At 68.5% G+C, this 55,262-nt stretch carries 53 protein-coding genes, 1 pseudogene and 1 riboswitch (1 of these 55 running past the window's edge); of the genes and pseudogenes, 15 read left to right on the forward strand and 39 right to left on the reverse strand.

Annotation, left to right across the window (positions count from 1 at the left end; translation table 11 throughout):
* The 7 genes and pseudogenes from BM004_RS38070 to BM004_RS38100 form a co-directional block, all read right to left on the reverse strand.
* Nucleotides 1-200: pseudogene (locus BM004_RS38070) on the reverse strand (hydroxymethylglutaryl-CoA lyase); the annotation flags it as partial.
* Between the two features lie 127 nt (nt 201-327).
* Nucleotides 328-1,497, reverse strand: a complete 1,170-nt coding sequence (locus BM004_RS38075) for an acyl-CoA dehydrogenase family protein (RefSeq protein WP_093221746.1) — start codon at nt 1,495-1,497, stop codon at nt 328-330.
* Complete coding sequence (locus tag BM004_RS38080; protein ID WP_093221748.1) at nt 1,494-2,717, reverse strand: CaiB/BaiF CoA transferase family protein; 1,224 nt, start codon at nt 2,715-2,717, stop codon at nt 1,494-1,496. Before BM004_RS38080 ends, BM004_RS38075 begins: the two co-directional genes overlap by 4 nt.
* A 268-nt stretch (nt 2,718-2,985) precedes the next feature.
* Nucleotides 2,986-4,002, reverse strand: a complete 1,017-nt coding sequence (locus tag BM004_RS38085) for a Bug family tripartite tricarboxylate transporter substrate binding protein (protein ID WP_093221751.1) — start codon at nt 4,000-4,002, stop codon at nt 2,986-2,988.
* 70 nt (nt 4,003-4,072) lie between these two features.
* Complete coding sequence (locus tag BM004_RS38090) at nt 4,073-4,468, reverse strand: cupin domain-containing protein (protein WP_093221753.1); 396 nt, start codon at nt 4,466-4,468, stop codon at nt 4,073-4,075.
* Nucleotides 4,465-5,214: an IclR family transcriptional regulator gene (locus tag BM004_RS38095; RefSeq protein WP_093130536.1), complete on the reverse strand. Its 750-nt coding sequence runs from the start codon at nt 5,212-5,214 to the stop codon at nt 4,465-4,467. Before BM004_RS38095 ends, BM004_RS38090 begins: the two co-directional genes overlap by 4 nt.
* Nucleotides 5,215-5,313: 99 nt before the next feature.
* Nucleotides 5,314-6,234, reverse strand: a complete 921-nt coding sequence (locus BM004_RS38100) for a 2-hydroxyacid dehydrogenase (protein ID WP_093221756.1) — start codon at nt 6,232-6,234, stop codon at nt 5,314-5,316.
* 117 nt (nt 6,235-6,351) lie between these two features.
* Here BM004_RS38100 and BM004_RS38105 point away from each other — a divergent pair, with 117 nt between their 5' ends.
* On the forward strand, nt 6,352-6,666 hold the full coding sequence (locus BM004_RS38105; RefSeq protein ID WP_093221758.1) for an EthD family reductase: 315 nt from the start codon (nt 6,352-6,354) through the stop codon (nt 6,664-6,666).
* Between the two features lie 15 nt (nt 6,667-6,681).
* Here BM004_RS38105 and yfcF read toward each other — a convergent pair whose 3' ends face one another.
* The 10 genes from yfcF to BM004_RS38155 all read right to left on the reverse strand — a co-directional run bounded on the left by yfcF (nt 6,682) and on the right by BM004_RS38155 (nt 17,932).
* The gene (gene yfcF, locus BM004_RS38110; protein ID WP_093221761.1) at nt 6,682-7,302 is read right to left on the reverse strand and encodes a glutathione transferase; all 621 of its coding nucleotides are present in this window, start codon (nt 7,300-7,302) and stop codon (nt 6,682-6,684) included.
* 43 nt (nt 7,303-7,345) lie between these two features.
* Nucleotides 7,346-8,341: a DUF4349 domain-containing protein gene (locus BM004_RS38115; RefSeq protein ID WP_256220263.1), complete on the reverse strand. Its 996-nt coding sequence runs from the start codon at nt 8,339-8,341 to the stop codon at nt 7,346-7,348.
* 69 nt (nt 8,342-8,410) lie between these two features.
* Nucleotides 8,411-10,414 carry an acetyl-CoA carboxylase biotin carboxylase subunit gene (locus tag BM004_RS38120; RefSeq protein WP_093130541.1) on the reverse strand — a complete coding sequence of 668 codons (2,004 nt, stop codon included), beginning with the start codon at nt 10,412-10,414 and terminating at the stop codon, nt 8,411-8,413.
* Nucleotides 10,407-11,081, reverse strand: a complete 675-nt coding sequence (locus tag BM004_RS38125) for a DUF4126 domain-containing protein (protein ID WP_093130542.1) — start codon at nt 11,079-11,081, stop codon at nt 10,407-10,409. The genes BM004_RS38120 and BM004_RS38125 overlap by 8 nt, the downstream gene beginning before the upstream one ends.
* A gap of 9 nt (nt 11,082-11,090) precedes the next feature.
* Nucleotides 11,091-11,603, reverse strand: a complete 513-nt coding sequence (locus BM004_RS38130) for an SMI1/KNR4 family protein (RefSeq protein ID WP_093221764.1) — start codon at nt 11,601-11,603, stop codon at nt 11,091-11,093.
* Nucleotides 11,604-11,608: 5 nt separating this feature from the next.
* Nucleotides 11,609-12,409, reverse strand: coding sequence for an enoyl-CoA hydratase/isomerase family protein (locus BM004_RS38135; RefSeq protein ID WP_093221766.1), 801 nt, complete (start codon nt 12,407-12,409; stop codon nt 11,609-11,611).
* A gap of 16 nt (nt 12,410-12,425) precedes the next feature.
* Nucleotides 12,426-13,295, reverse strand: coding sequence for an alpha/beta hydrolase family protein (locus tag BM004_RS38140; protein WP_093221769.1), 870 nt, complete (start codon nt 13,293-13,295; stop codon nt 12,426-12,428).
* A 20-nt stretch (nt 13,296-13,315) separates the two neighbouring features.
* Nucleotides 13,316-14,941, reverse strand: coding sequence for a carboxyl transferase domain-containing protein (locus BM004_RS38145; RefSeq protein WP_093221771.1), 1,626 nt, complete (start codon nt 14,939-14,941; stop codon nt 13,316-13,318).
* On the reverse strand, nt 14,938-16,617 hold the full coding sequence (locus BM004_RS38150; RefSeq protein WP_093221774.1) for an AMP-binding protein: 1,680 nt from the start codon (nt 16,615-16,617) through the stop codon (nt 14,938-14,940). The genes BM004_RS38145 and BM004_RS38150 overlap by 4 nt, the downstream gene beginning before the upstream one ends.
* Nucleotides 16,618-16,759: 142 nt before the next feature.
* The gene (locus BM004_RS38155) at nt 16,760-17,932 is read right to left on the reverse strand and encodes an isovaleryl-CoA dehydrogenase (RefSeq protein WP_093130548.1); all 1,173 of its coding nucleotides are present in this window, start codon (nt 17,930-17,932) and stop codon (nt 16,760-16,762) included.
* A gap of 141 nt (nt 17,933-18,073) precedes the next feature.
* Here BM004_RS38155 and BM004_RS38160 point away from each other — a divergent pair, with 141 nt between their 5' ends.
* Nucleotides 18,074-19,102 carry an AraC family transcriptional regulator gene (locus BM004_RS38160; protein ID WP_093130549.1) on the forward strand — a complete coding sequence of 343 codons (1,029 nt, stop codon included), beginning with the start codon at nt 18,074-18,076 and terminating at the stop codon, nt 19,100-19,102.
* Here the strand turns inward: BM004_RS38160 and BM004_RS38165 are convergent.
* From BM004_RS38165 to BM004_RS38230, 14 genes are all read right to left on the reverse strand, one after another.
* Complete coding sequence (locus BM004_RS38165; RefSeq protein ID WP_093221777.1) at nt 19,040-20,152, reverse strand: aromatic ring-hydroxylating oxygenase subunit alpha; 1,113 nt, start codon at nt 20,150-20,152, stop codon at nt 19,040-19,042. The two genes, BM004_RS38160 and BM004_RS38165, sit on opposite strands and share 63 nt — an antisense overlap.
* Before the next feature lie 149 nt (nt 20,153-20,301).
* A complete protein-coding gene (locus tag BM004_RS38170; protein WP_093221779.1) occupies nt 20,302-21,129 on the reverse strand; it encodes a helix-turn-helix transcriptional regulator in 828 nt (275 codons plus the stop codon).
* A 112-nt stretch (nt 21,130-21,241) separates the two neighbouring features.
* Nucleotides 21,242-21,574, reverse strand: coding sequence for a thioredoxin family protein (locus BM004_RS38175; RefSeq protein WP_093221782.1), 333 nt, complete (start codon nt 21,572-21,574; stop codon nt 21,242-21,244).
* A gap of 53 nt (nt 21,575-21,627) precedes the next feature.
* The gene (locus BM004_RS38180; protein WP_093130553.1) at nt 21,628-22,320 is read right to left on the reverse strand and encodes an HAD family hydrolase; all 693 of its coding nucleotides are present in this window, start codon (nt 22,318-22,320) and stop codon (nt 21,628-21,630) included.
* A gap of 97 nt (nt 22,321-22,417) precedes the next feature.
* A complete protein-coding gene (thiC, locus tag BM004_RS38185) occupies nt 22,418-24,304 on the reverse strand; it encodes a phosphomethylpyrimidine synthase ThiC (RefSeq protein WP_093221784.1) in 1,887 nt (628 codons plus the stop codon).
* An 86-nt stretch (nt 24,305-24,390) separates the two neighbouring features.
* Nucleotides 24,391-24,496, reverse strand: a riboswitch (TPP riboswitch).
* 26 nt (nt 24,497-24,522) lie between these two features.
* On the reverse strand, nt 24,523-24,954 hold the full coding sequence (locus BM004_RS38190) for a YchJ family protein (RefSeq protein ID WP_093130555.1): 432 nt from the start codon (nt 24,952-24,954) through the stop codon (nt 24,523-24,525).
* Nucleotides 24,955-25,029: 75 nt separating this feature from the next.
* Nucleotides 25,030-26,829, reverse strand: a complete 1,800-nt coding sequence (locus BM004_RS38195; RefSeq protein ID WP_093221787.1) for a hybrid sensor histidine kinase/response regulator — start codon at nt 26,827-26,829, stop codon at nt 25,030-25,032.
* Between the two features lie 71 nt (nt 26,830-26,900).
* On the reverse strand, nt 26,901-27,734 hold the full coding sequence (locus BM004_RS38200; protein WP_093221789.1) for a metallophosphoesterase: 834 nt from the start codon (nt 27,732-27,734) through the stop codon (nt 26,901-26,903).
* Nucleotides 27,731-28,861, reverse strand: a complete 1,131-nt coding sequence (locus BM004_RS38205) for an acyl-CoA dehydrogenase family protein (protein ID WP_093221792.1) — start codon at nt 28,859-28,861, stop codon at nt 27,731-27,733. The genes BM004_RS38200 and BM004_RS38205 overlap by 4 nt, the downstream gene beginning before the upstream one ends.
* A gap of 37 nt (nt 28,862-28,898) precedes the next feature.
* On the reverse strand, nt 28,899-30,146 hold the full coding sequence (locus BM004_RS38210) for a glutamate carboxypeptidase (protein WP_093130559.1): 1,248 nt from the start codon (nt 30,144-30,146) through the stop codon (nt 28,899-28,901).
* Between the two features lie 98 nt (nt 30,147-30,244).
* Nucleotides 30,245-31,429 carry an acetyl-CoA C-acyltransferase gene (locus tag BM004_RS38215; RefSeq protein WP_093130560.1) on the reverse strand — a complete coding sequence of 395 codons (1,185 nt, stop codon included), beginning with the start codon at nt 31,427-31,429 and terminating at the stop codon, nt 30,245-30,247.
* Nucleotides 31,430-31,488: 59 nt separating this feature from the next.
* The gene (gene aceK / locus BM004_RS38220; protein ID WP_093130561.1) at nt 31,489-33,309 is read right to left on the reverse strand and encodes a bifunctional isocitrate dehydrogenase kinase/phosphatase; all 1,821 of its coding nucleotides are present in this window, start codon (nt 33,307-33,309) and stop codon (nt 31,489-31,491) included.
* Nucleotides 33,310-33,367: 58 nt separating this feature from the next.
* Complete coding sequence (can, locus tag BM004_RS38225; protein WP_093130562.1) at nt 33,368-34,159, reverse strand: carbonate dehydratase; 792 nt, start codon at nt 34,157-34,159, stop codon at nt 33,368-33,370.
* Nucleotides 34,160-34,188: 29 nt separating this feature from the next.
* On the reverse strand, nt 34,189-34,608 hold the full coding sequence (locus tag BM004_RS38230) for a MerR family transcriptional regulator (RefSeq protein WP_093130563.1): 420 nt from the start codon (nt 34,606-34,608) through the stop codon (nt 34,189-34,191).
* A 120-nt stretch (nt 34,609-34,728) separates the two neighbouring features.
* On the opposite strand from BM004_RS38230, the gene BM004_RS38235 reads away from it, so the two are divergent.
* The 4 genes from BM004_RS38235 to BM004_RS38250 all read left to right on the forward strand — a co-directional run bounded on the left by BM004_RS38235 (nt 34,729) and on the right by BM004_RS38250 (nt 38,908).
* Complete coding sequence (locus BM004_RS38235; protein WP_093130564.1) at nt 34,729-35,799, forward strand: MBL fold metallo-hydrolase; 1,071 nt, start codon at nt 34,729-34,731, stop codon at nt 35,797-35,799.
* A 29-nt stretch (nt 35,800-35,828) separates the two neighbouring features.
* Entirely contained in the window at nt 35,829-37,151 is a 1,323-nt protein-coding gene (locus tag BM004_RS38240; RefSeq protein WP_093221794.1) for a leucine-rich repeat-containing protein kinase family protein, read from the forward strand.
* The gene (locus BM004_RS38245) at nt 37,148-38,068 is read left to right on the forward strand and encodes a pseudouridine synthase (protein ID WP_093221797.1); all 921 of its coding nucleotides are present in this window, start codon (nt 37,148-37,150) and stop codon (nt 38,066-38,068) included. The genes BM004_RS38240 and BM004_RS38245 overlap by 4 nt, the downstream gene beginning before the upstream one ends.
* A 69-nt stretch (nt 38,069-38,137) precedes the next feature.
* The gene (locus tag BM004_RS38250) at nt 38,138-38,908 is read left to right on the forward strand and encodes an SDR family oxidoreductase (protein ID WP_093130567.1); all 771 of its coding nucleotides are present in this window, start codon (nt 38,138-38,140) and stop codon (nt 38,906-38,908) included.
* Nucleotides 38,909-39,588: 680 nt separating this feature from the next.
* On the opposite strand, the gene BM004_RS38260 is transcribed toward BM004_RS38250, so the two are convergent.
* The 6 genes from BM004_RS38260 to glyQ all read right to left on the reverse strand — a co-directional run bounded on the left by BM004_RS38260 (nt 39,589) and on the right by glyQ (nt 45,709).
* Nucleotides 39,589-40,566, reverse strand: coding sequence for a M48 family metallopeptidase (locus BM004_RS38260; RefSeq protein WP_256220264.1), 978 nt, complete (start codon nt 40,564-40,566; stop codon nt 39,589-39,591).
* A gap of 19 nt (nt 40,567-40,585) precedes the next feature.
* Nucleotides 40,586-41,356: a lysophospholipid acyltransferase family protein gene (locus BM004_RS38265; protein WP_093130568.1), complete on the reverse strand. Its 771-nt coding sequence runs from the start codon at nt 41,354-41,356 to the stop codon at nt 40,586-40,588.
* A complete protein-coding gene (gene gmhB / locus BM004_RS38270) occupies nt 41,356-41,934 on the reverse strand; it encodes a D-glycero-beta-D-manno-heptose 1,7-bisphosphate 7-phosphatase (protein ID WP_093130569.1) in 579 nt (192 codons plus the stop codon). The genes BM004_RS38265 and gmhB overlap by 1 nt, the downstream gene beginning before the upstream one ends.
* Before the next feature lie 46 nt (nt 41,935-41,980).
* On the reverse strand, nt 41,981-44,113 hold the full coding sequence (gene glyS / locus BM004_RS38275; RefSeq protein ID WP_093221802.1) for a glycine--tRNA ligase subunit beta: 2,133 nt from the start codon (nt 44,111-44,113) through the stop codon (nt 41,981-41,983).
* 101 nt (nt 44,114-44,214) lie between these two features.
* Nucleotides 44,215-44,781: a metal-dependent hydrolase gene (locus BM004_RS38280; RefSeq protein ID WP_093221805.1), complete on the reverse strand. Its 567-nt coding sequence runs from the start codon at nt 44,779-44,781 to the stop codon at nt 44,215-44,217.
* 19 nt (nt 44,782-44,800) lie between these two features.
* The gene (glyQ, locus tag BM004_RS38285) at nt 44,801-45,709 is read right to left on the reverse strand and encodes a glycine--tRNA ligase subunit alpha (protein ID WP_093130572.1); all 909 of its coding nucleotides are present in this window, start codon (nt 45,707-45,709) and stop codon (nt 44,801-44,803) included.
* A 232-nt stretch (nt 45,710-45,941) separates the two neighbouring features.
* Here glyQ and BM004_RS38290 point away from each other — a divergent pair, with 232 nt between their 5' ends.
* From BM004_RS38290 to BM004_RS38300, 3 genes are read left to right on the forward strand one after another with little or no spacing between them, the layout of a single operon-like run.
* Nucleotides 45,942-46,910, forward strand: a complete 969-nt coding sequence (locus BM004_RS38290; protein WP_093221808.1) for a diacylglycerol/lipid kinase family protein — start codon at nt 45,942-45,944, stop codon at nt 46,908-46,910.
* On the forward strand, nt 46,907-47,752 hold the full coding sequence (locus tag BM004_RS38295; RefSeq protein ID WP_093221810.1) for a metallophosphoesterase family protein: 846 nt from the start codon (nt 46,907-46,909) through the stop codon (nt 47,750-47,752). Before BM004_RS38290 ends, BM004_RS38295 begins: the two co-directional genes overlap by 4 nt.
* Nucleotides 47,753-47,763: 11 nt before the next feature.
* The gene (locus BM004_RS38300) at nt 47,764-48,582 is read left to right on the forward strand and encodes a phosphatase PAP2 family protein (RefSeq protein ID WP_093221812.1); all 819 of its coding nucleotides are present in this window, start codon (nt 47,764-47,766) and stop codon (nt 48,580-48,582) included.
* Between the two features lie 136 nt (nt 48,583-48,718).
* On the opposite strand, the gene BM004_RS38305 is transcribed toward BM004_RS38300, so the two are convergent.
* The gene (locus BM004_RS38305) at nt 48,719-49,789 is read right to left on the reverse strand and encodes an asparaginase (RefSeq protein ID WP_093130576.1); all 1,071 of its coding nucleotides are present in this window, start codon (nt 49,787-49,789) and stop codon (nt 48,719-48,721) included.
* A gap of 170 nt (nt 49,790-49,959) precedes the next feature.
* Between BM004_RS38305 and BM004_RS38310 the strand changes: the two genes are divergently transcribed.
* Nucleotides 49,960-50,637: a TetR family transcriptional regulator C-terminal domain-containing protein gene (locus BM004_RS38310; protein WP_177206764.1), complete on the forward strand. Its 678-nt coding sequence runs from the start codon at nt 49,960-49,962 to the stop codon at nt 50,635-50,637.
* A gap of 28 nt (nt 50,638-50,665) precedes the next feature.
* On the opposite strand, the gene BM004_RS38315 is transcribed toward BM004_RS38310, so the two are convergent.
* Complete coding sequence (locus tag BM004_RS38315) at nt 50,666-50,986, reverse strand: hypothetical protein (RefSeq protein ID WP_093221814.1); 321 nt, start codon at nt 50,984-50,986, stop codon at nt 50,666-50,668.
* Nucleotides 50,987-51,180: 194 nt separating this feature from the next.
* On the opposite strand from BM004_RS38315, the gene BM004_RS38320 reads away from it, so the two are divergent.
* From BM004_RS38320 to BM004_RS38340, 5 genes are all read left to right on the forward strand, one after another.
* Nucleotides 51,181-51,768, forward strand: coding sequence for an NAD(P)H-dependent oxidoreductase (locus BM004_RS38320; RefSeq protein ID WP_093221817.1), 588 nt, complete (start codon nt 51,181-51,183; stop codon nt 51,766-51,768).
* The gene (locus BM004_RS38325) at nt 51,765-53,036 is read left to right on the forward strand and encodes an amidohydrolase family protein (protein WP_093221819.1); all 1,272 of its coding nucleotides are present in this window, start codon (nt 51,765-51,767) and stop codon (nt 53,034-53,036) included. Before BM004_RS38320 ends, BM004_RS38325 begins: the two co-directional genes overlap by 4 nt.
* A gap of 18 nt (nt 53,037-53,054) precedes the next feature.
* Nucleotides 53,055-53,918, forward strand: a complete 864-nt coding sequence (locus tag BM004_RS38330; protein ID WP_093130581.1) for a creatininase family protein — start codon at nt 53,055-53,057, stop codon at nt 53,916-53,918.
* Between the two features lie 99 nt (nt 53,919-54,017).
* Entirely contained in the window at nt 54,018-54,998 is a 981-nt protein-coding gene (locus BM004_RS38335; RefSeq protein WP_093221821.1) for an ABC transporter substrate-binding protein, read from the forward strand.
* A gap of 76 nt (nt 54,999-55,074) precedes the next feature.
* Nucleotides 55,075-55,262: the beginning of an ABC transporter ATP-binding protein gene (locus BM004_RS38340; RefSeq protein ID WP_093130583.1), read on the forward strand. Its footprint extends 649 nt past the window's final position; only the first 188 of its 837 coding nucleotides appear in the window; it begins with the start codon at nt 55,075-55,077; the stop codon falls past the right edge of the window.

Raw genomic sequence — 55,262 nt, forward strand, 5'->3', positions numbered from 1 at the left:
TGCATCACCTCGGCGTTGTCGGCCATCTGCGGCACCCACTTGGGCGACACGAAGCTGGTGACCTCGATCTCGTTCAGGCCCGCGTCCTGCAGGCGATGCACGAGACCGATCTTCACTTCGGCGGAGACCGGCTGCTTTTCGTTCTGCAGGCCGTCGCGCGGGCCGACGTCGACGAGTTTGACTTTGGTGGGGAGTTTCATGGGATGTCTCTGGTGTCGCGGGCGGATGAAAAACCGCCTTCGATTGTCCGCCACATGCAGTTGCCCTGCCTGGTACACAAGTCCCGGAAGGTAGCAATGCGTGCCTGCGGGGTTGCAAATGGCGCCATCAGTACGACTTCGGCAGTCCCAGCGCCTTCTCGGCGATGAAGTTCAGGATCATCTGCGGGCTCACCGGCGCAATGCGCGGAATGTAGCTCTCGCGCAGCAGCCGCTCGACGTGGTATTCCTTCGCGTAGCCCATGCCGCCCAGCGTGAGCACCGCGTTCTGGCAGGCGTCGTGCGCGGCCTCGGCCGCGAGGTACTTGGCCGCGTTGGCGTCGGTGCCGCAGGGCTCGCCCGCGTCGTACAGGGTGGCGGCCTTGAGCATCATCAGGTCGGCTGCTTCCAGGTTGGCCCAGGCGCGCGCCAGCGGGTGCGCCACGCCCTGGTTCTGGCCGATGGGCCGGCCGAACACCACGCGCTCCTGCGCGTATTGCGATGCGATACGCAGTGCCGCGCGGCCGATGCCGATGGCCTCCGCCGCAATCAGGATGCGCTCCGGGTTCAGCCCGTGCAGGATGTATTCGAAGCCGCGCCCCTCCTCGCCGATGCGGTCTTCTTCCGGCACCTCGAGCCCGTCGATGAACAGCATGTTGGAATCGACCGCCGCGCGCCCGAGCTTGTGGATCTCTCGCACCTCGACCTTGCTGCGGTCCAGCGGCGTGTAGAACAGCGTGAGGCCCTGCGTGGGCTTCTTCACCTGGTCCAGCGGCGTGGTGCGCGTGAGGATCAGCATGCGGTCGGCCACCTGCGCGGTCGAGATCCAGATCTTGCGGCCGTGCAGCAGGTAGCTGCTATTCGGTTGGCGCACCGCCTGCGTCTTCAGGCGCGTGGTGTCGAGCCCCGCGTCGGGCTCGGTCACGGCGAAGCAGGCCTTCTCGGTGCCCGCGATCAGCGGCGGCAGGAAGCGCTGGCGCTGTTCCTCGCTGCCGAACACCACCACCGGGTTGAGCCCGAAGATGTTCATGTGCACCGACGACGCGCCCGACATGCCCGCGCCCGACGCGCTGATGGCACGCATCATCAGCGCCGCCTCGGTGATGCCGAGCCCCGCGCCGCCCTGCGCTTCGGGCATGGCGATGCCGAGCCAGCCGCTCTCGGCCACGGCGCGGTGGAACGCGTGCGGGAACACGGCGCGGTCGTCGTGGTCGCGCCAGTAGTCGGCGGGGAAGTCTTCGCACAGCCGTTCGATGGCCGCGACCAGCGAGCGCTGGTCTTCGTTCAGAGAGAAATTCATTCGCTGTCTTTCGTAGGGTCGGGTTGCAGCGTGACGCCGCGCGCAAGCAGCTGTTCGATGGCCTCGTCGCCGTAGCCGGCTTCGCGCAACAGCTCCACGCTCTGCTCACCGATGCGCGGCGTGGGCCGGCGGATGGCAGTGGGCGTGGCGCTGTAGCGCCCGACCGGCGCGAGGGTGCGGATGCGGCCCTCGCTCGGGTGGTCGAACTCGGGATAGAAGTCGACCGCGCGCAGGTGCGGGTCGCCGAGCAGGCTGTCGGTGCTGTGCAGGCGCGCGACGGGAATGTCGGCCGCATCGAGCGCGGCGAACCATGCGTCGCTGGTGCGCGTGGCCATCACTTCGGCGACGAAGGCGTACACCGCGCCGATGTTCGCGGCGCGCGCGGTGTGCGAGCCGAACATCGGCGAGTCGCGCAGCTCGGGCCGGCCGATCACGTCGAAGAAGGCCTGCCAGTGCTTGTCGTTGTAGATCAGCACGCTGAGGTGGCCGTCCGCCGTGGCGTAGGGCTTGCGGTGCGGCGCGAGCAGGCGCGCGTAGCCGGTGGTGCCCAGCGGCGGCTCGAAGCTGTGGCCGCCGAGATGGTCGCCCATGACGAACTGCGCGAGCGCCTCGAACATCGGCACCTCCACCGCCTGGCCCTTGCCGGTGCGCTGCGCGTGCAGCACCGCGGCAAGCAGCGCGATGGCCGCTTGCAGGCCCACGGCGCGGTCGGCCAGCGTGACGGGCGCATAGCGCGGATCGCCGCCGCTTTGCTGCGCGAACAGCGAGGCCACGCCCGCCGCGCCCTGGATGAGGTCGTCGTACGCGGGCTTGCCGGCGTAGGGCCCTTGCTCGCCGTAGCCGAACGCGCCGAGGTAGACGATCTTCGGGTTCGCCGCGGCCACCGCGTCGTAGCCGAGCCCGAGCCGCGCCATCGCCTGCGGGCGCGTGTTGTAGATCAGCGCGTCGCAGCTGGCCGCGAGCTTCAGGCAGGCCTCGCGGCCTTCGGGCTGCTTGAGGTCGAGCACGATCGAGCGCTTGTTGCGGTTGAGGTGCATCGCCATCGCGCCCATGCCCGCGTGGCGCATCGGGCCGACCGCGCGCAGGTTATCGCCGGCGGGCGGCTCGACCTTGATGACGTCCGCGCCGAGGTCGCCGAGTGTCTGCGTGGCATAGGGGCCCATCACCACGGCCGTGAGGTCGAGGATGCGGATGCCTTCGAGAGGTCCGGTGGTGTTCATGTCCTTGCTCCTTCCCTCTTGGGGGGAAGGCTGGGATGGGAGCGGGCAGAGCGCCCGATGGATGCGCCGCGCGCCCCCACCCCAACCCTCCCCCGGGAGGGGAGGGAGCAAGACATCCAGGGCGTCGGCACACGGAGGTCCTGCATCTGCATTGCGCCTTCCCCCTCCGGGGGAAGGCCGGGATGGGGGCAGGCAGAGCGCCTGATGGTGGCGCCGCGGGCCCCCAACGCTGCCCTCCCCCGGAAGGGCAGGGAGAAATACGGCGTGGTCATTCGGGTTGAATGCCGGCGGCCTGGATCAGCTTCTTCCACTTCGCCAGTTCCGATACCGTGAACGCGCCGAGTTCTTCCGGCGTACTGCCGAACGCATCGAAGCCCAGCTTGCTCACGCGCTCGCGGAACACCGCGCCATTGGCCATCTCCGACAGCGCCTTGTTGAGCTTGCGCACGATGTCCTTCGGCGTGCCGGCCGGCGCGAACACGCCGTTCCACGAGGTGATGTCGAAGCCCTTGAGCTCGGGCGTGTCGGCCAGCGGCGGCAGCTCCGGAAAGAGCTTGGTGCGCTCCTGCGTGGTCACCGCGATCGCGCGCATCTTGCCGGCCTTCACCGTGGCCAGGCCCGCGGCAAGGTCGACCACCATCATCGACACCTGCCCGCCAATCAGGTCGGCAATGGCCGGTGGCGTGCTCTTGTACGGCACATGCAGCATGGGCACGCCGCTCATGCGCGACAGCGTCGCGCCGCTCACGATGCCGGTGCTGTTGCCGCTCGCGTAGGTCAGCTTGCCCGGGTGCGCGCGGCCCCAGGCCAGCAGCTCGGCCACGTTCTTCACCGGCAGCTCGTTGTTCACCACCAGCATGAACGGCAGGTTGCCCATGCGGCTGACCGGCGCGAAGTCTTTCACCGGGTCGTAGGGCAGCGACTTCATCAGGCTCGGGTTGGCCGAGTGCGTGGTGTTGGTCGTCATGAACAGCGTGTAGCCGTCGGGCGGCGCCTTGGCCACCAGCTCGGCCGCGATCACGCCGTTGGCGCCCGCGCGGTTGTCCACGATGACCGAGGCCTTGAGCGCCTCGCCGAGCATCTGCCCGGTGATGCGCGCCACCGCGTCGGTGCCGCTGCCGGCCGCGAACGGCACGACGAGCTTGATCGGCAGCTTCGGGTAGGCGTCCTGCGCGAAGGCCCACGGCACGGCGCCCGCGAGGCCCGTGGCCGCGCCGATGGAAATGAAACGGCGGCGGTTCGCCACCACGACGGGGTGGCCCGTCGCGTTCCTGGTCGTCTTCATGCTTGCTTGTCTCCGGGGTTGTTGTCGGTGCAAAGCCGCGCCTGCGGACCGGGGTCCGCGGCGCTTCGGGTCAGGGCCGGATCACGCGTTCCGGCAGTTCCTCGTACGGCGGGCTGTAGATCACCAGCACGCGCACCGGCTCGTCGCTCACCACCGTGAAGGTGTGCATGGCGTCGGCCGGAAAAAAGCAGCTGTCGCCGGGGTGCAGCTCCTGGCGCTGGCCGTCCACCTCGGCGATCGCGCGGCCTTCGAGCATGTAGCAGACCTGCTCGATGCCCGGGTGCGCATGCGGCAGCGCGCCCTTGCCCTTCTGGATGTGGCCGACCAGCACCTCGAGCTGCTTCGCGCCCACCGTCTCGGGGCCGATCAGCCGCTTGTTCAGCGTGCCGGTGTGGTTGGCGGGGTGGTAGCCGGTGATCTCGTCCTCGCGGACGAAGTAGCGGGGCGCGGCGGCGGTCGTGGTCATCGGGGGCTTTCGGTCTTGGGTTCGATGGCGAGGCAGGCCGAACGCAGCATCGCGGCGACCTCCTCGATGCGGGGTTCCATGCGGTAGCGCGGGCCGGCCACCGAGATGGCGTAGGCCTCGCCGCCGATGCGCAGCGGCCAGGCCAGGCCGATCAGGTCGGGAATGCTTTCGCCGAGGTTGCCGTACCAGCCGCGCGCGGCGCCGCGCTGCAGCTCGGCCTCGATGGCCTCGGCGGTGGTGAGCGTGGCCTCGGTCAGCGGCGCGAGCGTCATGCCGTCGAGCAGCTTGCGGCGCGCCTCGGACGCCAGCGTGGACAGCAGCGCGCGGCCCAGCGAGTTGGCATACGCCGGGCGCGTTTCGCCCGACTCGGCGGAATAGCGGATGGCCTGCGGCGCGCTCAGCACCTCCAGGTACACCACCTGGCCCGCGTCGCGGAACTTGCCGAAGACCACCGTCTCGCGCGCCGCGTCGCGCAGCTCCTCGAGCGTGGCCTTCACCCGGTCGAGCACCGGGTCGTGGGCGGCGATGACCTGCGCCATCGCGAGCAGCCGGCCCGTCGGGTAGTAGCCCTGGCGGCGGCCGGTCTCGTACATGTAGCCCTGCTCCTCGAGCGTGCGGATCAGGCCCAGGCAGCTCGACACCGGCATGTCGAGCAGGCGCGCCATTTCGGACAGCGCCAGCGGTTGCTTCTCGCGAGCGAAGAGCTCGACGATCTCGATCACGCGAAACGCAGTTTTCACAGTCATGAAAAGATTTTCATACTTGTGAAAAACTATTGCCTCGGGGTTTCCCCTTCCCTGCCCCTCGGCGCTTCGCTTGGTGCCGCGCGCTGGCGGCACCCTTCGTCAGTAGCCGCGCGTCGGGTCGACCACGCCGGCCACCGGCAGGCCCTGCTCCATCGCGCGGATCTTCCCGGCGATCTGGCTGATCGACTCCTCGCGCAGCGTGCGCGCCGACGCGTGCGGCGTCACGGTGATCCTGGGGTGGCGCCAGAACGCGTGGTCGGCCGGCAGCGGCTCGACCTGGAACACGTCGAGCGTCGCGCCCGCGAGTTGGCCCGCGTCGAGCATCGGGATCAGGTCGTCTTCCACCAGGTGGCCGCCGCGCGCGATGCTGATCAGGTAGCCCTCGGGCTTGAGCTTGCCGAGCGTGTCGCGGTTGAGAATGCCGCGCGTCGCGTCGGTCAGCGGCAGCAGGTTCACGAGCACGCGCGTGGACGACAGGAACTCGTCGAACTGCGCTTCGCCGCTGAACACCTGCACGCCGTCGATGGCCTTCGGCGAGCGGCTCCAGCCCAGCACCGGAAACTCGAACTGCGCCACGGCCCTGGCCACGCGCTCGCCGAGCACGCCCAGGCCCATGATGCCGACCGGAAAGTCGCGCCGCAGCTTCGGCTTGCGGTAGCTCCACTTGCGCTGCTTCGCGTCGGCTTCGTAGACGTCGAACTCGCGGAAGTGGCGAATCAGCGTGTGGCACACGTACTCGGCCATCTGCACCGACATGCCCGCGTCGTCGAGGCGCACGATGCGCGTGTGCGCCGGCACCTTCAGCTTGAGCAACGCATCCACGCCCGCGCCGATGTTGAAGATGCCGCGCAGCGCGGGCTGCTCGTCGAGAAACTCCTGCGGCGGCGCCCACACCACGGCATGGTCGGCCTGCGGCGCGCCGGGCTTCCAGGCTTCGATGACGGCGTCGGGGAGTTCGGCCTGAAGGCCTTGGATCCAGGGGTCTGGGCGGTTGTCGGTGAGGTAGACGGTGATTCGCATGGGGACGAATCTTAGGCGGCGACGCCGCGGTGCACCGGGTCCCGCGCGAGTCGCCCTCGGCTTGTGCGGCCCGGGGCCATCTCCTATGCTCGAACGCTTACCTCAGGAGACCTGTCCATGATCAAAGTCAGCGTGATGTACCCCCACACCCCCGGCGCGCGTTTCGACCACGCGTACTACCGCGACAGGCACATGCCGATGCTGAAGGCGCGCATGGGCGACGCCTGCCTCTCGTACACCATCGACAGGGGCCTGGCCGGCGGCGCCCCGGGCTCCGACCCCACCTATGTCGGCATGTGCCACGTGTTCAGCGAATCGGTCGAGGCCTTCCAGAAGGCGTTCGGGCCGCACATGAAGGAGATCATGGGCGACGTGAAGAACTACACCGACATCGCGCCGGTGATGCAGATCAGCGAAGTGGTGGTGGGCTGACGCCTCGTCAGTGCATCAGCGCGCCAGCGCCACCCACCGCTGAACCGAGGGCCGCTGCCACTGCCGCGTCGCATATGCAGCCAGCCGCTGCGGCACGGCATCCCCGTTCAGCACCAGCCGGTTCAACATCAGCGCCAGGTCGACATCGGCAATCGACCATTCACCGAACAGGTTCTGCGCATCCACCGGCAGCATCGCCTCGACCGCATCGAACAGCGACCGGGCCGACACCTGCGCCGCCGCGGACAGCGGCACGCTCGACGGGCCGAAGAACACGACCTCGGTGGAGCGCTCCTGCCGGATCGGCATCAGGTCGCTGCGCAGCCAGGCTTGCAGTTGCCGCGCGCGGGCCTTGGCGCGTGGCTCCGCCGGATAGAGCGGCGCGCCCGGAAACACCTCGTCGATGTACTCGGTGATGGCGGACGACTCCGACAGCGCGAAGTCGCCATGCACCAGCGTCGGCACGCGCTGCGTCAGGGAGAGCTGCGAGAAACCGGCGCCCCGGTGTTCGAGTGCCGCCAGGTCGACGGGCAGCATGTCGAAGGCCAGCTGCTTTTCATGCAAGGCCACGAACACCGACATGGCGTAAGGGCTCGCGAACTGGGCGTCGACGTAAAGGCGGATCGGGTCCTGCATCAAGAATGGCTCCTCTGTGGGGAAAAGGACCCGGTCGCGGCCCTCACGCGATCTTAGAACCACCCTGGCGGCGGCGGCGCCACAGCACCCGCACCAGCCACCCCATCGGCAGCACCACCAGCAGCAGCCACGGCAACACCGCCGCCACGAAAGTAATGAGCGAGCCCACGCTCTGCGCCAGCACCGAGCCCGCGTTGCGCAGCGCATGCCCCATCGGGCTGTAGCCGCCGCCGCTGCTCACCAGGGCGCGCTTGGGCGTGAACTGGATCTGGATGTGCTGCTTGCCGGTCTGCTGCGCCAGCACCTTGCGCTGCGTGGCGCTGGCGTCGAGCTCGGCCTGGGTGTCCGACAGCGTGCGCTGGATGGCCAGCAGGTCGGCCATGGTGCGCTTGGTGACGGTGTCGCGCAGCATGACGCGCAGGCTGTCGCGGAACTCGGTGCGATTCCTGATGCGGGCCTCGACGTCGATCACCTCGGCGGTCTTGTCCTCGCTGGTGGTGGTGTGCGAGACCACGTTCGCCACGCCGGCCAGGCCGCCGAGCAGCTTGTCGACATCGGCCGGTTCCACGCGCACTTCGAGCATGGCGTTGCCCGGCTGCTGCGGCGTCTCGCGCAGCAGCGACGACGACAGCAGCTCGCACTTCAGCGTGCCGCACAGGTCGCGCACCTTGCCCCAGGCATCGGCCAGTTGCTCGGACGGCACCTCGACGTTCAGGTCCTGCCGCACCGCCAGGAAGCGCTGCAGCGGCGTGTCCTGCCCGCCCTGGGCCTGGTCCGCGGACGCCTGCTCGGCCGACCGCATGCGCTGCTCCTTGCGGGCCATGCCGCCGGCATAGCTGGCCGCGGCCTGCATGGGCGCCGGTGCCGAAGACGGCGCCGGCTCGGCGAGCGTGGCGGTCTCGTCCTGGGTGCGGTTGCAGCCGGCGAGCGACAGGGCGGCCGCCAGGGCCAGCAGGACGATGCCCGAGCGGTGGCGGGCAGACAGGAAACGGGGCGCGGACGCGGGGCGAGGCGTGCAAGACAGCATGCGATAGGTCATGGGATTTCCCTTGAGTGATGACTACCGCAGCTGATACGGGCGGGCGCCCGCAACGGGGTTAACTTTTTTTCAGGCGGCAGCGGCACTCATTCGCAACAGCTCCTCGCCTTCGGCCACCTGCTCGCCCGGCGCGAACATCAGCTCGTCGACCGTGCCGTCGGCCGGTGCGGCGATGGTGTGCTCCATCTTCATGGCCTCCATCACCGCCAGCGGCTGGCCGCGGCTGACCTTGTCGCCGGCCTTGACCGCGAAGGACACGACCTTGCCGGGCATCGGCGCGGTGAGCCGGCCGCCTTCAGCCTGGGTGTCGCCGGCGTGGACCAGGCGGTCGATGGCGGTGATCTTCGTCGCGCCCTTCGACGCGAAGACGTGCGCCGTGGCGCCGTCGAGGTGCACGTCCAGCGTCTGGCGCGTGCCGGCGAACTCCACCTCGAACTCGCCGGTCGGGAACTGGCCGACCACCAGCGGCCCCTGGGCGCCGCCGGCTTCGAGCCACAGGCTGCCGTCGCGCCTGTAGCTCAGCAGGGCGACCTGCTCGGCGCCGCGGAACTCGAAGTCGAAGCGGCGCAGGTATTCGCCGTGCGAACGCCAGCCGTCGCGGCGCTCGAACGGGTCGGGCGCGCCCACCGGGCGCTCGGTGACCAGCGTGCGCGTGATGGCCGCGGCCGCGGCCAACGGCAGGCCCAGCGTCTCGCGCTCGAACAGCACGGCGCGCTCGCGCTCGATCAGCGCGGTGTCCAGGTTGGCCTTCGCGAACGACTCGGTCGCCAGGATGCCGCGCAGGAACTGCACGTTGGTCTGCACGCCCACGATCTGCACCTGTGCCAGCGCGGCGTCGAGCCGGGCCAGCGCTTCTTCGCGCGTGGTGCCGTGCACGATGAGCTTGGCGATCATCGAGTCGTAGAACGGCGAGATCTCGCCGCCCTCGCGCACGCCGTCGTCGATGCGCACGCGGCTGCGCTGGAATGCGGTGGCCTGCGGCTTGCGGTACACGCGCAAGGTGCCGGTGGCGGGCAGGAAGTTGTTGTCGGGGTTCTCGGCGCAGATGCGTGCCTCGATGGCATGGCCGTGGATCTGCAGGTCGGCCTGCTTCGCGGGCAGCGCTTCGCCCGAAGCCACGCGCAGCTGCCACTCGACCAGGTCCTGGCCGGTGATGGCTTCGGTCACAGGGTGCTCGACCTGCAGGCGCGTGTTCATCTCCATGAAGAAGAAGTTCATCTCGCCGCCTTCGCGCTGCTCGACGATGAATTCCACCGTGCCCGCGCCCACGTAGTTCACGGCACGCGCGGCGGACACGGCGGCATCGCCCATCTGCTTGCGCATCGCCTCGGTCATGCCGGGCGCGGGCGCTTCTTCGAGCACCTTCTGGTGGCGGCGCTGCACCGAGCAGTCGCGCTCGAACAGATACACGTAGTTGCCTTGCGTGTCGCCGAACACCTGGATCTCGATGTGGCGCGGGCGTTGCACGTACTTCTCGATCAGCACCGCGTCGTCGCCGAAGCTGTTGATGGCCTCGCGCTGGCAGGAGGCCAGCGCGGCGGCGAAGTCCTCGGCCTTGTCGACCGCGCGCATGCCCTTGCCGCCGCCGCCGGCGCTGGCCTTGATGAGCACCGGGTAGCCGATGCGGTCGGCCTCGCGCTGCAGCAGCTGCGGGTCCTGGTCGTGGCCGTGGTAGCCGGGCACCAGCGGCACGCCGGCCTTCTCCATCAGCTGCTTCGACTCGGCCTTCAGGCCCATCGCCTTGATGGCCGAGGGCGGCGGGCCGATGAAGACCAGGCCGGCGTCGGCGCAGGCCTGCGCGAACTCTTCGTTCTCGCTCAGGAAGCCGTAGCCCGGGTGCACGGCCTCCGCGCCCGTGGCCTTGGCGGCTTCGAGGATCTTTTCCCAGCGCAGGTAGCTGTCCTTCGGCGCGCTGCCGCCGATGTGCACCGACTCGTCGCAGGCGCGCACATGGTTGGCGTGCGCGTCGGCATCGGAGTACACGGCAACCGTGCGGATGGCCATGCGGCGCGCGGTGGCTGCAACGCGGCAAGCGATTTCGCCGCGGTTGGCGATCAGGATCTTCTTAAACATTCGGAGTGTCTCCCGGAGGATTCTTTTTCAGTTGAAACGCGGGCACCACGCCCGGATCGGGTCGGCCGCTGAAGATGCGGGCAACGCGGGCGAACAGCGCCTTGAGGAAACGCCAGCTCTTGCGGATGAGCCACACGCTCAGCACAAGCACCAGCACGAACAGCACGAGAAAGACGAAGGGGTGCGCCACCGCCAGCCACAGCCCCGCGGGCACCATGGTGTCCTCGACCAGCGAGGCGCCCACGTTGGAGAACGGCTCGGGCGAGGTGTTGATGGCCGCGCGCGTGGTGGCCTTGGCCGCATGCGCCGTGGCCGCGAAGCCGCCGCCCACCAGCGCCGCGACGAGCGCCATCACGCCATGGTCGGCGCCGAACACGCTGGCCGCGAGCGCCGCGCCCGCGGGAATGCGGATGGCCGTGTGCACCACGTCCCACAGCGAGTCGAGCCCGGGAATCTTGTCGGCGAAGAACTCGACGAACACCATGAAGCCGCTGGCCGCGATGACCACCGGATGCGCCAGCAGCTGCAGCCCGCTGGGCAACGGCACCCAGCCGAAGTAGCCGACCACGCCGGTCAGCAGCACGACCAGGTACAGCCGCACGCCGCTGGCCCAGCCGATGGCGGCGGCCAGCGCGAGCAGTTGGGGCATGTCGAGGCTGGTGTTCATGGCGGGGCCTCAGTCGAATTCGATGGTGCCGGCTTCCATGGAAGCCACGAGGTCCGTGAGCCATGCGTCGAACGACGCGTGTTCCACGGGGCGGTCTTCGTCGGCTTTCCAGAACGCAATCAGTTGCCCGGGCTGGCCGCCGCCTTCGGCATCGATGTCGACGCACAGGTGGCTGCCGCCGCCGTTCGACAGAAAGGGCACCCAGCCGCGCCGCCAGGTGGCGGGGTCTTCGAAGTCGGTGCCGATCATCTCGTCGAGCATCCCCTTGGTGTCGGCGATGTCCTCGAGCGCGCTGAACATGCGGTTGTCCTGCAGGCTGTCGAAGGCGCTGTTCGGCTGGCCGTCGCGCCAGCGGTAGAGCGCGCGAAAGGCTTCGGGCAGCTTCAGCGAGAACCTGGCCTCGAACGCGTCGAGCGCGGCGTCGTCCACGCCGGGCCGCAGCAGCGCGCGGTAGTCCGCGCGGTGCGCGGCCAGCCACGCGTCCATGCGCTGGATGGGTTCGATGAGTGCGCCGTGCGACATGCCGCTCAGCCCTTGTTCGCTTCCAGCCACGACGGCTTGCGCTTCTGCAGGAAGGCCTGCACGCCTTCGCGGCCCTCGTCGCTGGCGCGGATGTCGGCGATGCCTTCGACCGTCTTCGCGATCAGCGCATCGTCGATCTCCTGGCCGGCCACATCGGCAATCAGCTGCTTGCAGGCGCGCACGGCGGCCGGGCTCGCGCCGGTCAGCGCCTTCACGAGTTCGTCGACCTTGGCGTCGAGCGCGCCGGCCGCGACCACCTCGTGCACGAAACCGATGCGGTGCGCCTCGACGGCGGTGAAGCGCTCGGCCGTGACGAAGTAGCGCTGCGACGCGCGCGTGCCCATTGCGCGCAGCACGTACGGGCTGATGGTCGCGGGCACCAGGCCGATCTTCACTTCGCTCAGGCAGTACCAGGCCGTATCGACGCTCACGGCCATGTCGCAGGCCGCAACCAGCCCCATGCCGCCCGCGTACACGTCGCCCTGCACGCGCGCGATGGTGGGCTTGGGGCACTCGGCGATGGTGCGCAGCATGGCGGCCAGCTTGCCCGCGTCGGCGATGTTCTCGTCGCGCGTGTAGTCGGCCATGCGGCGCATCCAGTTGAGGTTGGCGCCGGCGCAGAAAGCCGGGCCGTTCGCGCCGAGCACCACGGCTTTCACCTGCGCGGCGGCGCCGGCTTCGGTGAAGGCCCGCGTCAGCTCGGCGATGACGATGTCGTCGAAGGCGTTGCGGGCGTCGGGCTGGTCGAGCCAGATGCGGGCGATGGCGCCGTCGAAGCTCAGTTGCAGTTTGGTGTAGTCGCTCATGTCTGTTGTCTTGTCGTCATTGCAGGTGCTGGGGCAGGCCCAGCTTCGCGAGGAACCGGTCCACCATGGGCACCCAGCTCGCAACGTTGGCGCGGCCTTCGAAGAAGGCGTGGCCGTCGTTGCCGTAGGGCGGCACGCCCTCGAAGCGCACATCGACGCCCTGGGCCTTGTAGGCCGCCAGCAGCCGGCCCGCCAACGCGGGGCCGAAGAAGTGGTCGTTCTCCGAATAGACCCACAGCATCGGCACCCTGGTGGTCGAGGCATAGCGGCCGAAGGCATCGACCAGCTTCGCCTCGTTGCACACGTCGTCGGGCCCGCGCGAGCCGCGCCCGCCGGCAAAGTTGATGGTGCCGACCACGCCGGCCGGGTTCAGGCTGGAGAGCGCCAGCACCCCGAAGCCGCCGGCCGACTTTCCCAGCAGCACCATGTGCTGCGCGTCGGCGTACGGCAGCGTGCGCGCGTAGTCGAGCGCGGCGCCGATGTCCTTCGCGCTCTCCAGGCCGGCCTGCACGTAGTCGGGGTTGGCGCAGCTGAAGTAGTTCTCGGCCCACGGCCCGTCGGACTTGCCGTAGCCGCGGCGCATCGGGTTGATGACCACGAAGCCGCGCTTAGCGAACATCTCGGCTTGCCGCTCGTAGCGGTCCTGCATCTTGGGGAACTCGGCGGGCGAGCGCGGCGTGCCGTGGTTGATCACCAGCACCGGAAACGGCCCGTCGCCCTCGGGCCTGTATTCGGTGGCCGCGAGCTTGATGCGCGACTCGCCGAAGAAGCCCTTGACCGTCATCGGGATCTCGACGTCGCGGCGCGCCACGGCCTGCGCCTGCGCCTGCCCACCGAGCGCGCAGCAGAGCAGTGCGGCAATGAACGTGAATGTGCGCAGCGTCATGACGGGTCCCTGGCCGGCTCTTACATGCGGAAGATGCCGAACTTCGGCTCGGGGATCGGCGCGTTGCGCGCGGCCGCCAGGCCCAGCGCAAGCACGCGGCGCGTGTCGGCCGGATCGATGATGCCGTCGTCCCAGATGCGCGCGGTGGCGTAGTAGGGGTGGCCCTGGTCTTCGTACTGCTGGCGGATCGGCGCCTTGAAGGCTTCTTCCTCCTCCTTGCTCCAGCTGCCGCCCTTGAGCTCGATGCCGTCGCGCTTCACGGTGGCCAGCACGCTCGCGGCCTGCTCGCCACCCATGACGCTGATGCGCGCGTTGGGCCACATCCACAGGAAGCGCGGGCTGTAGGCGCGCCCGCACATGCCGTAGTTGCCGGCGCCGAAGCTGCCGCCGATGATGATGGTGAACTTGGGCACGTTGGCGGTGGCCACGGCCGTCACCATCTTGGCGCCATGGCGCGCGATGCCTTCGTTCTCGTACTTGCGCCCCACCATGAAGCCGGTGATGTTCTGCAGGAACACCAGCGGAATCTTGCGCTGGCAGCACAGCTCGATGAAGTGCGCGCCCTTCTGCGCCGACTCGCTGAACAGGATGCCGTTGTTGGCGACGATGCCCACGGGCATGCCCTCGATCTCGGCGAAGCCGCAGACCAGCGTGGCGCCGAAGCGCGCCTTGAACTCGTGGAACTCGCTGCCGTCGACGATGCGCGCAATGATCTCGCGCACGTCGAAGGGCTTGCGCGTGTCGGTCGGGATCACGCCGTAGAGCTCTTCGCGCGGGAACGCTGGCTCGCGCACCGCGGCCTTGGCGCCGCCTTCTGCGGCGGTCTTCGCATTGAGGTTCGCCACCGCCGAGCGCGCGAGCGCCAGTGCGTGCAGGTCGTTCTGCGCGAGGTGGTCGACCACGCCCGACAGGCGCGTGTGCACGTCGCCGCCGCCGAGGTCCTCGGCCGTCACGACCTCGCCCGTGGCCGCCTTCACGAGCGGGGGGCCGCCCAGGAAGATGGTGCCCTGGTTCTTCACGATGATCGACTCGTCGCTCATCGCCGGCACGTAGGCGCCGCCGGCCGTGCACGAGCCCATGACCACCGCGATCTGCGGGATGCCCTGGGCGCTCATGTTGGCCTGGTTGTAGAAGATGCGGCCGAAGTGGTCGCGGTCGGGAAACACCTCGTCCTGGTTCGGCAGGTTGGCGCCGCCCGAGTCGACCAGGTAGATGCAGGGCAGGCGGTTCTGCTCGGCGATCTCCTGCGCGCGCAGGTGCTTCTTGACGGTCAGCGGGTAGTAGGTGCCGCCCTTCACCGTCGCGTCGTTGCACACGATCATGCAGTCGACGCCATTCACGCGGCCGATGCCCGCGATGAGGCCCGCGCCCGGCGCCGACTCGGCCCCCTTGGCGTCGAGGTACATCGCATGCGCGGCCAGCGGCGCGATTTCGAGGAAGGGCGTGCCCGGGTCGAGCAGCTCGGCCACGCGGTCGCGCGGCAGCAGCTTGCCGCGCGCGGTGTGCTTGGCGCGCGCGGCCTCGCCGCCGCCCTGCTCCACTTTGGCGAATTGCTTGTGCAGGTCGTCGACCAGCGCGCGCATGGCGGTGGCATTGGCCTGGAAGTCGGCCGAACGGGCGTTGAGTTTGGTTTCGAGTTGGCTCATGCTGTCTTTTCCTGGCGGAGGCCGAGTTGTTCGGTCATCGCGTCACGGATCTTGAATTTCTGGATCTTGCCGGTCACGGTCATCGGGAATTCGGTGACGAACTGGATGTACTTCGGCACCTTGTAGTGCGCGATCTGGCCCTTGCAGAAGCTGCGGATCTCCTCGTCGGTGGCGCTCTGGCCGGGCTTGACGATGATCCACGCGCACAGCTCTTCGCCGTACTTCTTGTCGGGCAGGCCGACCACCTGCACGTCCTGCACCTTGGGGTGGCGGTACAGGAACTCCTCGATCTCGCGCGGGTAGATGTTCTCGCCGCCGCGGATCACCAGGTCCTTGATGCGCCCGACGATGTTGACGTAGCCCTCGGCGTCCATCGTGGCCAGGTCGCCCGTGTGCATCCAGTGCTCGGGGTCGATGGCCTCGCGCGTGCGCGGCTCGTCGTCCCAGTAGCCGTGCATGACCGAGTAGCCGCGCGTGCACAGTTCGCCCGACTGGCCCGGCGGCATGACGGCGCCGGTCTCGGGGTCGACGATCTTCACCTCCAGGTGCGGCTGCACGGTGCCCACGGTGGACACGCGGCGGTCCAGCGGCGTGTCGGTGCTGCTCTGGCAGCTCACGGGGCTGGTCTCGGTCATGCCGTAGGCGATGGTGATCTCGCCCAGGTGCATCTCGCTGACCACGCGCTTCATCACCTCGATGGGGCACGGCGAGCCGGCCATGATGCCGGTGCGCAGCGTCGACAGGTCGAACTCCTTGAAGCGCGGATGGTCGAGCTCGGCAATAAACATGGTGGGCACGCCGTGCAGGCCGGTGCACTGCTCGGCCTGCACCGTTTCCAGCACGGTGAGCGCATCGAAGCCGTCGTTCGGGTACACGATGGTCGAGCCGTGCGTGAGGCAGGCCAGGTTGCCCAGCACCATGCCGAAGCAGTGGTACAGCGGCACCGGAATGCACAGCCGGTCGGCCGGCGAGAGCTTCATGCACTCGCCGATGAAGAACCCGTTGTTCAGGATGTTGCGGTGCGTGAGCGTCGCGCCTTTCGGAAAGCCCGTGGTGCCGCTGGTGAACTGGATGTTGATCGGATCGGTGGCCTTCAGCGTCTTCTGGATCCGCGCGATGCGCGAATCGTTGGCGTCACCGCTTGCGAGCAGTTGCGAGAAGCGCTGCATGCCGGCCTGCTCGGCGCCTTCGCCGGGCTTGTCGATCCAGAAGGTGTGCAGCAGCTGCGGCAGGCGTGCCGGGCCCAGCTCGCGCAGCATGCCGAGGTAGTCGCTGGTCTTGAACTGCGCCATCGTCACCAGCGCCTTGCAGCCGACCTTGTTGAGCGCGTACTCGAGCTCGGAGGTGCGGTAGGCGGGGTTGATGTTGACGAGGATCAGGCCGACCTTGGCGGTGGCGATCTGCATCAGCACCCACGGCACGTTGTTGTGCGACCAGATGCCCACGCGGTCGCCAGGCTGCAGGCCGAGGTTCAGCAGCGCGCTGGCGAGCTTGCTGGATTCGGTCTGCAGCGCGCGGTAGGTGTAGCGCTGGCCTTCGTGGCGGCTGACGAGCGCCTCGCGCTCGGGCTGCTTCGCGACCATGTCGTCGAAGAAGTCGCCGATGGGTTGTTCGATGAGGGGGACGTCGGTGGCGCCCTTGTTGTAGCTCTCGGTCAACGAAGCGGTCATGTTCATTTCCTTGTCTCCTTGTCTGGCTCCTTCCCTTTCGGGGGAAGGTCGGGATGGGGGCAAGCGGCGCTGGTTCGGCGCTGTGCTTCATCGGCCGCCGCGAGCCCCCACCCCTGCCCTCCCCCGAAAGGGGAGGGAGAAAAGCATCCTAGGCCGTTTCAGCGAACAGCTCGCGACCGATCAGCATGCGGCGGATTTCGCTCGTGCCCGCGCCGATCTCGTACAGCTTCGCGTCGCGCCACAGCCGCTCGACCGGAAACTCCTTCGTGTAGCCCACGCCGCCCAGCGCCTGGATGGCCTCGCCGGCCATCCACGTCGCCTTCTCGGCCGAGTACAGAATCGCGCCGGCCGCGTCCTTGCGGAAGGTGCGCGCGTGGTCGTTGCGATCGCAGGCCTTGCCCACCGCGTACACGTAGGCGCGCGTGGCCTGCCAGGTCGAGTACATGTCGGCCAGCTTGCCCTGCATCAGCTGGAACTCGCCGATGCTCTGGCCGAACTGCTTGCGGTCGTGAACGAAGGGCAGCACCGCGTCCATGCACGCGGCCATGATGCCCAGCGGGCCGCCCGACAGCACCGCGCGCTCGTAGTCGAGGCCGCTCATCAGCACCTTCGCGCCCATGCCCTCGCCGCCCAGCACGTTCTCCTCGGGCACTTCGCAGTTGTCGAAGAACAGCGGGAAGGTGTTGGAGCCGCGCATGCCGAGCTTGTCGAGCTTGTTGCCGGCCGAGAAGCCCTTGTAGTTCTTCTCGACGATGAAGGCCGTCATGCCGCGCGCGCCCATCTCGGGTTCGGTCTTGGCGTAGATGACCAGCGTGTCGGCGTCGCCGCCGTTGGTGATCCACATCTTGCCGCCGTTGAGCACGTAGTAGCCGTTCTTCTTCTCGGCCTTGAGCTTCATGCTCACCACGTCGGAGCCGGCGTTGGGCTCGCTCATGGCCAGCGCGCCCACGTGCTCGCCGCTCACCAGCTTGGGCAGGTACTTCTTCTTCTGCGCGTCGCTGCCGTTGCGGTGGATCTGGTTCACGCACAGGTTGGAGTGCGCGCCGTAGGACAGGCCCACCGAGGCCGAGGCACGCGAGACTTCTTCCATCGCCACGATGTGGGCCAGGTAGCCCAGCTCGGTGCCGCCGAACTCTTCCTTCACCGTCATGCCGTGCAGGCCCAGCTCGCCGAGCTTTTGCCACAGGTCGTGCGGGAACAGGTTGTCGCGGTCGATGTCGGCGGCGCGCGGTGCGATTTCGTTCGCGGCGAAGTCCTGGATGGCGCTGCGCAGCGAATCGATGGTCTCGCCCAGGTCGAAGTTCAGGCCGGGATCGTGCATGGGGTTTGTCTCCTCTGAAGGGGTCGGCGCGCAGTGCTACCCGCGCTGGATGGCGCTTGAAAGATCGCAGCTTACGCCTCGTCGCGCCGCAATTGGCGCCACAATGGTTGCAAATTGCGCCACGCCCCGCCCAATAGAGCCATGTCATCACCCTCGTTCCTGCGACCCGCCCGCGCCGTCACGCCGATGGCCTTCGTGAGAGCCATCGTGCAGGGCTACGAGCGCTACGGCATGGACCCGGCCCAGGCCCTGAAGGCGGCACAGATCACGCCGCGCGAACTGGTCCGGCCGGGCGCACGCGTGACGGCCTCGCAGTTCGAGGCGCTGTCGGACCATGCCATGCAGGAACTCGACGACGAGGCGCTCGGCTGGTTCTCGCGGCGCCTGCCCTGGGGCAGCTACGGCATGCTGTGCCGCGCCTCGCTCGGCTCGCCCGACCTGGGCGTGGCCATCAAGCGCTGGTGCCGCCACCACCGGCTGCTGACCGAGGACATCGGCCTGTCGCTGGACGTGGCGGGCGGCATGGCCACGCTGCGCATCACCGAGAACCGACCGCTCGGCGACGCGTTTCGCGAGTTCTGCCTGGTGACCAGCCTGCGCTTCATGCACGGCTACATGTGCTGGGCGATCGACTCGCGCATCTCGCTGCGCGAAGCCACCTTTCCGTTCGCCGCGCCGCCGCACGCCGACGCCTACGCGCCCATGTTCACGCCCGAGGTGCGCTTCGGCGAAGCGCAGGCCAGCATCGGCTTCGACGAGCGCTACCTGGCGCTGCCGCTGCAGCGCGACGAGCGCGCGCTGCGCACCATGCTCAAGCGCGCGCTGCCGCTGACCATCCTGCAGTACCGGCGCGACCGCCTGCTGGGCCAGCGCGTGCGCGAGCTGCTGCGCTCGCGCGCCAGCGAGGCCACCACCGCCGAGGCGCTGGCCGCGCTGCTCAACGTGTCCAGCCGCACGCTGCACCGACAGCTGCACGAGGAAGGCACCTCGCTGCAGGTGCTGAAGAACGAGGTGCGCCACGAGATGGCCGTCGACCAGCTGCGCCGCACCACGCGGCCCATCAAGCAGGTGGCGCTGGCGGTGGGCTTTCGCAACGAGAAGAGCTTTTCACGCGCCTTCCTGCAGTGGACCGGGCACGCGCCGCGCGACTTCCGCCAGCAGGGGCTGTGAGGCGGCCGCAGCAGAGCGATCCGCGCGCTCTGCCTCCTCGGCCTCCACGGCCTGCGCCACCAGCCGGCGGAACTGGATCAGCGCCGAATCCATTGCCAGCGGCAGCATCGGCGCCGCGGGGTCGCGCTCGATGTTGCGCGCCTGCGCGGTGATCATGTCGCGGTCTTCGTTGAAGGCGACGATCAGGCTGTCGTGGATGGTGCGCGTGAGCTTCTCGCCCCCGAGCGAAGGCCGGTGCGACTGCTGGAAGAAATAGTGCGTGGTGGTTTCGGTCTCGGGCGTGAGCGTCTGGCAGCTGTGCAGCTCCACCGCGCGCCGCATGTCGCCCTCGGCATCGCCCACCGGCCGGCCGCCCGAATGCATCAGCAGCGTGCCGGGCAGCACGAAGTCGTAGACGAACCAACGGTCGAAGCGCGGGTTGTCGCCGAAGTCGCGCGCGCCGGCCCAGTGGGCGGGCGGCGGCACGTCGGGCACCTTGCGCGTGACGCGCAGGCCGCGCTCGATCTTCTCGATGGCCGGCCGCGCCTGCGCGATGGCGGTCGAGCCGCCCAGCGTCTTCTCGTGCACGTAGCTCAGGTGCGAGAAGTCGAGCAGGTTGTCGCAGATCAGCAGGTACGGCGTGTCGTAGTGCAGGTAGCCCGGGATGTTCAGCCACTGCGGGTCGTCGCAGGAATGGTTGTCGGGCAGCAGCGCGGTGTCGGCCCGCCCGGCGTCGCCCATCCACACGAACACCCAGCGGTTGCGCACCTCCACCGGGTAGCTGCGCACGCGGGCCTTGGGCGGCACCGTCTCCATGCCCGGCGCCTCGACGCAGATGCCCCGCGCGTCGAACTTGAGGCCGTGGTAGCCGCAGCGCACGCAGTCGCCTTCGCGCCGGCCCTTCGACAGCGGCGCGAGCCGGTGGCAGCAGCGGTCTTCGAGCGCCACGATGTCGCCGCCGGACTGCCGCATCAGCAGCAGCGGCTCGCCGATCACGGTGCGGTTGAACAGGCCTTCGGCCGGAATCTCGTGGTCCCAGGCGACCACATACCAGCAGTTGCGGATGAACATTGCGCGCTTGTCTCCATCGGGTGGTTGTTTTTCGCGATGGTGGCGCGCGCGGGCGGCGGGCCCGTCCCCTGCGCGGGGGACACGCTCGGCTATTCGCCTGAGCCGGTGCCTGAGCCAGCGCCGGTTCCGATGTCGGTACCGATGTCGGTTCAGGCCGCGCGCCGCGCCAGCGCCGCGCGGTCGTGGATGCCGAGCCGGGCGTAGGCGCGCTTGCGCAGCGTGAGCACGCTGGACGGTGCGATGTCGAGGTCCGCCGCGATGCCGTCGGCGGTCATGCCGCAGGCGATGCGCGCGGCCACGTCGAGCTCGCGCGCGCTCAGGTGCACCTCGCCCGCGGCCAGCCGTGCGCGGGCGAGCGCGATGCGCGTGGGCATGTCCGCATGGGCCGTCGCGCCGCCCACCAGGTTGCGGTGCACCTGGCGCAGCAGCGGCGACACCGCCAGCACGCGTTCGATTTCCTGCGGTGCGAAGCTGCCCATCGATTCGCTGCGGTACCGGTTGATGGAAAACGCCGTGCGCGGCGCCGGCATGTACAGCAGCGCGAGCCGTTCCGTGAGGTGCTCGCGCTCGTAGATGCGGTGGCGCCAGGCCGCGTCGGGCACGTCGCGCGAACGCAGGTGCAGCGCGGTGACCGTGTCGCACTCGCGCGTCTGCGAGCGCATGTGGCGCGTGATGCGGGTGGCGTCGTCGAACAGGTAGAAGTGCCGGCGGTACTGCGTGAAGCAGTCGCGCGTGACGTTGCGCGTGCCGGCGTGAAAGGCATGGCCTTCGAGCTGCGCCGGCAGCTCCTCGCCGTGCGAGACCAGCGAGATGAACTCCACCGGCAGCAGCGCGTTGAGGAAGTGCAGCATCGCGCGCGCCGGGGCCGCGTCGCGCGGTGCGTCGAGCAGCAGCGACACCGCGCGCAGGTCGAGCGTCTGCGCGCTCGTGGCGAGCGCGGGCACGGACCAGGTGGCTTGCGGCGGATGCGGCTGCATCCTGAAATTGTGGCCCGCGCGGGGCCGGCGCGAAAGCCGTGCGGGGCGCGTGCGACTCGGGACTAACCCGGGTCGGGCCTGGGGCCGGGCAGCATCAACTGCGCCAGTTGCGTCAGGTGGGGGCCGGTGCGTCGATCAGCGCGAGCGCGTCGGCGATCGACTGGCTGTCTTCCGGGCGCACCAGCTTCGCGAGTTCCTTGCCGTCGCGCATGAACACCAGCGTGGGCCACAGCCGCACGTTGAACGAGCGGCCCAGCGGCCGGCCGCTGCCGTCTTCCACCTTGATGCGGCGCACGTTCGGGTACTTGGCGAAGGCCTCGGCGATGTTCGGCTGCGCGGCCTTGCAGATGCCGCACCAGTTGGTGCCGAACTCGACCACGGCGGGGCCGGTGAGCGTGTCGATCTCGGTGCGATCGGGTTGCTCGGTTTTGTATTCGGAGGTCATGGGCGTGTCGTTCCTGTCTGCCGTTCGTTGATGGCCCTCATTCCATCAGAAACTCAGGCCGTCTGCAGCCCGTAGCCCGAAAGCAGCGCGGGCAATTCGGCCATGTCGCTGAACACGCGCGTCACGCCCACGCTCAGCAGCGGCCCCGGGCCGCTGTGGCCCGACTCGCCCGTGCTGTAGCCGAACACCGTGGCACCCGCGGCCACGCCGGCCATTGCGCCGGTGACGGTGTCTTCGACGATGGCGCAGCGCTTCGGGTCGACCCCCAGCGCCTCGGCCGCGGCGAGGTACACGTCGGGGTGCGGCTTGGAGCGGGGCATTTCATGGCCGCTGAAGATGCGGCCCTGGAAGCAGTCGAGCAGGCCGACCTTGGCCAGCTGCAGTTCGACCTTGTGGCGGTCGGCGCCCGATGCGCAGGCGATGCGGCCCTTGAGCTTGGCGTGGATCTCGCGGATCGCGGCGGGGGCGTGAGGGATGGCGACGAGGTCGCGCTCGAGGGCTTCGTTGCGGCGAGCTCTGAACGCCTTCAGCCAGTCGTCGGTGATCTTGACGCCGGTCCTGGATTCGATGAGGCCGGCTTCGTCCTTCACGGCCTTGCCGGTGAAGGTGTTCATCGATTCTTCGGTTGTCAGGTGCCAGCCCAGTTCGCCGAGCATTTCTGCGAGGACTCGGTTGGTGATGGGTTCTGAATCGACCAGGACGCCGTCGCAGTCGAACAAGACTGCGGAGAAGGGGAATTGATTCATTGCTGCATTGGTCTTGGGGGGATTGCTGTCGATGGTAGCAATCGCTTTGAAATTTGTTTTCCGGGGCCGGGATTCCGCCCGGCCCCGGAAAAAAACGTCAGGACACCGCTCGAATAGGGATATACATCTCCCCGCCCCCCGCCATGAACTCCTTGGATTTCTCCTCCATCCCCTCAGCCATCACGGCAGCCTCGGCCATGCCCTTCTTGGCAGCGTATTCACGCACTTCCTGAGTGATCTTCATAGAGCAGAACTTGGGCCCGCACATCGAGCAGAAGTGCGCCACCTTGCTGGAGTCCTTGGGCAAGGTCTCGTCATGGAATTCGCGTGCGGTATCGGGATCAAGCCCGAGGTTGAACTGGTCCTGCCAACGGAATTCGAAGCGCGCCTTGCTCAGCGCGTCGTCGCGCGAACGTGCCCCCGGATGCCCCTTGGCCACATCCGCCGCATGCGCAGCGATCTTGTAGGCAATGATCCCCTGCTTCACGTCATCGCGATCCGGCAACCCCAGGTGCTCCTTCGGCGTCACGTAGCAGAGCATCGCAGTCCCCGCCCACCCGATCATCGCCGCCCCGATGGCACTCGCAATGTGGTCATACCCCGGCGCGATGTCGATCGTCAGCGGCCCCAGCGTGTAGAACGGCGCCTCGTGGCAGTGCTTGATCTGCTCGTCCATGTTCGCCTGGATCATGTGCAGCGGCACATGGCCCGGCCCTTCGATCATCGTCTGCACATCGTGCTTCCACGCGATCTGCGTGAGCTCGCCCAGCGTGCGCAGCTCGGCGAACTGCGCCTCGTCATTGGCATCCGCACCCGACCCCGGACGCAGCCCGTCGCCCAGCGAGAAGCTCACGTCGTACGCCTTCATGATGTCGCAGATGTCCTCGAAGTGCGTGTACAGGAAGCTCTCCTTGTGGTGCGCGATGCACCACTTGGCCATGATCGAGCCGCCGCGCGAGACGATGCCCGTCATGCGGTCCGCCGTGAGATGGATGAACGGCAGGCGCACGCCGGCGTGGATGGTGAAGTAGTCGATGCCCTGCTCTGCCTGCTCGATCAGCGTGTCGCGGTAGATCTCCCAGGTCAGGTCCTCGGCCACGCCGCCCACCTTCTCCAGCGCCTGGTAGATCGGCACGGTGCCGATGGGCACCGGCGAGTTGCGCACGATCCAGTCGCGCGTGGTGTGGATGTTCTTGCCGGTGGACAGGTCCATGACGTTGTCGGCGCCCCAGCGGATGGCCCACACCAGCTTCTCGACTTCTTCCTCGATGCTCGAGGTGACGGCCGAGTTGCCGATGTTGGCGTTGATCTTCACCTTGAAGTTGCGCCCGATGGCCATCGGCTCCACCTCGGGGTGGTTGATGTTGGCCGGAATGATGGCGCGGCCGCGGGCCACCTCGTCGCGCACGAACTCGGGCGTGATGATGCGCGGAATGGTGGCGCCCATCGGGTTGCCCATGACGCGCTTCGCACGCTCCTCGTTGGCCAGGTACTCGGCCATCCACTCGCGCTTGCCGTTCTCGCGCAGGGCCACGTACTCCATCTCGGGCGTGACGATGCCGCGGCGCGCGTAGTGCATCTGGGTGACATTGGCGCCCGACCTGGCGCGGCGCGGCGTGCGCTGCAGCGCCGAAGCGCCGGCACGCAGTTCGGCCAGGCGCAGGGCATCGTGGTCGTGGGCGTGCTTGAGACCCTCGTCGAGCGCCTGGTGCGAGCGGCCCTCGTAGCTTTCGGTGTCGTTGCGCTCGGCGATCCACGCGCCGCGCACATCGGGCAGGCCGCGGCGCACGTCGATCTCGACCTTGGCATCGGTGTAGGGGCCCGAGGTGTCGTAGAGCGACACGGTCTCGCCGTTGGTCAGCAGCACATCGCGCACCGGCACGTTGAGGTCGGGCCGGCTGCCCGGAATCAGGCACTTGTGCGACGCGGGAAAGGGCTCGCGCGTCAGCGAAAGCAGCGTGGTGAACTTGTCGGGGGCATTCATCGGGGCACTCCTTGTGGGGACAGGGTGCTCCGCAATCGCTCGATGGACTTCGGGATGCCCGCCATGAAAAGGAATGACGGACCGGAGTCAGGGAGTGCAGCTCTTCTTACGCCGGTATGACCCGGATCAAGTTCGCGGGTCGGCAACTTTGCCATCTCAGCACGCCACATGCGTGCACCCCGGAGCGGGGCCGATTGTGCGAGCCCGGGGCCCGCGCGTCAAGCCACGGGCAGTTGCAGATCCCCGTCGAGGTAGTACCAACGATTGCCCTCGCGCACGAAACGGCTGCGCTCGTGCAGCCGGGTGGCGGCGCCGGCGGGGCCACGCTGGCGCGCCACGAACTCGACCTCGGCATGGTCCGCGTCGAGCACCGAGCGCGAGCGCACGTCGAGCCCCAGCCACTTGACACCGGGCTCGAACTCGATCGAGGCCGGCCGGTGCGCGGCATGCCAGGTGGCAAGCAGGTAGTCGCCGCGCTCCAGCACGAAGGCCGAATAGCGCGAGCGCATCAGGGATTCGGCGTCGGGCGCGGGGGTGTTCTCGAAATCGTCGAGGTAGCGGCCACAGCACAGGGTGTAGCCGATGGGCTTGTCGCGGCGGTCGGTGCGGCCGCAGGGGCAAGGTCCGTTGGTGGGATCGTTGGCGCTCATGAAGACCGCTATTGGAACACCTTGCGCCCGAAGCGCCGACAGGGCAAGCCCGAAGCCGCCCAGGCCCTGTCCACCCTAGGGCAGGCTGCCCGCGATGGCGGCGCGCAGCGCCCGCGCGTCGGCCGGCTTGTAGATCAGCGCATAGCCGGCGCGCTCCACCTCGGCCCGGTTGGCATGCGCCGTCTCGCCCGTGAGGATGACCACGTGGCGCGCCTTGCCCACCGCCTGCAGGGCCTGCGCCGCGGCCAGGCCCGAGAGCCCGCTGCCCAGGCGCAGGTCGCTCAGCATCAGGTCGAACACGCCGCCCTGCTGCAGCGCCTCGCGCGGGTTGGCCGCCAGCGCCACCTCGTGGCCCCAGGCGGACAGCAGCGAGCGCATGGCCTCGCGCACGGGCTGCTCGTCGTCGAGCACCAGGATGCGAATCGCGGTGGCGGCCTCCTGCTCGGGCGCGGTCGAAGCGAAAAGATCGTCGTCGCCCGTCGGAACGGCTGCTGCAGCCCGTTGCTCGAGCACCAGCGAGAACGTGCTGCCACGCCCCGGCGCGGTGCGCACCCGGATGCGCGAGCCCATCACCTGCGCCATGCTCGCCACCAGCGACAGGCCCAGGCCGAGCCCGCGGCTGCGGTCGCGCCCGGGGTTGTCGACCTGGAAGAACTCCTCGAACACCTGCGACTGGTGCTGCGCGTCGATGCCCACGCCCGAATCGCGCACCTCGATGCGCCAGCCGCCCGGCGCCACGTGCCGCGCGCAGACCAGCACCGTGCCCGAGGGCGTGTACTTGATGGCGTTGTCCACCAGGTTGCCGAGCAGCCGCGCGAGCATGCGCACATCGGCCAGCACCGCGGCCTGCGTGGGCCGCACGCGCAGGCGCAAGCCCTTGGCCGCGGCCAGCGCCGCGAAGCGCCCGTGCAGCGCGTCGAACAGCGGCTGCAGGCGCAGCGGCTCGGGCCGCACCGGGGCCACGCCGCCGTCGAGCTGGGCGATGTCGAGCAGCGCGTCGATGGAGCCGCGCAGGGCGTCGACGCTGTCGCGCATGAAGCGCAGGTTCTGCGCCGTGGGCGGGCTGCGCGTGTCGAGCGCGTCCACGAAGATGGCCAGCGCGTGCATCGGCTGGCGCAGGTCGTGGTTGGCGGCCGCGAAGATGCGGGCGCGCTGCGCGGCGAGCTGCGCCACGTGGTCGAGCTGGCGCGCGAGCGCCTCGGCCAGGCGCGCGTTCTCGAAGCCGTTCTCGATGGAGCCGACGATCAGCCGGTTCTGCTTGCGCGCGTAGTGCAGCGCCGCCAGCAGCTGCGACACCGCGAGGCAGCCCATGATGACCGGCACGCTGCCCGGCTCCAGCACCAGCCGCAGCGCCAGGCTCAGGAACACCGGCACGCCGAAGCACAGCGCGGCCAGCCACCACTGCGCGAGCGCGGCAATGATCACGCTGGTGGTGCCGCTCACGAAGAAGTACATAAGCAGGATGTAGGCAAGGTCGCCGCTCGGAAAGAACAGCCACGGCGCCAGCGACCACACCAGCCCCGGGAACAGCATGCGCAGCTCCAGCTGGCGGCGCGTGCGCGCGGCCGAGGCGGCGTCGATGGCCTCCGGGTCCAGCTTGTGCAGGTGGCGGTGCATGTTCCATTGCATGGCGTGCACCAGCACGGCCCACACCAGCGTGCCGCGGTTGCCGGTGAGCACCAGGAACAGCACCCAGAACACCGCGGCCGTGACGGCGGCCGACAGCGGTGTGTCGCGCGTGTCGATCACATAGGCGCGCGCCAGGCTCTGGTCGACCAGCGGATTGGCGTTGGGCGCCTCGACCCAATGGCCGCGAAGCTGCTGCAGCAGCGGCCTGGATGCGGATTCTGTGCCGGAAGGGGGTGTCGATGGCATGGTCGGTGTGCGGCCGATTCTGCGCGATGCATGTGACCGCCTTGCAGCCCAGTCGCTCGTCGCTCTATCGCCTACCGGAACATCACCCACTCGGGCCGCATGTTGAAGCGCACCGGCAGGATGCTCACGCCCAGCCCGCTGGTCACGTACATGCGCTTGTCCTTGTGCGCGATCCAGCCGTAGGCCCATTCGCGCGGCGCGGCACCGGGCACGATCAGCGCGCCATAGCCGGGAATGCGCACCTGCCCGCCATGCGTGTGCGAGGCCACCACCAGCCCCTGCGTTTTCGGCATGGTCGCGAAGCTGAAGGGGTCGTGCATCATGACCAGCGTGGCGGCGCCTTTTGGCACGCCGGCCAGCGCCTTGTCGGGCTCCGAATGGCCGGTCGAGCGATCGCCGATGCCGACCACCCAGAGGTCGTGACCAGGCAACTGCACCGAGGCGTTCTCCAGAACGCGGATGCCCTGCGCGGTGAGCGCCTTGGCGGTGCGCTGGCCGTCGTGCCACCAGTCGTGGTTGCCCAGCACCGCGTACACGCCCTGCGGCGCCTTCAGGCGGCCGAGCACGGCGGCCATGTCCTCGATGGGCAGCGCCTCGTCGTCGCCCGAGCCCGCAAGGAAGTCGCCGGGCAGCAGCACCACGTCGGGCCGGGCGGCGTTGATCTCGTCGACGATGCGCGCGGCCCGCTCGACGCTGGTGATGCGCCACGCCGAGCGTTCGGTGAGATGCCAGTCGCCCGCGACCGCCACCTTGAGGCCGGCGGGCGCCTGCCATTGCGCCGAACTCAAGGGCTCGACACGCGCCGCCACCCAGCGCGGCTCGATGACGACGCCCCAAGCCAGCAGCGCCACCAGCACGACTGCGGCGGCGATCCAGCTCCAGCGACGCCCGCCGCGCACGCTCACGCCAGCGCGCGTTGAATCAGCAGCTTCTGGATGTCCGACGTGCCTTCGTAGATCTGGCACACGCGCACGTCGCGGTAGATGCGCTCCAGCGGAAAGTCGTTCACGTAGCCGTAGCCGCCCAGCGTCTGGATGGCCGCGCTGCACACGCGCTCGGCCATCTCGCTGGCAAAGAGCTTGGCCATGGCGGCTTCCTTCAGGCACGGCCGGCCGGCGTCGCGCAGGCTCGCGGCATGCCAGATCAACTGGCGCGCGGCTTCGAGCTGCGTGGCGCATTCGGCCAGGCGGAAGCCCACGGCCTGCTGGTCGAAGATGGACCCACCGAAGGCCTGGCGCTCCTTGGCATAGGCCAGGGCCACGTCGAAGGCGCTGCGCGCCATGCCCACGCTCTGCGCGGCGATGCCGATGCGCCCGCCCTCCAGCGCGCCGAGCGCGATCTTGTAGCCCTCGCCTTCCGCGCCGATCAGGTTCTCGCGCGGGATGCGGCAGCCATCGAAATTGATCTGCGCGGTGTCGCTGCTGTGCTGGCCCAGCTTGTCTTCCAGCCGCGCGACGTTGTAGCCGGGCGCGTCGGTGGGCACGATGAACGCGCTCATGCCGCGCTTGCCCGCGCCCTTGTCGGTCACCGCGATGACGATGGCCACCTGGCCGTTCTTGCCGCTGGTGATGAACTGCTTCACGCCGTCGATCACGTAGCCGTCGCCGTCCTTGCGCGCGGTGGTGCGCAGGCTGGACGCATCGCTGCCGGCCTGCGGCTCGGTCAGGCAGAAGGCGCCGAGCATCTGCCCTTGCGCCAGCGGCTCGAGCCATTGCTTCTTCTGCTGCGCGTTGCCGTAGCGCATGAGGATGGCGTTGACGGGGCAATTGGTCACGCTGATGGCGGTGCTGGTGCCACCGTCGCCGGCCGCGATTTCTTCCAGCACCAGCGCCAGCGTGAGGTAGTCGAGGCCGGCGCCGCCATGCTCCTCCGGCACGCAGATGCCGTAGGCGCCCAGCGCCGCCAGGCCCTGGTGCACGTCCTTCGGAAAGCTGTGCTCGCGGTCCCACTTGGGGGCGCGGGGCCAGAGTTCGGCTTGTGCGAAGTCGCGCACCGCGTCGCGGATGGCTTCCTGGTCGGTGCTGAGCAGCATGGCGTTGTCTCCTGTCTTTCTTATGAATCGCTGTGGGTTACTTGCCGGCGCCCAGGTCCATGATCAGGCGCGCGGCCATGTACAGGCGGCGCGGAATGGCGCTGGTGTCCACGTACTCTGCCTTGTCGCTGTGGTAGCCGAAGCCGGGCAGGCCCAGGCTTTCGATCACGGGCTTGCCCGACAGCGCCGCGTAGGCCGCGTCGGTGCCACCGCCGGTGCGCTCTTCCACGCCCAGGTTGCCGCCGGCTTCCTTGTAGAAGGCCACGGCCTTGTCGACCAGCTTCTTGCCGCCTTCGCCTGCGTTGAAGGCCGGGCGGCCGCGCGTGATGAGCACCTTGACGTCGGCATCGGGCAGCTTCTTCTGCTGCGCGCGCTCTTCCAGCGTCTTCATGGCGGCGTCGAAGTCTTCGTTGCGCGCGTAGCGCACGTCGGCGTTCAGCGTGGCGCTGGCGGGGATGATGTTCGACACGTTGCCGGCCTTCGCAATGGTCCAGTTGAAGCGCAGGTTCTTCGACTTGTCGTCGATGTTCATGGTGCGCAGCACCAGGTCGGAAGCCTCGACCAGCGCGTTCACGCCCAGCTCGGGTGCGGCGCCCGCGTGCGAGGCCTTGCCGGTGATGTTGACCTGCACGTAGGCGATGCCCGAGGTGCCCAGCGAGAGCTTCTCGTCGCCGGCGCTGGTGGGCTCGAACGAGAGCACGTAGTCGGCCAGCTTGGCTTCTTCCTGGATCAGGTCGCGCGAGCCGAAGGAGCCCTTTTCCTCGTCGGTGTTGAACAGCACGGTGATGGTGCCGTAGTCGCGCACGCCGTAGTCCTTGAGCAGCTTGAGCGTGTGCAGGATGACGGCGTTGCCGCCCTTGTCGTCGGCGATGCCGGGGCCGTAGGCCTTGTCGCCCTCGACCTTGAACGGCGCCTTCGCAAGGATGCCCTTCAGGTAAACGGTGTCCATGTGCGAGAGCAGCAGCAGGTTCTTGCCGCCGCGGCCCTTGAGCTTGCCCACGATGTTGTCCCCGACCACCAGGCCGGCCGACTTGCTGCGCGTGACGGTGAAGCCCAGGCTCTTGAGCTCGCCTTCGAGGTAGTTGCCGGCGGAGGCGATGCCTTCGGCGTCACCGGTGCCGGTCTCGATGTTGACCAGCTTCTCCAGCGTCTTGATCACCGCGGGCTGCTCGTCGGTGGCAGCCTGGAACAGCACGTTGTCGCGCTTCTGCGCCAGGGCGGCACCCGCGACGAAGGCGGTGGCCAGCACGGCGGCAACGGCGGTACGGTGGATGGATGGGCGCATGAAATCTCCTGCTCTACGCATGTTTTGCATTGTTTGAAATATCCGAATGAAAAAAGCCGGCCAGCGCCCATCCCTCGGGCGCTGGCCGACCCTTGTCCTTATAGCAATTCGAGTGCCACCGCGGTGCCTTCGCCCCCGCCGATGCACAAGGTGGCCACGCCGCGCTTCTTGCCGCGCGCCTTCAGCGCGTGGATCAGCGTGACCATGATGCGCGCGCCGCTCGCGCCGATCGGGTGGCCCAGCGCGCAGGCGCCGCCGTGCACGTTGACGATCTCGTGCGACACGTCGAGCTCGTGCATCAGCGCCATCGGCACCACCGCGAAGGCTTCGTTCACTTCCCACAGGTCGACGTCCTTCACCGCCCAGCCGGTCTTCTTGAACAGCTTGGCGACGGCGCCGACCGGCGCGGTGGAGAACCACTCGGGCTGCTGCGCGTGCGTGGCGTGGCCGACGATGCGGGCGATGGGCCTGGCGCCGATCTTCTTCGCGTGCGACTCGGTCATCATGACCAGCGCGGCGGCGCCGTCGTTGATCGACGAGCTCGACGCGGCGGTGATGGTGCCGTTCTCTTTCTTGAACGCGGGCTTGAGCGTGGGGATCTTGTCGAGCTTGACCTTGCCCGGGCCTTCGTCGATGGAGATCACCGTGTCGCCGCCGCGGCCCTTGACCGTGACGGGCACGATCTCGTCCTTGAACAGGCCGGTGTCGGTCGCCTTCTTGGCGCGCTCGACGCTGGCGATGGCAAACGCGTCCTGCTGCTCGCGCGTGAACTTGTACTTGGCCGCGCAGTCCTCGCCGAAGGTGCCCATGGAGCGGCCCGGCTGGTAGGCGTCTTCCAGGCCGTCGAGCATCATGTGGTCGAAGATGCGGTCGTGGCCCATGCGGTAGCCGCCGCGGCCCTTGAGCATGAGGTAGGGCGCGTTGGTCATGCTTTCCATGCCGCCCGCCACCATCACGTCGTGCGTGCCGGCCAGCAGCATGTCGTAAGACAGCATGGCGGCCTTCATGGCCGAGCCGCACATCTTGCTGAGGGTGACGGCCCCCGCGCTGTCGGGCAGGCCGCCCTTGTAGGCCGCCTGGCGCGCCGGGGCCTGGCCCTGGCCGGCCATCAGGCAGTTGCCGAACAGAACTTCGCCCACGCTGTCGGGCGCGATGCCCGCGCGCTCGACGGCGGCCTTGATGGCGGCGCCGCCCAGGTCGTGCGCGGAGAGCGCGGAAAAGTCGCCCTGGAAGCTGCCCATGGGGGTGCGGGCCAGGCCGACGATGACGATGGATTCGGACATGTGGAGGTCTCCTTCAGGAATGGGGAAGTGAAAACTGGATCGGGTGAAAAAACGATCGGTCAGAAATGCGTTGCGTGGCCTTCGTGCTGGAAGCGCTGCGACTCTTCGTACGGGAACACGTCGAGCATCTGGCCGGCCTGGATGCGTTCCTTGTGGTGCTGCCAGAAGGCGGCGTCGAGCAGGTCGGCGTGGTGCGCCATGAAAGCCTGGCGCACGTCCGCGTTGCCCAGCAGGAAAGGCTCGAAGGTCTCGGGGAACACGTCCTTCGGGCCCACCGCGTACCAGACCTCGCCGCTCATCTCTTCTTCCTCGTTGCGCGGCGTGGGGACCTTGCGGAACTTGCAGTCGGTGAGGTATTCGATCTCGTCGTAGTCGTAGAACACGACCTTGCCGCCGCGCGTCACGCCGAAGTTCTTCCACAGCATGTCGCCCGGGAAGATGTTGGCGGCCACCATGTCCTTGATGGCGTTGCCGTACTCGATCACCGCATGCTCGAGCTGGTCTTTCGCGCGCCTGGCGTGGGCCGGGCTCTCGGGGTTGGCCAGCGTGTCGAAGGCTTCCTGCAGGTAGATGTTCAGCGGGATCATGCGCCGCTCGATGTAGACGTGCTTGAGCACGACTTCCATTTCCCCGTTGCCGTCGCGGTCGCCGATCTCCAGCTGGCTGGGCGCGAACTTGCGGATCTCGTCGATCAGCCCGGGCTCGAAGCGGTCGAGCGGAAAACCCACGTCGCTGTACTCCAGCGTATCGGCCATGCGGCCCACGCGGTCGTGCTGCTTCACGAGCATGTACTTGCCCTTGATCTGCTCGCGCGTGGTGTCCTTCTGCGGCGGATAGAAGTCCTTGATGACCTTGAACACGAACGGGAACGACGGCAGGTCGAACACCAGCATGACCATGCCCTTGATGCCGGGCGCGATGCGAAAGCGGTCGCTCGAGTAGTTCAGGTGCGACAGAAAGTCGCGGTAGAAAAGCGTCTTGCCCTGCTTGGCCAGGCCCAGCGCGTTGTAGATCTCGGCGCGCGGCTTGCGCGGCATGAGCGAGCGCAGGAACTGCACGCAGGCCGAAGGCACTTCCATGTCGACCATGAAGTACGCGCGCGCGAAGCTGAACAGCATCTGCAGGTCGTCCTCGCCGAACAGCGCCGCGTCGATGTAGAACTTGCCGTGGCTGTCGTGCAGGATCGGCAGCGAGAACGGGATCTCGGTGAAGCCGTTCATGATCTTGCCGACCACGTACGCACCCTTGTTGCGATAGAACAGCCCCGACAGCACCTGCAGCTGGAAGTTGGCGCGCAGCTTCACCTGGTGGAAGCGGTTCAGGATGACGTGCGCCACGCGCTGCGCATCGCGCTGCTTGTTGGCATAGCTGCCGGTGAGGCCGAAGTCGTCGATCATCTGCTCGACGGTGTCGGCCAGCGTCTCGGGCTCGGGGTAGTACGGCCGGTAGGTGGGCGCGCCGCGCGGCTCGATGTACTCGGTGCTGATGGCCGGGCGCACGAAGATGAAGTCGTTCTGGAAGTACGCGCGGTGCAGGATCTTCGTGGTGACCGAGTTGAAGAAGCTCTCGGCCAGTTCGGGCTGGTGGTGGTCCACCAGCAGCCCGATGTAGTGCAGCTTGATCTGGTGCCACACGTCCATCGGTTGCTCGCCGGCCTTGAACTCCTTCTCGAGCCGGGCCACGGCTTCGCTCACGCGCAGGTCGTAGAACTCGATGCGCTCGCGCTGCGCGCGCTGCTGGCCGTGCCAGTCGGCGGTTTCGAAACGGTGCTTGGCACGCGCCGACTCGGCGCGGAACAGGCGGTAGTGGCGGTTGAAGCCGTCCATCATCGCTTTCGCGATGTCATAGGCCAGCGGCGAGTCGAGGCGCTGCGGGAACATGAATGGACGGACCGGGGACCGGGGAACCGGAAATGGCCGTGGCGCTGCCCGGGCGGCCTCAGGCCGCGGCGGGATCCACAGAACCGGCAGAACCGGTGTCGGCCTCGGGCTGCGGCGACATGGCCTGCGCTTCCTGCACCGACTGGTTCACCTGCGCGCCCTGCACGGTCAGCGCCTGGATCACTTCGCCGGGCCTGCTCCACTTGTAGCGGATGCGCTGCACGGCGGCCTTGTAGACGGCATCGAGCGGCTTGGCGCCGTCGACGCTCAGGCCCAGGTCCTGCAGCAGGCCGTCGTGCACGCCGAAGGTCCAGCCGTGGATCTTGACCTTCTGGCCGCGCGCCCAGGCGTCGACCATGACCGTGCTCACGGCCACGTTGACCACCTGCTCGGCCACGTTGAGTTCGCACAGCGCGTCGACGCGGGCTTCCTCGGGCAGGCTTTCGAGCATGACGTGGTGGCGGTCGCGCACGTCCTGGATGTGGCGGATCCAGTTGTCGGCCAGGCCGATGCGCTTGCCGCTGAGCGCGGCCTTGACGCCGGCGCAGCCGTAGTGGCCCACGACCATGATGTGCTCGACCTTCAGGTGCTCCACCGCGAACTGGATCGCCGAGAGCGCGTTGAGGTCGGAGTGCACCACGATGTTGGCCACGTTGCGGTGCACGAACACTTCACCGGGCTCGAGGCCGGTGATCTGGTTGGCGGGCACGCGGCTGTCGGAACAGCCGATCCACATGTAACGCGGGGTTTGCTGCTTGACCAGGCTGGTGAAGAAACCAGGCCGGTCTCGCTCCATCTGTGCGGACCAGGCACGGTTATGGGCAAAGAGGTCTTCGAGGTTGTCGGACATAGTCGTCTATTGTCGATGAGGAGTGTTTTTCAGGCCTTGGCTTCGGCGGCTTTCGAACCCTTGGCCGCCTTTTGTGCCTTGGCCAGCGTGGACCGTCCCTTTTTTTCGTGCTCGCGCACTTCCGCGAGATTCGCCTGCAGCTCGGTCAGCTGCGCCTCGAGCTGGGCCCTGTGGGCGCCCAGCACACCGAGGAATTTCTCCAGCTGCGGCACCGTGTCGCGCGGGCTGTCGTACATGTCCAGGATGTCCTTGGCCTCCGTCAGGCTCAGGCCCAGGCGCTTGGCGCGCAGGGTGAGCGTGAGCCGCGCCCGGTCGCGCGCGCTGTACACGCGCTGCAGGCCGGCGCGCTCGGGCGTGAGCAGGCCCATGTCCTCGTAGAAGCGGATGGCCCGCGTCGTGAGGTCGAATTCCTTCGCGAGCTGGCTGATGGTGAAGGTTTGCGCAGGCATGGCGGAAGTGGTGGCGAAGGAGGCGTCAAACGGAAGGTTACGAGGGCGACAGCAGGTTTGCCCGGCGATCCCTACAATGGTGCCCTTGACTCATGACGTTTACGTAAACGTCAATCTTACATGAACCTCCTCGAACGCGAACTCCACTACCCCCTGGGCGACACCCTGCCCCAGCCCGGCGAAGCCATGGAAGTGGCGCCCGGCGTGCGCTGGATCCGCATGCGGCTGCCCTTCGCACTCGACCACATCAACCTCTGGCTGCTGCGCGACACGATCGACGGCGTGGCCGGCTGGACGGTGGTCGACTGCTGCATCGCCCACGACGAGGCGCGCGCGCAGTGGGAACAGATCTTCGAGACGCAGCTGCAGGGCCTGCCGATCCTGCGCGTCATCGTGACCCACATGCACCCCGACCACATCGGCCTGGCGCACTGGCTGTGCGAGCGCTGGAACGCGCCGATGTGGATCAGCTCGACCGACTACCACGTGGCCCGCGTGCTCAGCACCGCCGGCGACACGCTGGCCGGCGGCGAGCAGGCGGCGCGCTTCTTCAGCTCGCACGGCCTGAGCGACCCCGACGCGGTCGCCAAGATCCGCGCGCGCACCAACTACTACGCGAACATGGTGCCGGCGGTGCCCGACAGCTTCGTGCGCATGCTCGACGGCGACACCGTCACCATCGACGGCCACGCCTGGCGCTGCATCAGCGGCTACGGCCATGCGCCCGAGCACATCGCGCTGTACTGCGACGAGCTCAAGCTGCTGCTGGGCGGCGACATGATGCTGCCGCGCATTTCCACCAACGTGAGCGTGTACGCAGGCGAGCCCGAGGCGAACTCGCTGCGCCTGTTCCTGGACAGCATCGACAAGTTCAAGGCGCTGCCGGCCGACACGCTGGGCCTGCCCTCGCACGGCAAGCCGTTCACCGGCATCCATCGCCGCGTCGACCAGCTGCAGGAGCACCACCGCGACCGCCTGGCCGAACTGCTCGAGGCCTGCACCGCGCGCCCGCTGACCGCGGCCGAAGGCCTGCCGATCCTGTTCAAGCGCGAGCTCGACCTGCACCAGATGACCTTCGCCATGGGCGAGACCGTGGCCCACCTGCACCTGCTGTGGTTCGCTGGCCAGGTGAAGCGCGAGCTGGGCAAGGACGGCATGTACCGCTTCGGCGCCAAGTCGGGCGCCGCCTGAGGACATCGCCGGCAATTTAGACTCGCCGGATGGACGACGACACGCTGGCTGAGCTGCGCGCGGGCCGGCTGGCTGGCGCAAAACGAATCGATCTCTCGTGCGGACTCACCGAGTTCCCGCGCGAGGTGTTCGACCTTGCCGATTCGCTCGAGACGCTGAACCTGTCGGGCAACGCGCTCGACACCCTGCCCGACGACCTGCACCGGCTGCGCCGGCTGCGCGTGCTGTTCTGCTCCGACAACCGCTTCACCACGCTGCCCGAAGCCATCGGCCAATGCGATGGCCTGGACATCGTCGGCTTCAAGGCCAACCAGATCCACACCGTGCCGGCTGCCGCGCTGCCGCCGTCGCTGCGCTGGCTGATCCTCACGGACAACCGGATCGAGGAGCTGCCCGACACGCTCGGCCACTGCACGCGCATGCAGAAGCTGATGCTCGCGGGCAACCGCCTGCGCGCGCTGCCGCCGTCGATGGCCGCGTTCGACCGGCTCGAGCTGCTGCGCATCTCGGCCAACCGTTTCGAGACGCTGCCAGGGTGGCTGCTCTCGCTGCCGCGCCTCTCGTGGCTCGCCTGCGCGGGCAACCCCTTCGACACCCAGGCCGAAGACGCGGCGATCGCCGCGCGGTCGGTGCCGCACATCGACTGGCATGAACTCACGCTCGGCAGGAAGCTCGGCGAAGGCGCATCGGGCGTGATCCACCAGGCATCGCTCGGCACACCAGGGCAGCAGCAACAACAGGTGGCGGTCAAGCTGTTCAAGGGCGCCGTCACCAGCGACGGCTGGCCGCACAGCGAAATGGCGGCGTGCATCGAGGCCGGCGAACACCCGACGCTGATCGCCGCGCAGAGCCGCATCGACGGCCATCCCGAGGGCACCGAAGGCCTCGTGATGGCGCTGGTCGATCCGTCGTTCGTCACCCTCGCCGGGCCGCCGAGCCTGGCATCGTGCACGCGCGACGTCTATGCGGGCGACGCGCGCTGGCCGGCCCGCGTGGCGCTGCGCATCGCGCGCGACATCGCCTCGGCCATGCAGCACCTGCATGCGCGGGGCCTCCTGCACGGCGACCTGTATGCCCACAACATCCTGTGGCAGGCCGAGGGCGGCGGACGGCTCGGCGACTTCGGCGCGGCCTGGATGACCGGCGCGCTCGGCGCGGCACAGGCGCGCGCGTTCCAGTCGCTGGAAATGCGCGCCTTCGGCTGCCTGCTCGAAGAGTTGCTCGAACGCTGCACCGACACGCCGCCGCCCGCCGTGGCCGCGCTGAAAGACCGCTGCCTGCAGCCCGACGCGGCCGCGCGCCCTTCGTTCGCCGACGCCCTGGCGCTGCTGCAGCAAGCGCTTTCGCCATGACGCGGCGCCGGCCACCGCAGTTGCCATTGCCCACGCGCGATGGCGTCGGCCCCAGCTGCACCGGTTTGCCCTACGGCCCGTGGCCGACCATTGCCGAATTCCTGATCGAGCGCTTTCCCGCCATCACGCCCGAGGCCTGGATCGCGCGCATCGAGGCCAACGACGTCATGGACGAGCACGGCGTGCCCGTGACCCTCACGCGCCCCTACCAGTCGCCGCTGCGCGTGTACTACTACCGCACGCTGGACGACGAGGTGCCCATTCCGTTCGAGGAGCAGGTGGTGTTCCAGGACGACGAGTTCCTGGTCGTCGACAAGCCGCCCTTCGTGCCCGTCACGCCCACCGGCAAGTACCTGCAGGAGAGCCTGCTGGTGCGCCTGAAACGCAAGCTGCGGCTCGACGACCTGGTGCCGATGCACCGCATCGACCGCAGCACCTCGGGGCTGGTGCTGTTCTCGGTGCGGCACGCCACGCGCGGCGCCTACCAGTCGATGTTTCCGGAGCGCCGCATCGACAAGCACTACGAGGCGGTGGTGCCCTGGCAGGAAGGCGTGTCGTCGGTGCCCGAGATCTACCGCAGCCGCCTGGTCGACGACGACCACTTCATGCGCGTGCGCGAGGAGCCCGGCGAGCCCAATTCCGAGACCCGCATCGCCGTGCAGGAAGTGCGCGACGGCCATGCCCTGCTGAGGCTGTCGCCCGTCACCGGCCGCAAGCACCAGCTGCGCGTGCACTGCCAGGCGCTGGGCATGCCGATCGTGAACGACCCGATCTACCCCGTGCTGCTGCCCGAGGGCGCGGACGACTTCAGCAAGCCCCTGCAGCTGCTGGCGCGTTCGCTGTCGTTCATCGATCCGCTCACCGGTGAGCTGCGCAGCTTCACGAGCCCCCGGAGCCTGTCGCTGACACCGAGGTGACGCGCGCGCGGCGTGGCGCGCACTAAGCTCGTTTCCTGAAAATTCTTTCATTCAGGAGACACCTGCACCATGGACACCACCCAACTCTTCTCGCTGAAGGGCCGCACCGCGCTGATCACCGGCGGCTCGCGCGGCATCGGCCGCATGATCGCCGAGGGCTACCTGGCCCAGGGCGCGCGCGTGTACATCTCGGCACGCAAGGCCGCGGCCTGCGACCAGACGGCGAAGGAGCTGTCGGCGTTCGGGCATTGCGTTTCGCTGCCGGCGGATGTGTCGACGGTGGAAGGGGCGCAGGCGCTGGTCGATGCCTATGCGAAGCATGAAGGCTCGCTCGACATCCTGGTGAACAACGCCGGTGCGGCCTGGGGAGCGCCGTACGAAGAGTTTCCGGAGAGCGGGTGGGACAAGGTGGTCGACCTGAACCTGAAGACGCCCTTCTTTCTGACGAAGGCGTTGACGCCTCTGCTGAAGAAGGCGGCGACCGATCACCTGTCGAAGGTGATCAACATTGCGTCGATCGACGGGATCTCGGTGAATCCGCAGGAGACGTATTCGTATGCGGCGAGCAAGGCTGGGTTGATCCAGCTGACGCGTCGCATGGCGCTGCGGCTGGCGCAGGACCGCATCGTGGTGAGCGCCATTGCGCCGGGCGCGTTTGCTTCCGATATGAACAAGGATGCGCGGGACCACGGGGATGTGGTGAAGGATCGCATTCCTGCTGGAAGGATCGGGGTGCCTGAGGATATGGCGGGGGCGGCTATTTATCTGGCTTCGCGGGCGGGGGATTATGTGATGGGGTCTACGTTGGTGGTGGATGGGGGGGTTACGCACGCTCGATAGAGGGTTGTTCTTTCGAGCACGCTCGCTTTTTTGGGCACGCTCGTTGGGCGTTTGCTTTCCGGGGCCGGATCTCGCCCCGGCAGGCGACCTACTTTTCTTTGCTTCGCCAAAGAAACGTAGGCAAAAGAAAGGCGACCCTGCTGTCTGCGTCCCTTCGCTTCGCTACGGGCAACCTGCGGTGCTCACGTTTCGCGGGGTCCCACCCAAACTCGCTTCGCTCAAACAAGGGTGGGCCCTGATCCGCGAAACGCTCCGCTCCTCGGCGCAGCCAGAAGGGCTTGGGGAACAGACGCGCCATCGCTGCGCTCGGCTTGGGAACAGCCGATACAGAAAGCAGAAAGACAGCCCCCTGCCCGTACCCCTGGTTCATCACTGCGGGCGCGCAGCGCCTGCAGTGCCTCGGGCCGAGCAACGCGATGGCCCGTGTGGCGTCCCATCCCCTCTGGCTGCGCCGAGGAGCGCAGCGTTTCGCGGACAAGGGCTCGCAGCTGTTTGAGCGAAGCGAGTTCTGCGAGACCCCGCGAAACGCGAGCACCGCAGGTTGCCCCGTAGCGAAGCGCAGGGGTCGCAGACAGTGGGGTCGCCTTTTCTTTGCCTACTTTCTTTTGGCGAAGCAAAAGAAAGTAGGTCCGCCGCCGGGCGGAATCCCGGCCTCGGGAAAAAACCAACCCAACAAAGGTTCAGTTCCAACGAGGCACAGCCTCATCCTTCAACTGCTGCCGCAACAAACCATAGTCAGGCAACACACTCTCGACCGTCTCCCAGAAGCGATGCGAGTGATCCATCACCCTCAGATGCGCCAGCTCATGCGCAACCACATAGTCGATCACCGGCAACCGGAAGTGAATCAACCGCCAGTTCAGCCGAATCGACCCATCGACACTCGCACTCCCCCACCGAGTCGCTGCGTTGGACAACGAGAGCTTCACCCATCGCACCCCGAGCAGCGGCGCAAAGTGATCCAACCGCTCGATGAACAGCTTGCGTGCCTGCCGCATCAACCACGCCTGCGCCGCGTCACGAATCTGCGAAGGCTCCGCGTTCTGCGCCACGGCCAGCCGCAGCACCCGCGGCCCGTCTCCTTCCGCCGCATCGAGCGTCCCGCCCACGCTGGCAAACCCGTGCTTCGGGTCGAGCCGGATCACGACGGCCTCGCCCATGAACGGAAACACCGCGCCGTCGCGCCATTCGATGCGCGTCGCCTCGACCCGCGCATGCCGCTGCTGCGTCTCCGTCAGCTTGCGCAGGATCCAGTCCGACTTCTCGTGAATGGCTGAATCGACATCGCGCAGCGCCACCCAGCGCGGCGCGCGCACGGACAGGCCTTCGGCCCCGACCAGAAAACCGATGGTCTTGCGCTTTCCCCGCTTGAACTCATAGGCCACGCGCGCCGACCCCAGCACGATCTCGCGCGAAGCCTGCGGATGCGCGAAGCTCGCCAAGGTCAGCGTGTCGGCCAGCAGCACCGCGGGCGGCGCATTCGGATCCATTGGTGCAGGCGCAACGACAGGTGCCGTGGGCACCGCGTCCTGCGGCGCCACCAGCTTGGGCTTCCTTGCCCGGCGCGGCCGCGCGGGCGCAGGTGTTGGCGCCGGTGGCGCGAACTCGCTGCCCAACCCCTCGAAAAGATCCATCGTGAACTGAAGCAGTCCCCCCATGACGGGCTCTCTTGTCTTCTCAGCTCACCGCTTCTTGCGTGGGCTGCACAGGGCTGTCGGCATACGCCTCGGGGTCGAGGCGGCGCATCTCGGCCTCGATCCAGGCTTCGACTTCGCGCATCAGTTCGTCGGGCTTGCGGCCCACGCTCGGGATCGCCGGGCCGATGGACACGTCCACCACGCCGGGGCGCTTGATGAAGGCCTTGCGGGGCCACACCTTGGCCGAGGTGACGGCAATGGGGATCACCGGCACGCCGGTCTCGCAGGCCAGGCGCGTGCCGCCGCTCTTGTAGGTGCCCTTCTGCCCGCGCGGAATGCGCGTGCCTTCGGGGAACATGATGATCCAGATGCCCTGCGCGAGCAGCTTGCGGCCCTGGTTCACCACCTTGTTGAAGGCCTGCGCGCGCTGGCTGCGGTCGATGTGGATCATGTCCAGCCGCGCCATCGCCCAGCCGAAGAACGGCACGTAGATCAGTTCCTTCTTGAACACGTAGGCCAGCGGGTGCGGCATGAGCGTGGGCATCAGGAAGGTCTCCAGCGTGGACTGGTGCTTCACCAGCAGCACGGCGCCGGCGAGCTGGTCGGTCGGCAGGTTCTCCATGCCGCTCACGCGGGTCTTGATGCCCAGCAGCACGCGCGCGCCGCCAATGGCCCAGCTGAGCCAGCGCTCGGCCATCCAGTACAGCGGAATGCCGCGCTTCCAGAGCGAGCTGACACACATGATGATGCCCCAGGGCACCACGGTGACGAGCATCCAGAGTGCATGGAGAACGGAACGGATAAACGCCATCAGACAGCTACCTGCAGTGCAGCCTGCGCTTCGCGCGCAAGCAAAAAGTCGACAAAGGCGGGGAGGTCGTCGTGGACCACCGTGTTCGCCGGGTATTCGGAAGGCAGCGGATCGACGCCGCGGCAGGCCGCGCCCATGCCCGTGAGCAACAGGTGCGGCTCGCAGCCGGCGGCCGCGCCGGCCTGCAGGTCGCGCAGGCTGTCGCCGCAGGTCGGGATGCCCTTCAGGTCGATGCCGTAGCGGTCACCGATCTGCAGGAACAGGCCCGGCTTGGGCTTGCGGCAATCGCAGTCCTCGTCGGGGCTGTGCGGGCAATAGAAGACAGCGTCGACCTTGCCGCCCACGGCCGCGAGCATCTTGTGCATCTTGGCGTGCATGGCGTTGAGCGAGGCCATGTCGAACAGCCCGCGGCCCAGGCCCGACTGGTTCGACGCGATCACCACGTGCCAGCCCGCATGGTTCAGGCGCGCCACGGCCTCCAGCGCACCGGGCAGCGGCGTCCACTCGATGTCGCTCTTCACGAAATCTTCGCGGTGCACGTTGATCGTGCCGTTGCGGTCGAGGATGACGAGTTTCATGGCAATGCCGCCCGTGGTGGAGTCTCGTGGAGTCGTCGGGAAGAGATCAGACAGCCAGCCGCTCAAGCTGCGCCACGCGGTTCATCGCGGCGTGCAGCGACATCAGCAGGCCCAGGCGGTTCAACCGCAGGTCGGCCTGGTCGGCATTGACCATCACGCCGTCGAAGAAGGCATCGACCGGCTCGCGCAGCGCGGCCAGCGTCTGCAGCGAGGCGGTGTAGTCGCCGGCTTCGAACTGCGCGTTGGCGGCGGGCACGACCTGCGCCATGGCGGCGTGCAGCGCCTTCTCGGCGGGCTCCTGCAGCAGCAGCTCGCTGACGTGCGCGTCGGCCTCGGGGGCCTTCTTCAGGATGTTGCCGATGCGCTTGTTCGCGGCGGCCAGCGCGGCGGCGGCAGGCAAGGCGGCAAAGGCGCGCACCGCGGCCAGCAGCTTGGGCACTTCGCCCAGGCGCTGCGGGCGCGGGGCCAGCACGGCGTCGACCTCTTGCGCGCTGGCGCCCTGCTCGCGCAGGCTGCCGGCCAGGCGGTCGAGAATGAAGTCCTGCAGCTCGACGGTGGCCTTGCCGCTGTCGAAACCGGCGATGCCGTCGAACTGCGCGGCGGCGTCCTGCAGCAGCGCGTCGAGCCCCAGTGCGAGGTCTTTCTCGATCAGCATGCGCAGCACGCCCAGCGCATGACGGCGCAGCGCGAACGGGTCGCGGTCGCCGGTGGGCAGGTTGCCGATGCCGAACATGCCGACCAGCGTCTCGAGCTTGTCGGCCAGCGCGACCACCAGGCCCACGTTGTTGCGCGGCAGTTCGTCGCCGGCGAAGCGCGGCTTGTAGTGGTCTTCGATGGCGTCGGCCACCGAGGCGTCCAGGCCGTCGTGCAGCGCGTAGTAGCGGCCCATGGTGCCCTGCAGCTCGGGGAACTCGCCGACCATGTCGGTCACGAGGTCGGCCTTGGCCAGTTGGGCGGCCTGCGTGGCGTGCGCGGCCAGCGTGGCGTCGCCGATCTTCTCGGCAATGCCGCGCGCGATGCGCATCACGCGCTCCACGCGCTCGCCCTGCGTTCCCAGCTTGTTGTGATAGACCACCTTGCCCAGCGACTCGACGCGCGAGGCCAGCGACTTCTTGCGGTCCTGATCGAAGAAGAACTTGGCGTCTGCAAGGCGCGGGCGCACCACGCGCTCGTTGCCGCCGGTGACGGCGCTCGCGTCGTCGGGGCTGATGTTGCTGACGACCAAAAACTTGTGGGTGAGCTTGTTCGACGCGTCGAGCAGCGGAAAGTACTTCTGGTTGGCCTTCATCGTGAGGATCAGGCATTCCTGCGGCACTTCGAGGAACTCGCGCTCGAAGCTGCAGACCAGCACGTTGGGGCGTTCGACCAGCGCGGTCACTTCGTCGAGCAGCGCGTCGTCGTTGATCGGCACGACGCCGCCGCCGACCTTCACCGCGGCCGCCGCGAGCTGGCGCGCGATCTCGGCGCGGCGGGCCTCGAAGCTGGCGATGACGGCGCCCTCTTCCTGCAGTTGCAGCGCATAGCTGCTGGCGTCGCGCAGCACCACGGGGTCGACAGCCGCCTCGAAGCGGTGGCCGTGCGTGTCGCGGCCGGCCTTCAGGCCCAGCGCCTCGATCGGCACCACGGTGTCGCCGTGCAGCGCCACCAGGCCGTGCGCGGGGCGCACGAAGCTCACGCTGGTCCAGCCGGGCAGCTCGCTGCCTTCCTCGAGCTGGTAGGTCATGACCTTGGGAATCGGCAGCTTGGCGATGGCTTCGGCCAGCGCCTTCTGCAGGCCTTCGGCCAGCGTGGCGCCCTTGGCGGTGCTTTCGTAGAACAGGGCCTCGGCCTTGCCGTCCATCGCGCGCTTGAGGCCGGGCACGGCCGAGGCGTCGGCGCCCAGCGCCCCCAGGCGCTTGAGCAGCGCGGGCGTGGGCTGGCCGGAGGCGTCGAGGCCGACGGCCACGGGCATGAGCTTTTGCGACACGGCCTTGTCGGCGGCGCGCTCGGCCACGTGCGTGAGGTGCGCGGCCAGGCGGCGCGGCGAGGCGTAGGCGGTCAGCACGGCGCCGGGCTCGGCGAGCCCCTGCGCCACGAGCTGGTCGCGCAGGCCGCCGGCAAAGGCGTCACCCAGCTTTTTCAGGGCCTTGGGCGGCAATTCCTCGACAAACAGTTCGACAAGAAGGCTGGCAGACGACATGGCTCAGAGGGCTTTTGAAAATGGGCCGCGGACGGCACCGGCCACGGGCGCGCAGCGAAGCGGCGCCGTGGAAGGGAAAGAAGAAAGAAGACAGATCGGATTCATGCGGCAACGGCGCCCTTGCGCAGCTCCAGGTTGCGACGCTCCACGCGGCGGCGCGCGACGAGCGCGAGCACCGCGGCCGCCAGCAGCGGCGCCCACACGGTGGCCATCTCGTTGAGCAGCACCTGCGCGCCGCGCGGCGAGAAGAAGCGCTTCAGCGCCACCGGCGACACCTCGATGGGCCGCCACGGGCTGAAATGGCGAACGTCGCTGAGCGGCCAGAAGAGGGCGATGCCGATGCCGCCGTTGGTCAGCATGTCCAGCAGCGGATGCGACACGGCGCACAGCGAGATCCACGCCCAGCCCACGGCCCGGCGCATGCCCCAGCGGGGCGCGAGCCACCAGCCCGCGAGGCCCAGCAGCAGCGCGAACAGCAGGGTGTGCGTGAAGCCGCGGTGCCCCGTCATGCCGCCGTAGGCAATGCCCAGCTTGAAGGCCAGGCCGTCGAAGTCGGGCGCAATGGACGCGAGCATGCCCGCCAGCAGCGCCGCCACCGGCACGCGCCGCGTGCCCAGCGCAATGGCTGCGCAGACGGGAACGGCGACGTGGGTGAAGACGGTGGGCATGCAGTGGCTCGGCGTTCGCTCAGGCGGCCTTCTTCGGCGGCATCTGCGCGACCCATTCGCGCGGCGCCATCGGGAAGCCCAGCCGCTCGCGGCTCTCGTAGTAGCTCTGCGCCACGCTGCGCGCGAGGTTGCGGATGCGCCCGATGTAGGCCGCGCGCTCGGTCACGCTGATCGCGCCGCGCGCGTCCAGCAGGTTGAAGCTGTGCGCGGCCTTCAGCACCTGCTCGTAGGCCGGCAGCGCGAGCTGCTCGGTCATGAGGTGCTTGGCCTGCTTTTCGTGCGCGTTGAAGGCGGTGAACAGGAACTCGGCGTCGCTGTGCTCGAAGTTGTAGGTCGACTGCTCGACCTCGTTCTGCTTGTAGACGTCGCCGTAGCTCAGGCCGTCGGTCCATGTCAGGTTGTAGACGTTGTCCACGCCCTGCAGGTACATGGCCAGGCGCTCCAGGCCGTAGGTGATCTCGCCGGTGATGGGCTTGCAGTCGATGCCGCCCACCTGCTGGAAGTAGGTGAACTGCGTCACTTCCATGCCGTTGAGCCACACCTCCCAGCCCAGGCCCCAGGCGCCGAGCGTGGGGTTCTCCCAGTCGTCCTCGACGAAGCGGATGTCGTTCTTCTTCAGGTCGAAGCCCAGGGCTTCGAGGCTGCCGAGGTAGAGCTCGAGGATGTTGCTGGGCGCCGGCTTCAGCACGACCTGGTACTGGTAGTAGTGCTGCAGGCGGTTGGGGTTCTCGCCGTAGCGGCCGTCCTTGGGGCGGCGGCTGGGCTGCACGTAGGCAGCCTTCCAGGGTTCGGGGCCGAGCGCGCGCAGGAAGGTGGCGGTGTGCGAGGTGCCCGCGCCCACTTCCATGTCGTACGGTTGCAGCAGCGCGCAGCCCTTGTCGGCCCAGTACGACTGCAGTTTGAGAATGATTTGCTGGAAGGTCAACATGAAGCTGGCCGGCGTGGCCGGACATTGGACGGTAGCGCGGCGAAGCACCGCGAAAGCGGGCGATTTTACGTTCGGAGGGCAACTCTCCCACAGCGGATCGGGAAGTCGCCTGCTGCCGGGGCCGGGCGAGGGGTGCGACAACACCCAACCCGCCGCGTGCGGCGGGGCCGCCGCTGCCGTTTTTGGCCCTCTTTTCCTGCACTTTCCCCGCCTTCAGACCCGCCCCAACGACATGCCCGTGCCCGAGACCGCACCCGACGCCCCCCTGTTCATCGTGCTCAACGCCAGCTCCGGCAGCGAGGACGCGGCCGAGGCCCGCCGGGTCATCGAGGAAGGCTGCGATGCGGCCGGCCGGCGCAACCGCATCTTCGTGGTCGACGGACCCGGCCGGGTGCAGGCGCTGGCGCGCGAGGCGGTGGAGCGGGCGCGGGCGGTGGGCGGCGTGGTGGTGGCCGCGGGCGGCGACGGCACCATCAACGCGGTGGCGCACGCCACGCTGGGCAGCGGCTGCGCCTTCGGCGTGCTGCCGCAGGGCACCTTCAACTACTTCAGCCGCACCCACGGCATTCCGCGCGACACGGCGCAGGCGCTGCACATCCTGCTGACCGAGCAGCCCCGCGCGGTGCAGGTCGGGCTGGTGAACGACCGGGTGTTCCTGGTCAATGCCAGCCTCGGCCTGTACGCCGAGCTGCTGGAAGAACGCGAGGCCTACAAGGCGCGCTACGGCCGCAACCGCTGGATCGCCTTCGGCGCCGGCTTGCTGACGGTGCTGCGCGGCCACCGGCAATGGAACCTGCGCATGGCCTGGCGCGGCGTGGAGCGCGACATCCGCACGCCGACGCTGTTCGTCGGCAACAACCCGTTGCAGCTGCACCAGGTCGGCATTCCGGAGGCCGACGTGCCCGAGCAGGGCCAGCTGGCCGCCATTGCGCTCAAGCCGGTGGGGCCGCTGGCCATGCCCGGCCTGCTGGTGCGCGGCGCGCTCGGCCGGCTCGGCGACGCCGACGAGGTGCTGAGCTTTCCGTTCGAGTCGCTCACGGTGAAGCCGCGGCGCCCGCTGGCCGCGCGCCGCATCAAGGTGGCGACCGACGGCGAGATCGGCTGGGTCGACACGCCGCTGCTGTTCCGCGTGTCGCCCGAGCCGCTGTGGCTGGTGCGCCCGGCCCGGACGGCGCCCGAGCTGGAGGCGGCGCGCGAATGAGCTGCCTGCTGCAGATTTCCGACCCCCACTTCGGCACCGAGCAGCCCGACGTGCTGCACGCGCTCGAGCGGCTCGCCGATGCGCTGGCGCCGGGCGTGGTGGTGCTGTCGGGCGACATCACGCAGCGCGCCACCGCCGCGCAGTTTGCGGCGGCACGGGCCTTTGCCGACCGGCTGGGGCGGCCGGTGGTGGCCGTGCCGGGCAACCACGACATTCCGCTGTTCCAGCTGGGGGCGCGCGTGTTCGCGCCCTACGGCCGCTACCGCCGGGCCTTCGGCGACGACCTGGAGCCGGTGTTCGAGTCGCCCGACTGGCAGGTGACCATGGTCAACACCACGCGCTGGTACCGGCACACCGACGGCGCGGTCTCGCCCGCGCAGGTCGAGCGCGTGGCGCGGCGGCTGGCGGCGGCCTCGCCGTCGCAGGTGCGCGTGGTGGTGACGCACCAGCCGGTGATGGTCACGCGCACGCAGGACATGGGCAACCGCCTGCACGGGCGCGAGCAGGCGGTGGCGCGCTGGTGCGCGGCCGGCGCCGACCTGATCCTGGGCGGGCACATCCACCTGCCCTATGTGCGGCCGCTGCACGACGCCTTTCCGGGGTGCGCGCGCACGGCCTGGGCGGTGCAGGCCGGCACCGCGGTGTCGTCGCGGGTGCGCGCGGGCCATCCGAATTCGGTGAACGTGGTGCGCGCGGGCATGGCCGACGATGTTGCCGAAGGCATGGCTGGCGGCCCTCGCGCATGCCGCGTCGAACGCTGGGACTACGTGGCGCGCGACAAGGCCTTCGGCTGCGCCGAAGTATTCGGTCTTTCCCTTGCCAGTGAGGCGGCGCGGCCTTAGGGTGCGCCGCTATGTTGACGCAAGCCCCTCTTGTTCTCGCTGCACAGCAGCTCGGCGTGCACGCGCTGCCCTGGTTCCTTTGCCTTCTCGCGATGTCGGTGCTCGGTGCCGGCCTGGCCTGCCACCTGCTGCAGAAACGCCACTTCAATGCGCTGGACACCGACGAGCCCAGCGAGCCGCGCATCGCGCTCGGGCTCGCGTCGGGCTTCGTGCTGATTCTTCTGGCCTCGAGCCTGTTCGCGTGGATCGCGTCGAACATCTCCGACGGCCGCGTGCTCGGCCAGGCTGACCACGCGCTGACCGACGCCATTGCCACGCACCTGCCGCGCACCGCGCTGGTGGTGTTCAGCTGGGTCACGCACCTGGGCGACGCGGCCTTCCTCGGGCCGGTGTGCCTGCTGGTGGCCGCCGCGCTCTGGTGGCATTCGCACCGCGGCCTGGCGCTGGGCTGGGTGCTGGCCCTGGGCGGCATCGTGGTGCTGAACCCGGCGCTCAAGCAGATCTTCGCGCGGGCCCGACCGCTGCACGACCACGGCCTGGCGCTGGAGACGAGCTACAGCTTTCCCAGCGGCCACAGCGCGGGCGCGATCGTGAGCTACGGAATGCTGCTGTACCTGCTGCTGCGCACGCTGCCGCCGCGCTGGCACGTGCCGGGCGCGATGGCCGCGGCGGGCGCCATCGTCACCATCGCGTGCAGCCGCATCTTTCTGCAGGTGCACTTTGCGAGCGACGTGGCGGCCGGCCTGCTGACCGGCCTGGCCTGGCTGCTCGTGTGCGTGAGCAGCCTGGAGTACGCGCGCCACCGGCAGCAGCGGCGCGCCCTGGCCTGAACCCCGGCCCGGACGCTCCGCCGGGCGAAAAACCGAGGCTTCGCCAGGAACACCGCGGAACCGGCTTTGCCGGGCCGCAGGTGTTGCCCCCGGAAGGGGGAAGGAGGCTACGCGAAGCGAGCAAGCCTGGGGGAGATCAATATTCCCAGAAGATGCGCTGCAGTTCCTTGGTGTCGCTGGTCTTGGTGAGTGCCACCATCGCCAGGATGCGCGCCTTCTGCGGGCGCAGGTCGTGCGCCACCACCCAGTCGTACTTGTCGTCGGGCTGCTCGGCGTTGCGGATCACGAAGCCGTCGGGCACGCGTGCGCTGCGGATCACGATCACGCCGTCGGCGCGCGCCTTCTGCAGGTTCGGCACGATGCGGTCGGCCACCGAGCCGTTGCCGGTGCCGCCGTGGATCAGCGCCTTGGCGCCGCTCTTGGCAATGGCGTCGATGGCCACCGAGGACACGCCTTCGTAGCCCATCGCAATCTCCACCGGCGGCAGCGCGCTGATGGTGTCGATGTCGAACTCCGAGTTCATGGTGTGGCGCTTCACCGGCGCGCGGAACCAGTAGTTGCGCCCCTCCACCACCATGCCCAGCGGACCCCACTGGCTGGAGAAGGCGTTGGTCTTGATGTTGACGTTCTTGCTCACGTCGCGGCCGCTGTCGATGTTGTCGTTCATCGTCACCAGCACGCCCTTGCCCATGGCGTCCTTGCTGCCCGCCACGTTCACCGCGTCGTACAGGTTCAGCGCGCCGTCGGCCGACAGCGCGGTGCCCGGGCGCATCGAGCCGACCACCACGATCGGCTTGGCGGTGTGCACGGTCAGCGTCAGGAAGTAGGCGGTTTCTTCCAGCGTGTCGGTGCCGTGCGTGATCACGATGCCGTCGACGTCGGGCTGCTTCGACAGTGCCGAGACGCGCTTGGCCAGCGTCATGAGGTTGTCGTTGGTGAGGCTTTCCGATGCGACCTGGAACACCTGCTCGCCGCGCACGTTGGCCACCTTAGCCAGCTCCGGCAGGCCGGCGATGAGCTTCTCCACGCCCACCTTCGCCGCGGCGTAGGTGGCGCTGTTGACGGCCGAGGCGCCCGCGCCCGCGATGGTGCCGCCTGTGGCGAGGATCACCACGTTGGGCAGCGCCTGCTGCGCCTGCGCGAGCGCGCTGGCCGCCAGCAGTGCGGTGCCGGCCGCGAGGGCCCTGAAACGGGGAGAAAGGTACATGGAGAGCTCCTTTGTTGAAGTGGATTCTTTCGAGGCGGCGAGGAAGATACATGAACCATGCCCGCATGCTCCGTGCCTCCATGCCGGCATGGCATGCGCCCATGCACGAAGGATTACCATCGACCGCGCGGCCGCTTCAGGGGCCGCGCACACCGCCGCCGCCGCCTGCCATGAACGCCGATTCCGCCACCCCCTTCGCCTCGACCGCCCAGGAAATGCCCGCCCCCGACGGCCCGCTGTCGCGCGCACGGCCCGGGCGCGAACGCATCATGGCGGCGATCCGCACCGCGGCGGTCACCGAGTTCAGCCTGCACGGCCTGAAGGGCACCTCGACCCAGGCAATTGCCGCGCGCGCCGGCCTCACCAAGCCCCAGCTGCACTACTACATCGTCGGCAAGGAAGAGCTCTACGAAGAGCTGCTGATGCAGGTGCTGCATGCGTGGAAGGTGGTGTTCTCGTTCGAGGACGCGAGCGACCCGGCCACGGTGCTGGGCGACTACATCCGCAAGAAGCTAGACCACGCGATCGACAGCCCGGAGATGTCGCGCATCTTCACGCGAGAGATCCTCGACGGCGGGCGCAACCTCGACCGCTACTGGCCCAACGCACGCGCGTGGACGCAGAAGAAGGTGGACATCATCAACGGCTGGATCGCGCGCGGGCAGATGCGCCCGCTCGATGCGCGCATCCTGCTGATGCACGTCTGGGCCATGACCCAGAGCTATGCCGACTACGCCATCCAGACGCGCGTGATGCTCGGCCTGCCGCCCGACGCGCCGATCGACCGAGAGCCGATCGCGCGCGAGCTCGTGGCCTTCGTGCTGAACGGCTGCGGCATCAAGGCCTGAAGCTCCGCTCCTGCGTGGCCCGCATGGCTTACAGGCCGTGCACGACCCAGGTGTCGCCGGGCGCCGTCGGCACGCGCACCGTGTTCTCGCCGATGCGCTCGAAGCGGTACTCGTGCCCGCCGATGACGATCGACGGCATGTTGGTCCACACGCGGTACTCGTAGCCGTCGGCCACCGGCGTGACCTCGAGCACGCGGAACACCGGCGGCACGACCACGGTGATCTGCAGCCGGGCCGAGGCGCTGGCGCTGCCATAGGCCGATTCCGCCAGGCACAGCGCCGGCGCGAGCAACAGCGCCGCTGCCGCGCCGCGCGCGCGGCGGCCCGATCGAAGCCAACGTTCCCTCATACACCCCATCCGAAAAAGCAAAGGTTCGGGCGCTGCAATGGCGCCCGGCTTCCGGATATCGGCAGCCTGGGGAAGAACTGAAGGGCCGGGGCGCTCGCCTCGGTCGCCGCCGATCGCCCCAAACCGGTGCACGTGCACTGGCACGTCGCTTGCATAACCTGACCACTTGCTCTGATTAAGCGGTCAAACACACCATGCGCGTGCTCGTCGTCTACTGCCACCCGGTCGAAACCAGCTTCCATGCCGCCCTGCACCAGGAGGTACTGAAGAACCTGCGCGCCGCCGGGCACGAGGTGGACGACTGCGACCTGTACGCCGAGGGCTTCAACCCGGTGCTGTCGCGCGAGGAGCGCCTGGGCTACCACGACGTGCCGGCCAACCGGCTGCCGCTGGCGCCCTATGTGGAGCGGCTGCAGTGGGCCGAGGGCATCGTGTTCTGCTTTCCGACCTGGTGCTTCGGCCTGCCGGCGATGCTCAAGGGCTACTTCGACCGGCTCTTCATGCCGGGCGTGGCCTTCGACATCAGCGACCCGGCCAACGTGAAGCCGATGCTCACGCACATCAAGCGCATCAGCGCCGTGGTCACCTACGGCCGGCCGCGCTGGGTGGCCATGTACATGGGCGACCCGCCGCGCAAGATCGTCACGCGCTACATGAAGCGGCTCACCGGCCAGGGCGCCCGCGTGGACTACCACGCCCACTACCACATGAACGTGGCGACCGAGCCCCAGCTCAAGCGCTTCATGGCAAAGGTCGGCCACGCGATGGCGCGCTTCGCATGAACGCGCCCGCCCTTCTGGACAACGTGCGGCTGCCGCGCTGGCTGCTGCCGACCGACTGGCCGCAGCGCGACGGCGTGCCCGTGCTGGCACGCCTCGGCATCGAAGCCGGCCGCGTGCGATCGGTGCTGCCCGCAACCGGCGATGCGCCCTCCGCCACGGCCTGGGACCTTGCCGGCACGCTGGCCCTGCCCGGCTTCGTCGACGCCCACACGCACCTGGACAAGGCCTTCACGCTGCCGCGCATGAAACAGGTGCAGCCCGGCCTGCTCGGCGCCATCGACGCGATGCTGGCCGACCGCGTGCACTGGACGCCCGCCGACGTGCGCGAGCGCGCCGCGCGCGGCCTGCAGTGGGCCTGGGAATGCGGCACCACGCACCTGCGCACGCACGTCGACTGGTGGGAGCCCGAGTCGCTGCCGATGGCCTGGCCCGTGATGGCCGAGCTGGCGCAGGAATGGGCCGGCAAGGTGCGCCTGGAGCAGGTGAGTCTCATCAAGCTGCCGTTGTTCGAAGACGCGGCGCAGGCCCTGCGCCTCGCAAAGCAGGTGAAGGCCACCGGCCCGCACGCGCTGCTCGGCGGCTTCGTGCACTCCACCAACTGGAGCGAGAACGCGCTGCGCAACCTGCTGGTGTCGGCGCAGGCCTGCGACCTCGACATCGACCTGCACGTCGACGAAGAACTCAATGCCGCGGCGGTCGGCCTGCAGACCACCGCGCGCATCCTGCGCGAGATCGGCTACCAAGGCCGCGTGACCTGCGGCCACATCTGCGCGCTCGCGGCCCAGCCCGAGGCGCAGGCCTTCGCCACGCTCGACGCGGTGGCGCGCGCCCCCATCACCGTGGTGTCGCTGCCCGCCACCAACCTGCTGCTGCAGGACGCCGTGACCGGCCGCACACCACGGCTGCGCGGCATCACGCTGGTGAAGGAAGCGCGGGAGCGCGGCATTCCGCTGCTGTTCGCCAGCGACAACGTGCAGGACCCGTTCTGCCGGCTCGGCAGCTTCGACCCGGTCGAGGCGCTGGGCACGGCCGCGCTGGTGGCGCAGCTCGACGAGCCCTTCGACACCTGGTCGCAGGCGCTGTGCCGCGGCGACTGGCTGCGCCGCGGCACAGCGCCCGCGCACCCCACGCTGGTCGGCGAGCGCGCCGACCTGGTGCTCTTCACCGACGCCGACCGCCACGGCTGGCCTTCGCGCACCGCCCACCGCGTGGTGCTGCGCGACGGCCGCGTGACGCGCGGCGACGCCACGCCCTTCCTCCCCCGATAACGAACCGCAAGGACCGCCATGCTCCACGGCTACATTCCGCCCCACCGCTTCCTGCCCTACCTGAGCTGGACCGAGATCGCCGCGCTGCCCGACCGCGAGAACACGGTCATCGTGCTGCCCTGCGGTGCCATCGAGCAGCACGGCCCGCACCTGCCGTGCTCGGTCGACAGCGTGATCTGCTCGGGCGTGATGGGCAAGGCGCTGGAGAAGCTGCCGGCCGACGTGCGCGCCTTCGCGCTGCCGACCATCACCTACGGCAAGTCGGAAGAGCACCTGCACTTTCCGGGCACCATGACGCTCACCGGCACCACGCTGCTGTCGACGGTGATCGAGATCGGCGAGTCGGTCTATCGCTCGGGCTTTCGCAAGCTGCTGTTCGCCAACGGCCACGGCGGCCAGCCGCAGGTGCTGGAGATGGCCGCGCGCGAACTGCGCCTGCGCCATGGCGACTTCGTGATCGTGCCGCACGGCGTGTCGCGCCTGCCGAGCGCGGCCAGCAAGCAGGTCAGCGAGCAGGAGAAGAAGCTCGCGATGCACGCCGGCCACTCCGAGACCGCGCTGATGCTCGCGCTGGCGCCCGAGACGGTGCACATGGAGCGCGCGGTGGCCAACTTTCCACCGCCCTTCCCCATCAAGCTGCTGTCGGCCGACGGCCGCCCGGCCTGCGCGTGGACCGCGCGCGACTTCGGCCCGAGCGGCGTCATCGGCGACCCGACCACGGCCACGCGCGAACAGGGCGAGGCCATCCTCGACACGCTCTCCGACAGCTGGGTGCAGGCGCTGACCGAGCTGCACGCACTGCAGTGGGTGGTGCGCGACGAGCCCACCTGGGAGCGCGGCCACCAGACCGGGTTCATCCAGCAGAGCTTCACGCCCGCCTGAGGCTGTTGAAGGCCGCTTGAGTCCAGGCGCGGCCCGCTATTTGCATCGCACCGATCACCGTTTCTTCATTTCAATTCGCCCCTTCGAGAGGTCTACTCCATGCGCTCCTTCGCACTGTCCCTGGCCGGCGCCGCCGCCATCGCCTTCCTCGCCGCGCCCGCGCAGGCCGAGGACAAGTTCACCTACATGACCAACTGGTACGCGCAGGCCGAGCACGGCGGCTTCTACCAGGCGGTGGCACAGGGCATCTACAAGAAGTACGGCCTGGACGTGACCATCAAGATGGGTGGCCCGCAGGTCAACATCACGCAGATGATGGCCGCCGGCCAGGCCGACTGCATCATGGGTTCGAGCGACATCCAGATGATGCAGGTGCGCGAAGGCGGCGTGCCGGTGGTGAACGTGGCGGCCTTCTTCCAGAAGGACCCGCAGGTGCTCATCGCCCATGAGGACGTGAAGAAGTTCGAGGACCTCAAGGGCAAGACGCTGCTCATCGGCGCGCAGGCACAACGCGGCTACTGGCCGTGGCTGAAGGCCAAGTTCGGTTTCACCGACGAGCAGACGCGCCCCTACACCTTCAACATCCAGCCCTTCGTGGCCGACAAGAACGCCGCGCAGCAAGGCTACCTGACCTCCGAGCCCTACGCCATCCAGAAGGCCGGCGTGAAGAGCACGGTGCTGATGTTCAGCGACCACGGCTTTCCCGCGTACGCCACCACGGTGTCGTGCATGGAGAAGACGCTGAAGGACCGCAACAAGCAGGTCGCCGCCTTCGTGAAGGCCTCGGCCGAAGGCTGGAAGAGCTACCTGGCCGATCCGGCGCCCGCCAACGCGCTGATCAAGAAGGACAACCCCAACATGACCGACGACCAGCTGGCCTACAGCGTGGCCAAGCTGAAAGAGATGGGCATGATCACCGGCGGCGACGCGGCCAAGCTCGGCATCGGCGTGATGACCGATGCGCGCGCCAAGGCGAGCTACGACTTCCTGGTGAGCGCCAAGCTGCTCGACCCGGCCAAGGTCGACCTCGCCAAGACCTACACGACCGAGTTCGTCAAGGACGCCAAGGTCCTGCCCTGAGGTCTGCCCCGACGTTTGGGCATTGCCCTGAAACCAGGCGGCCGCGCCACGCGGCCGTTCTCGAAAGGCTCCACGCATGAATCGCATCGAACCCCACACCCTGGCGCCTCCGCCTGAACTCACACCCGCCGTGCCTGCCGTCGAGGTGCTGTCGGCCGAGAAGACCTACCCCAACGGCACGCAGGCGCTGCTGCCGGTGGACCTGTCGATCGCCGAAGGCGAATTCGTCACGCTGCTCGGCCCCTCGGGCTGCGGCAAGAGCAC

This window comes from Variovorax sp. OK212 (genome assembly GCF_900112425.1).
Taxonomy (GTDB): domain Bacteria; phylum Pseudomonadota; class Gammaproteobacteria; order Burkholderiales; family Burkholderiaceae_C; genus Variovorax.

Excerpts from the sequence above, each read along its gene's own strand:
- aceK (WP_093130561.1), bottom strand. The coding sequence starts at position 33,309 with ATGTTCCCGCAGCGCCTCGACTCGCCGCTGGCCTATGACATCGCGAAA.
- BM004_RS38150 (WP_093221774.1), bottom strand. The coding sequence starts at position 16,617 with ATGAACATGACCGCTTCGTTGACCGAGAGCTACAACAAGGGCGCCACC.
- BM004_RS38230 (WP_093130563.1), bottom strand. The coding sequence starts at position 34,608 with ATGCCTGCGCAAACCTTCACCATCAGCCAGCTCGCGAAGGAATTCGAC.
- glyS (WP_093221802.1), bottom strand. The coding sequence starts at position 44,113 with ATGTCGTCTGCCAGCCTTCTTGTCGAACTGTTTGTCGAGGAATTGCCG.
- BM004_RS38195 (WP_093221787.1), bottom strand. The coding sequence starts at position 26,829 with ATGCCATCGACACCCCCTTCCGGCACAGAATCCGCATCCAGGCCGCTG.
- BM004_RS38320 (WP_093221817.1), top strand. The coding sequence starts at position 51,181 with ATGCGCGTGCTCGTCGTCTACTGCCACCCGGTCGAAACCAGCTTCCAT.
- BM004_RS38210 (WP_093130559.1), bottom strand. The coding sequence starts at position 30,146 with ATGCGCCCATCCATCCACCGTACCGCCGTTGCCGCCGTGCTGGCCACC.
- BM004_RS38125 (WP_093130542.1), bottom strand. The coding sequence starts at position 11,081 with ATGAACACCAGCCTCGACATGCCCCAACTGCTCGCGCTGGCCGCCGCC.
- BM004_RS38095 (WP_093130536.1), bottom strand. The coding sequence starts at position 5,214 with ATGACTGTGAAAACTGCGTTTCGCGTGATCGAGATCGTCGAGCTCTTC.
- BM004_RS38100 (WP_093221756.1), bottom strand. The coding sequence starts at position 6,234 with ATGCGAATCACCGTCTACCTCACCGACAACCGCCCAGACCCCTGGATC.
- BM004_RS38280 (WP_093221805.1), bottom strand. The coding sequence starts at position 44,781 with ATGCCCACCGTCTTCACCCACGTCGCCGTTCCCGTCTGCGCAGCCATT.
- BM004_RS38090 (WP_093221753.1), bottom strand. The coding sequence starts at position 4,468 with ATGACCACGACCGCCGCCGCGCCCCGCTACTTCGTCCGCGAGGACGAG.
- BM004_RS38115 (WP_256220263.1), bottom strand. The coding sequence starts at position 8,341 with ATGACCTATCGCATGCTGTCTTGCACGCCTCGCCCCGCGTCCGCGCCC.
- BM004_RS38290 (WP_093221808.1), top strand. The coding sequence starts at position 45,942 with ATGCCCGTGCCCGAGACCGCACCCGACGCCCCCCTGTTCATCGTGCTC.
- BM004_RS38240 (WP_093221794.1), top strand. The coding sequence starts at position 35,829 with ATGGACGACGACACGCTGGCTGAGCTGCGCGCGGGCCGGCTGGCTGGC.
- BM004_RS38245 (WP_093221797.1), top strand. The coding sequence starts at position 37,148 with ATGACGCGGCGCCGGCCACCGCAGTTGCCATTGCCCACGCGCGATGGC.
- BM004_RS38085 (WP_093221751.1), bottom strand. The coding sequence starts at position 4,002 with ATGAAGACGACCAGGAACGCGACGGGCCACCCCGTCGTGGTGGCGAAC.
- BM004_RS38295 (WP_093221810.1), top strand. The coding sequence starts at position 46,907 with ATGAGCTGCCTGCTGCAGATTTCCGACCCCCACTTCGGCACCGAGCAG.
- BM004_RS38235 (WP_093130564.1), top strand. The coding sequence starts at position 34,729 with ATGAACCTCCTCGAACGCGAACTCCACTACCCCCTGGGCGACACCCTG.
- BM004_RS38205 (WP_093221792.1), bottom strand. The coding sequence starts at position 28,861 with ATGCTGCTCAGCACCGACCAGGAAGCCATCCGCGACGCGGTGCGCGAC.
- BM004_RS38105 (WP_093221758.1), top strand. The coding sequence starts at position 6,352 with ATGATCAAAGTCAGCGTGATGTACCCCCACACCCCCGGCGCGCGTTTC.
- gmhB (WP_093130569.1), bottom strand. The coding sequence starts at position 41,934 with ATGAAACTCGTCATCCTCGACCGCAACGGCACGATCAACGTGCACCGC.
- BM004_RS38075 (WP_093221746.1), bottom strand. The coding sequence starts at position 1,497 with ATGAATTTCTCTCTGAACGAAGACCAGCGCTCGCTGGTCGCGGCCATC.
- BM004_RS38330 (WP_093130581.1), top strand. The coding sequence starts at position 53,055 with ATGCTCCACGGCTACATTCCGCCCCACCGCTTCCTGCCCTACCTGAGC.
- BM004_RS38140 (WP_093221769.1), bottom strand. The coding sequence starts at position 13,295 with ATGACGCTGCGCACATTCACGTTCATTGCCGCACTGCTCTGCTGCGCG.
- BM004_RS38315 (WP_093221814.1), bottom strand. The coding sequence starts at position 50,986 with ATGAGGGAACGTTGGCTTCGATCGGGCCGCCGCGCGCGCGGCGCGGCA.
- thiC (WP_093221784.1), bottom strand. The coding sequence starts at position 24,304 with ATGAATGCCCCCGACAAGTTCACCACGCTGCTTTCGCTGACGCGCGAG.
- BM004_RS38250 (WP_093130567.1), top strand. The coding sequence starts at position 38,138 with ATGGACACCACCCAACTCTTCTCGCTGAAGGGCCGCACCGCGCTGATC.
- BM004_RS38135 (WP_093221766.1), bottom strand. The coding sequence starts at position 12,409 with ATGAGCGACTACACCAAACTGCAACTGAGCTTCGACGGCGCCATCGCC.
- BM004_RS38175 (WP_093221782.1), bottom strand. The coding sequence starts at position 21,574 with ATGACCTCCGAATACAAAACCGAGCAACCCGATCGCACCGAGATCGAC.
- BM004_RS38260 (WP_256220264.1), bottom strand. The coding sequence starts at position 40,566 with ATGGGGGGACTGCTTCAGTTCACGATGGATCTTTTCGAGGGGTTGGGC.
- BM004_RS38160 (WP_093130549.1), top strand. The coding sequence starts at position 18,074 with ATGTCATCACCCTCGTTCCTGCGACCCGCCCGCGCCGTCACGCCGATG.
- yfcF (WP_093221761.1), bottom strand. The coding sequence starts at position 7,302 with ATGCAGGACCCGATCCGCCTTTACGTCGACGCCCAGTTCGCGAGCCCT.
- BM004_RS38155 (WP_093130548.1), bottom strand. The coding sequence starts at position 17,932 with ATGCACGATCCCGGCCTGAACTTCGACCTGGGCGAGACCATCGATTCG.
- BM004_RS38310 (WP_177206764.1), top strand. The coding sequence starts at position 49,960 with ATGAACGCCGATTCCGCCACCCCCTTCGCCTCGACCGCCCAGGAAATG.
- BM004_RS38080 (WP_093221748.1), bottom strand. The coding sequence starts at position 2,717 with ATGAACACCACCGGACCTCTCGAAGGCATCCGCATCCTCGACCTCACG.
- BM004_RS38305 (WP_093130576.1), bottom strand. The coding sequence starts at position 49,789 with ATGTACCTTTCTCCCCGTTTCAGGGCCCTCGCGGCCGGCACCGCACTG.
- can (WP_093130562.1), bottom strand. The coding sequence starts at position 34,159 with ATGTCCGACAACCTCGAAGACCTCTTTGCCCATAACCGTGCCTGGTCC.
- BM004_RS38120 (WP_093130541.1), bottom strand. The coding sequence starts at position 10,414 with ATGTTTAAGAAGATCCTGATCGCCAACCGCGGCGAAATCGCTTGCCGC.
- BM004_RS38130 (WP_093221764.1), bottom strand. The coding sequence starts at position 11,603 with ATGTCGCACGGCGCACTCATCGAACCCATCCAGCGCATGGACGCGTGG.
- BM004_RS38325 (WP_093221819.1), top strand. The coding sequence starts at position 51,765 with ATGAACGCGCCCGCCCTTCTGGACAACGTGCGGCTGCCGCGCTGGCTG.
- glyQ (WP_093130572.1), bottom strand. The coding sequence starts at position 45,709 with ATGTTGACCTTCCAGCAAATCATTCTCAAACTGCAGTCGTACTGGGCC.
- BM004_RS38215 (WP_093130560.1), bottom strand. The coding sequence starts at position 31,429 with ATGTCCGAATCCATCGTCATCGTCGGCCTGGCCCGCACCCCCATGGGC.
- BM004_RS38180 (WP_093130553.1), bottom strand. The coding sequence starts at position 22,320 with ATGAATCAATTCCCCTTCTCCGCAGTCTTGTTCGACTGCGACGGCGTC.
- BM004_RS38145 (WP_093221771.1), bottom strand. The coding sequence starts at position 14,941 with ATGAGCCAACTCGAAACCAAACTCAACGCCCGTTCGGCCGACTTCCAG.
- BM004_RS38335 (WP_093221821.1), top strand. The coding sequence starts at position 54,018 with ATGCGCTCCTTCGCACTGTCCCTGGCCGGCGCCGCCGCCATCGCCTTC.
- BM004_RS38170 (WP_093221779.1), bottom strand. The coding sequence starts at position 21,129 with ATGCAGCCGCATCCGCCGCAAGCCACCTGGTCCGTGCCCGCGCTCGCC.
- BM004_RS38190 (WP_093130555.1), bottom strand. The coding sequence starts at position 24,954 with ATGAGCGCCAACGATCCCACCAACGGACCTTGCCCCTGCGGCCGCACC.
- BM004_RS38300 (WP_093221812.1), top strand. The coding sequence starts at position 47,764 with ATGTTGACGCAAGCCCCTCTTGTTCTCGCTGCACAGCAGCTCGGCGTG.
- BM004_RS38165 (WP_093221777.1), bottom strand. The coding sequence starts at position 20,152 with ATGTTCATCCGCAACTGCTGGTATGTGGTCGCCTGGGACCACGAGATT.
- BM004_RS38265 (WP_093130568.1), bottom strand. The coding sequence starts at position 41,356 with ATGGCGTTTATCCGTTCCGTTCTCCATGCACTCTGGATGCTCGTCACC.